This window comes from Candidatus Poribacteria bacterium (assembly GCA_021162805.1).
In the GTDB taxonomy this organism is placed as follows: domain Bacteria; phylum Poribacteria; class WGA-4E; order B28-G17; family B28-G17; genus JAGGXZ01.
Genome location: JAGGXZ010000185.1, coordinates 1 through 57,671 on the forward strand (window position 1 = coordinate 1; position 57,671 = coordinate 57,671).

The following is a 57,671-nucleotide window of genomic DNA, read 5'->3' on the forward strand; positions in this document are numbered from 1 at the left end:
GGGTTTTTCAACGCTTTGATAAGGGTAAAATCTCCCCTCCCGGCACCAAAGGCCGAAAAAGAATCAAATCTTTTCATCTTCTCATCCCTATCTTTCTTCCTGAATCACCTCCCTTCCTGGTGGTCTTTGTGATAGTATACTAAATCATACAATCATTGAAAAGCCCTATAATGTAAGCCACGTATCTGTCTCCTTCCCGTTCAATCCGAAGTTTGACATCCCGGAAATAGGGGCGAACCACCTTCATGAAATTAACGGCGGTTTGGATGTTATCCTCCGGTGCTCGGCTCATAGCCCGTAAGATCTCGTATTCCCTGATATGGCGGTTGCCTTCTATAACTATTTTGTCAATGAGATGGCCTTCACTATCCGTGAACTTAGCGTCGGTTATGCCCAAGCTTGGCAGAATTGCGAGGTAGGCTAAAAAAGACAAGCGGATGAATTTAGCCATATCTTCACCTCAAATTCCAGGCAGCTTTCGCCTTTAAATACGAATGAGCTTAAAAAAAGTTGCAGCTTCAGTTTGTGTGTGCGCCCTGAAGAGGGTGGCTATAAAGTCTCGTTAAACCCCATTGCGAAGTTGAAGTATGGTATAATTAGCCCACTCCTCTGTGTGGAGGTGAACGCTATGGTGGTGAGCATTCAGGGCGAGCAGTTTATGATAGATGGAGAACCCACATATGCCGATGTGCCCGACGTCAACTCCAAAGCGCTCGGCACATTGCTCAATTCCCGCATGGTTCAGGCCCTTTTCGAGGACGAAAATCCCCAAACCCGACATCTCTGGCGGTATCCCGACGGGAGCGAATTCGATCCAGATCGCAACACGGATGAGTTCATCGCCGTCCTTCCGCTTTACAGGGCGTACGGCGTCATCGCCTTTACTATCAACCTGCAATGCGGCAGGCCGAGGGAGGGGAAGCAGATCTGGCACGTCAGCGGCTTTAATCCCGACGGCTCCCTGAAACCCGCATGGCTCAACCGTCTCAAGCGAGTGCTGGATGCAGCACAACAACAACGCATGATCGTCATCCTGGGGCTGTTCTACTTCGGGCAGGATCAACGGCTACATGACGAAGAATCCGTCAAGAACGCCGCCCTCAATGTCGTTGACTGGCTGATGCAGCAGGGTTATCGGCATGTGCTTCTGGAAATAGCCAACGAGTGCGACCATAGGGATTACGACCACGACATCATAAAACCGCCCCGTGTCGTTGAGCTGATCCGGTTGGCACAGAAGCGGTGCGGCCGAAAGACGCCTGTCTCCGTTAGCTTCTGCGGCGGCGTTATACCTCCAGATGAGGTTTTGCGCTCCGTCGACTTCGTCCTGATTCACGGCAACGGCCAAAAACCGGAACAGATCAGGGAGATGGTCCGAACGATCCGCTCGAAGCTGGAATCCTGGGGAACACCTAAGCCGATCGTCTTCAACGAGGACAGCATAAGCCTGGACAACATGGAGGCCGCTCTCGAGGAGGGGGCGAGCTGGGGGTATTTCGATATGGGCAGGAACAACTACAGGGACGGTTTCCAATCGCCGCCGACGAACTGGCTCATCAACACGCCGAGCAAGCGGGCCTTCTTCCGTAAGGCAGCCGGATGGATAAATATCACGCCGCCAAGGGGGAGGATTTATGAGATGGAGCGCATCCTCATAGCACGTCTCGATCCGAGGTTGAACCGCACGATCTGCATCGTCGGCGATATCAACGGCGATGGCAAAGAGGACGTGGTGATCGGCAGCCGCCAGAAAAGTAAAGACGGGCTTATCTGGCTGGAGCAGAGCGAACCAGACGATTGGCCCGTGCACGTCATAGACGAAGACGCGGAGAGGCTGGAATCGGGCGGAGCGCTGGGAGATGTAGACGGAGATGGACGGCTTGATTTCATGGCGGGCGGCGATTGGCGAGGCGCGCCACAGCTTTGGTGGTGGAAACAGCCCGCCGACCCCATACAAAGGTGGCAGCGATATGCCATCGGAACGTTCGCTCCTAAATTCCACACTCAGCTATGGGCGGATGTGGACGGCGATGGCAGAGGCGAGCTGGTAAGCTGGAATCAGGGACAAAAGGCGATCTTGTGGTTAAAACCGCAGGATGATCCGACAAAACCCTGGCAGGCGTTCACCGTCGCCCGCGAGGTGGAGGGTGAGGGATTAGCGTGGGCGGACGTGGACGGCGACGGGAGATGTGAACTTATAGCGGGGAATTTCTGGTTCAAGCCGGAGGAGGATGTGAGGGAGGAATGGCAACGCTTCCGGTTCGCTCAAGGCTACGTCGGAACAGTCGTGGAAGCCGCTGATCTGGACGGGGACGGACGGGCGGAGATCATACTCTCAGAGGGCGACGCGCAATATTTCGGACGTAAGGAGCAGGGACGTGTCGCGTGGTTCAAATCAGGCGCCGATCCGAGACAACTCTGGCGGGAACATGTGCTGGCAAGCGATCTGGTCGATCCGCATTCGCTCATCGTGGCCGATTTCACGGGCGATGGCCTGCCCGATATCTGCGTCATAGAGATGAACTTCACCGATCATCCGCAGGTTATACTCTTCGTCAATAAGGGCAGCGGGAAATTCGAGACGCATGTCGTCGATGAGGGCGTCGGCAGCCACGATGCTAAGCTCATCCACATCGACGGTAAACCCGCCGTTGTCGGGAAACCGTTCACAGGTAGATACTTGGGCGAAGTACATCTGTGGCTGTTAAAGAGCTGGTGAAATCGCCTGCGTTTCGCCCATCATTGGGAGCGTCCTTTAGTGTGATCTGTGATGGACGACGCTCCTACTTCCACATGTGTCGGTCTCCGGCTTCCCGTTTCCCACCCTCTTCTAATTCCATCCCACCGGTCCCTCGCTCCTCGCTGGCGAAAAGCGCTGAAAATCCCTATATGCGTGGTTGACAATTTGATATCCCGTAAGGGATAATTAGCCTGTCAACCAATTATCGATGAGGGCTGAGATGGAGATAGGTGGAGGACGAATCAACATCGCCAAGGGATTGGAACTGTTCCTTGGGATAACCGTTCTGAGCATTACGCTCTTTTTCGCTTTTATGGGCAGAGAGATGGTGAGGTACCTGGCATCGCTCAGGCCCTCATATGCCCTGGTGGGGGCAGGGCTGGCCTTTCTGATGTGGTGTTCGTCGGCGATGAAATTTCATCTTCTGCTCAAAGGCGTTGGGGAAAGGGTGAGTTTCTGGAGATCCTTCCAAGCTTTCATGGCTAATCTGTTTATGGGAGCTATAACCCCATCCCAAACTGGAGGGGGGCTCGCTCAGATATATCTTTTGACCAGAGCGGGCGTTCCGGCGGGGAAAGCCTTTATAGCTTGTACTACGGGGGCGGGTTTCACGATATTGGCTCTTTTCAGCTCGGCGGTCATCATACTTATATTAAACCACGGATTTATCTTTCAACTTGGATATCTCCTGAGGGCCTCCCTCATATTCGCCACCTTGCTCTTCGTTTTCTTCCTGTCTCTCTTCGCTTTGGCGATAGTGCGGATGAGATTCTTCAAGAGGCTGGTCGGATGTGCCTTCCTGGCGGTCGGTAAGGCGTTCAGGTTGAAACACAAGATAACCTATACGAAGAAGATGTTGAGAACGCTGGAGCTGTTTTCGGAGAGCATAAAGATCTATTCCACCACACACGCCCACTTGACCCTCCTGGCCGCCCTATTCAGCTATATATCCCTGGGAATTTACTGTCTGATGGCCAGTGTGATCCTATCGGGACTCGGTCTCAACCACTCGATCCTAAACGTCGTGCTGATCCAGATGCTTCTCAGCTTTATAGCCTATTTCAGTCCTAGCCCCGGAGCGAGCGGGGTGGCCGAAGGGGGCAGTTATCTGCTGATGTCGAGCATCATCCCGAACTCGGCCATGAGGGGGGCGTATACGCTTTTGTGGCGTTTCTTCACGAATTACATGGGAGTTACCGTAGGCGGATTGCTTTTCATGTATGCCCTCAACTCCGGCAAGAAACGCTTTCAAAAGCCGAGGTAAAACGGATCTCTGGTGTATTCCGCCAGATCCTCCATCTGTTTTTGCGTGCCGATGACGATCAACACGTCGCCCAACTTGAATTTTCTGTTGGGAGCAGGGTTATATATGAACTGTTTCGTCTCCCCATCTCGTATGGCTACGATCGTCATGCCGACTTTTACGGGGATGTTCACCTCCGATAGGGCCTTGCCGATAAGCGGTGAACCCCGATGGATGGTGGTCTCCGAGAACCTTGTCACGGTTTGGAGCCTGAGCATCTCATCGAGGAAGCTTATAACGCCTGGCATGAACAGAAAGGAGACCACGCGGCTGACGCCTATCTCCTCCGGAATTATCACCGCATCGGCGCCTGCCCTGATAAGCTTGGGTTTGCTGGTCTCCTCAACCGCCTTGGAGACGACCATAAGATCGGGGTTGAGGCTCTTCGCCGTGATGACCAGAAAGAGATTGTCCCTATCGGCGGAGAGGGCAGCGCATAGCCCTCTGGCGTTTCCGATCTCCGCCTCATGTAGGACATCTTCGTCCGTGGCATCTCCTTCGATGTAGCGAAACTCGCGCGTCTCAAGGAGCTGTTTCAACCTCTCCCCGTTATATTCTATCACGATGAACTCCATCCCCATCTGGATAAGCTCGTCTATCACGTAGATCCCCGTATCCCCTGCTCCGCAGACGATGAAGTGGTTTTTCATGAGAACCACCTCGAGACAAGCTCCGTATCGCCTATGATCTTCCCCAATTTCGATATCTGACCCTTTGATCCTATAACCACAAGCCCATCGCCAGGGAGAAGCGTGAAATCGGGTGATGGATTATATATAATCTCTTTGCCCCTCCTGATGGCGAAGACGGTAAGTCCCGTCTCGGATCTGATCCGCGTTTCCCTCAGCGATTTTCCAATCATGGGGGATCCATCGGGCAGCTTCGCCTCCACCATCTTATAAACGGGATCCGCCCTTATCCCATCCAGGAATTCCACAACGTTAGGTCTGATCAGGATCGAGGCTATCTTGAGCCCTCCCAGGTAATCAGGGATGATCACGTAATCGGCTCCTGATTTACGTATCTTGGCGATGGATTTCGACTCCACAGCCTTCGAGACGATGGTGAGTTTCGGATTGAGCGTTCTGGCCGAAAGGGTCACGAAAAGGTTATCTCTGTCATCGGAAAGGATGGATATAAGCGCTTTGGCTCTTCCGATCCCCGCCATATGCAACACCTCATCGTCTGAAGCGTTTCCCGCTATGTAAAGGAAAGACCTCACCCTCAAAAGCCCTTTGATTCTTTCTTCGTTTTTGTCTATCACGACGAATGGGACTTTCCTAGAAGAGAGGGAATCGATCACGTGCACTCCCGTGCCGCCGGCCCCGCAAACTATATAATGGTCCTTGAGCTTTGAGATCTCCCTCACCATTCTACGCCGTCTCAGCACATCGCTGAGATGTCCCTCAACCACGAATCCGACCAGCGAGCTGGCACCAAATGCGAAGATACCTATTCCGGTTATTATCAGGGTAATGGTGAAGATCTTAGCAGACGTCGATTCTGAGAAGATTCCATAATCGGAATATCCGACGGTGGTCAGCGTGATAGCGGTCATATAAAGGGATTTGAGCCAAGACCAATCCGGCATGATCAGCTTATATCCCACCGATCCTATGAAGAACTCGAGCAGGATCATCAGCCCGGTTATCACCAGATTTCTGTAGGACTGCATATGCCTATTCCCTCTTTTTGATCCCGTATCTCTTCATCTTTCTCCAGAGGGTCGGTCTGCTGATGCCCAGGATATTCGCGGCCTCGCCTATACGCCATCCCGTTTCCTCCAAAACTCTGATGATAACGGCTCTCTCGGCAGCCTCAAGGGGGTTCTCCCCTGGCTGCAGGTTGAAAAAGGGGGCTATTCCGGGGAACGAATCGCCTTTTCTGATCTCCAAGGGAAGGTGCTCCGGCATTATGAGATCCCCGCGGCAGTGGACGAAGGCATGTTCGATGGCGTTCTCAAGCTCCCTCACGTTACCAGGCCAGTTATAGCGCAGGATCAGATCCATCGCCTGTTGTGATATCCCCTCGATCTGTTTGCCGAACTCTCCATTAAACCTGTCGATGAAGAACCTCACCAGCAGCGGTATATCCTCGCGTCTTTCTCTAAGAGGGGGCACTTCGATGGAGATCACGTTCAGCCGATAGAAGAGATCCTCCCTGAACCTACCCGCTTTCACCTCCTCGCGCAGATCTTTATTCGTCGCGGCGATGATGCGCACATCTACCTTTATGGTCTTTGTTCCTCCGATCCTCTCGAACTCCTTATCCTCTATGGCGCGCAGAAGCTTTGCCTGGACGTGGGTGGGTATCTCGGTTATCTCGTCGAGAAATATCGTGCCTCCATCTGCCAGCTCAAACCTGCCGGGTTTATCCGCCACCGCCCCCGTGAATGCCCCTTTAACATGTCCGAAGAGCTCGCTCTCCAGCAACGGCTCCGGCAAAGCTGCGCAGTTGACGGTCACAAACGGACCATCTGCCCGATGGCTGTTGAGATGGATCGCCCGGGCGATCACACCCTTCCCCGTTCCGGTCTCGCCCTGGATCAGAACTGTCACATCGTTTTCGGCGAGCATCTCTATCTGTTCGAATATCTCCTGCATCCTACGGGATTTGCCTATGAGCTGGCCGAACTGATACCTCTCCTGAAGCTCCATCTCCAGCCATTTGAGCTGCGATATATCCCTGAACGTCTCCACCGCCCCCATAATACCTCCATCGTCGTCTATGAGTATTGAGGCGCTCACGCTGACCGGTATCTGGATCCCATCCTTTCGGGTGATAATCACCTCATAGTTGGTCACCGGCTCTCCCGTTTCAAGCGCCCGACGTATCGCACAGTCATAATCGCATACGTTGGTTCTGAACACCTCCCTGCACACCCTGCCTATGGCCTCCTCGGCTGAAAATCCGGTTATCCTTTCGGCGGCCTTATTGAAAAGCTCTATCCGCCAATCGGTGTTTATGGTGAAAACGCCATCGGCTATATTGTCGAGTATCAGCTCGAACTTTCTCCTGTCATCCATCGGCTTTTTCTCCCCAAGGGGGAAATTAGGCTTGAATTCCCCTTATATCTATGATATCATCAATTTTAAGCCCGATGCAACTGTCAAAACTGTGATATGGTCATTTGTGGTCATTGGGTCATTTGGCTTCGCCGTCATTTCGAATGACTACAAATGACTATAAATGACAACAAATAACCATCCGCCGAAGGAGGAGGAAAATGAACAAGGTAGTGGTATTCACGGCGATGTTGTTTCTCGCCGTTCTTTCGGCCATGGCAGCTCAGGGACCGGAGTGGACATTTGACGGGCCTGATGCCGCCCAGGAGCTGAAGAACTGGGTGGACCTCAATCAGCTTGAGCCTTTGAAGATCGAAACGGTGAAGGATCAGGACGGCCTGGATCGCAAGGTGCTCATAACCAAATCGCTTGGGGGAGACCCCTATATGTTCCCAGGCGGCGGATGGAACCAGGCCGACTACGATTCCTTTAGCGGCAAAGAGCATCCCGTGCTTTACCTCGGCGTGAGGGTCAATACGCCCAATAGGTGGCAGATCTATTGGGTGTCAAAGGAGGACGGAAACTGGAGCGAGGCGCAACATCAGGATTTCGACGTCAACGCCGTGGATGAGTTCCAGGACATCGAGGTCGAGATAACGGCGGGCGATTGGCAGAAGAAGACCATACTCAGATTCAGGATAGATCCTGGAACCTCCGCTGGAGTGGAGGCTGAGATAGACTATATCTCCTTTAACGGTCCCATATCGACGGGGAAACCCGGCGCCGTTGATCCTAAAGATAAACTGGCAACCACATGGGCCAGGATTAAAAGATGACGGGGGAACAAGGTGAGATCTCACCTTGTCCCGTTGGAACGCAATGACCCGATGAACGCAATAACGTATTCCCGGAAGGTGCTGGACATGCCTAAAGCCTTGATCGTATACTACTCCAGAACCGGTCATACGAAAAAGATGGCGGAGATGATAGCAGAGGGCCTGCGCGATGAGGGAATCGAGGTGGCCTGTAAAAGCGTTGAGGAGGCGTCGGTGGATGAGATCAAGGATTACGATGGTTTGATCGTCGGATCGCCCACCTACTACGGCACGATGGCGGCTGAGATCAAGAAGTTCCTGGACGAGTCGGTTAAGTTCCACGGCAGATTAGACGGCATGGTCGGCGGAGCCTTCGCCACGGCAGCGGTAACGGGACATGAGACAACCGTCATCAGCATCCTCGAGGCTCTTTTGATACACGGCATGATCATACAGGGCGATCCCAGCGGCCACCACTATGGACCCACTGCCGTCGGGAAGGTGGAGGGATCGGAGAAAGAGTGTAGGCGATTCGCCAGAAGGTTCGCCGAACTACTCAGGAGGCTCTCCTGATCTGAGAGCGGGGGTGCGCCGTGATCAACATAAGCGGGGTCATCTCCCCGCTCTCAGTCAAGGCCGATCTGCTGCCCGCCCGAAGCGAATGCGGAATAGGGGCTCTCATGCCATGGGCCGGCAGGCTCTGGATGATTACGTACGTCTCACACAAATCAAGCAGCGGTTCCGGAACGGGACTTTATGAGATAGACGAGAGCTTCACCCTGAGAAAGCGACCTGAAAGCGTGGTCGGCACCTACGCCAACCGCATGATCCATCCCCAATCCAGCCAACTTATAATCGGACCACACATCATAGATGTCGACGGCAACGTCCGAACGATCGAAGATATCAAGGAACACCGCCTCACGGCGACCATGGAGCATCTGGAAGATCCGGAGAACAAAGTCTACTTCCTGACGATGGAAGGGCTGATGTTGGAGGTCGATCTAAACACGCTGCGGGCGAGGGAGCTCTTCGATCTGACGAAGGAACTTGAGATACCCGAAAATGCTAAGCCCCATTTTAAGGGAGGATACACGGGGAGCGGCAGGGTGGTCGTGGCCAATAACACATACGATGAGCCGGACTTCCTGGGCGAACGTGAGGCGGGACGTCTGGCGGAATGGGATGGTAAGGTGTGGAGGATCATCGAGAGAAAACCCTTCAACGAGGTAACGGGTCGGCGGAATATGGGTCAGGTGATCTTCGCCACGGGATGGGACAAAGCGTCGGCTATCCTGAAGGTCTTCGCAAAAGGGAGGTGGCAAACCTATCGTCTGCCGAAGGCCAGCCATTGTTTCGACCATTACTGGCAGACCGAGTGGCCGCGGATTCGGGAGGTCGAAAGCGAGAGATATCTGATGGATTGTCACGGCATGTTCTACGAGCTCTCCCCCGTGGCGTATGACGGTAAGATATGGGGGATTAGACCCATTTCGACCCATCTGCGTATCATCCCGGATTTCTGCTCGTGGAGGGGATTCCTTGTGTTGGGCGGAAACCAGGTAACCCCCATCGGAGACGCCAATCTCCTGGCGGGCGAGCCTCAGGCCAATCTCTGGTTCGGTAAGACCGACGATCTGTGGCAGTTCGGAAAACCTAAAGGCTGGGGAGGGGTGTGGTGGCAGGATCAAGTATCAGCTTGGGAACCGTCCGATCCATATCTGATGATGGGATTCGAGGGAAAGGTGTTACATCTGTGGCACGATAACGATCGTCCCGTGGAGTTCACCGTGGAGGTTGATCCGCTGGGGAATCAGAGCTGGAAGGTTTACGATGTGTTCCGCGTTCCGCCCGGTGGATACCTACACCATGAGCTTCCGATGGGTTTCAGCGCCCATTGGGTGAGAGTCAGAACGGATACCACCTGTAAAGCCACGGCTTATTTCATTTACACGTAATTCCCTGTCTTAGAATGGGGTTTACACATTGAATGAGGACCATCTCAACAGATTAAGAAGCATGGCCGAGAAATACGGCGACTTATTGGCAAAGCAAAAGGGTGTATTGGGCGTTGTTATCTCAGGGAGTTTAGCGAGGGGAGACGTTTGGGAAGGAAGTGATGTGGATCTACATGTTTTATGGAGATCTAAGGGATGTTTCTCCTCCGTGGGTGGGTTTTTGGAAGGCGTGTTGATCAATGTGCATGATGTATGGGTGGATATGATGGAAGCTATCGTAGAAGATATAGATTGCTTCTGTAGGAGCGATCTACCAGATCAGCTTTATGGATGCAGGATCCTCTATGACCCTTATGGCTTGTGGAATCGATATAAGGCCTTCATTGATTCCAAGCGATTTGACCCGAAAATCATAGCATGTAAGGTGAGCTGTTACGTCGAGAAAGCAATGAAATTACTTGCTAAGGCTGAGGAATCTTTCAGATTAAAAGATTGGGCGTCCTCTGTATTCTATGCGCAGAGGGCAGCGATCGAAACTGCTTTCGGTATCACCGTCAAATGTGGAGATTTGATACGGAGTGCTAATCGGTTCCCCGAAAACTTAAAGGCTCTTACGGAGCGAAATGGATTAGAAGAGCTATATAAGCTATTCCGGTCGGTTCACGGATTGACAGGACGGATTGAGGAGGTAGAAAAAGTCATAACTGCCTGTGAAATAGCCCCTAAGAAATTCATCGAGGAACTCGATAGGATAGGTATCTCAATGGGAACTGCGAGATGTATTTTGGGAGACAAACCTATCGATGAAGCGCTGAGATATAAGGAGATCTCCGAGTTGCTTATCAAAAGAAACCTGCGTTCCTGGGTTGCTGTCAAATACGGTTATTATAATGGACAGATCATATGGATGAGAACCAACAGATGGATGGTAATACCATTATGGGCTTCACGACTCAGGATGATATGCGGGGCTGATCGAATAAACCTGGATTCATCAACCATTGCAGAGGATATGCGCCGATTTCCCAGGGCTTCGGATGTTTTTTATAACCTCTTCCTCGATTTTCTCTGCCTATCGAACCCAGAATCTAAGCTTGCCTGGGAGCGAATTCACGCTGTATCTGAAATGATCTCATCGCTTAGTCATTCGTAATTACATTAAGCAGAGAGGTAAACCATGTCTCAACCAAATGTTCTTCTCATATTCACCGATCAACAACGGGCCGATACCATTCAAGCGGCTGGAAATCCGATCATAAAGACGCCCCACCTGGATCGTCTGGTCGCCGAAGGGGTGCTTTTCAAAAGCGCCTACACCCCATCGCCCGTATGTGTGTCGGCCCGATGTTCGCTTATTTACGGCCTCTATCCCCATAACACGGGGTGTTTCGACAACGGTTATCCGATGCCCGATGATAGACCCAGCCTGATGGAGTTGCTCTCCAGGGCGGGCTATCGGACGCACGGCATCGGCAAGATGCACTTCACACCCGATTCCCACGCCTTACGCGGGTTTCAAACGCGCGAGCATCAGGAGGAGATGCGTGCTCGGGTTGAGGATGACGATTACCTGAAGTTCCTCCACGCGAACGGCTTCGATCACGTATACGATCCCTTCGGCCAGAGGGGTGAGATGTACTACATCCCTCAGCCGGCACAGATGCCGGCAAGGCTTCACGGCACCAATTGGGTCGGCGATAGAGCCGTGGAGTTCATCCGCAATGCGGATAGATCCCGACCCTTCTTCCTCTGGGCGAGCTTCATTCACCCCCATCCACCCTTCTCGCCTCCGACTCCCTGGAACAAGCTGTATCGGGCAGCGCTGATGCCGCTGCCAAAGCGTCCCGACGGCTTTGAGACGCTTCACACCTACATGAATAGATACCAAAATCGGTACAAATACCGCGATAACGGGATAGATAACAACCTCCTCAGGGTGATGAAGGCCTACTACTACGCCTGTATCTCCTTCATCGATTTCCAGATAGGAAGGATACTTGAGGCTTTGGAGGAGACAGACCGGCTTGAGAACACCATGATCATCTTCACATCGGATCACGGCGAGTTTCTGGGCGATTACAACTGCTTCGGCAAGCGGAGCATGCTAGACGCGGCGGCAAGGGTGCCGATGATCGTTCGATATCCGGAGCGGTTCGCCCGAGGATACATCTGCGAAACGCCGACAAGCTTGGTTGATATCATGCCGACCATACTGGCCGCAGCGGGAATAGATCCTAAGGATCATAACCTCGACGGGGTGGATCTGGCCGAGGCCGTAGGATACGATGACAGGACGATCTACAGCCAGTACCAGCGGGGCCCCCTAGGCGTCTACATGATCCTGAACCGACGATGGAAGTACTTCTACTCCGCTCCCGATCGAAGGGAGTTCCTCTTCGATAGAATACACGACCCGGAGGAGACCAGGAACAGGGCGGGGCTCAGCCTATGTAGGCGGGAGCAGGAGGAGATGAGAGGGGAATTGATCGGATTTTATAAGGAGCAGGGTTATACCGAACCCATAGAGGGCGATCGGTGGAAGCTGTTCCCACAGCCATCCATACCGGTAAACCCGGACGCCGGGCTTCTAATTCAAGACCCCGGATGGTCGCTGCGATATCAGAGGATACCGGGGTATACGGACTAACCGTCGACGAATGGAGGGTAAATACCGTACAGTATATCGGGTTAGCCGGAGATGAGGATACTTGAGAGATACATCCTAAGAGAATACCTCCGATATTTCCTCATGAGCTTTGCCTTCTTCGTCGCCCTTGTGATCATCGTCCGACTGGGCGATAAGGAGATCGGCGAGTTGCTTTCAGGTGACAAGCCTGTGTGGGATGTGGTGAGAATGATCATCTATCGGGCCCCGGAGAGGGTGATGCAGGTTTTCCCCGCTGCCGGGCTGCTGGCGATATTCTTCACCTTCGGGAGGTTCATCCAGACGAACGAACTTACGGCGATGAAGGCGACGGGTATGAGCTTTTATCGGATGATCCTGCCCCCACTTATAGCAACCCTAGGGATATGCATCTTGGCCGGATTCTTCAACGATCAGATCGCCTCACGCGCCAACAGAAGGGTCAGGGAGATAGAGGGGAGAAAAGCCTTCACGCGGGAGAGAAACGTCATCTTCAGGGCCAGCGAGGATAAGGTGTGTTATATTCAGAACCTCGATGTGGAACACCACGGTATGAAAAACATCTCGATCTACTCCTTCAACGGAGACCAGCTCATAAACTCGATTTTCGCCCGAGCGGGAAAATGGGAGGGGGAGAGATGGACGCTTCTCGATGGATTGGAGAGAAGCTTCTCAAACGGCAGGGAGATCGAATCGAGAAAATTCGATCAGATGGATACGATCATCCGCGAAGACCCGTCGATCTTCGCCGCCTCGGGGATGAAGCCCAAGGAGCTGACGTATAGCGAGCTGGCGAGATTAACCAGATATAAGCTGAGGGCCGGTCAGCCGGTGAGGATGGAGAGGGTTGAGCTGAATCACAAGATAGCCTATCCCTTTGCCACGTTTGTCGTCGTTTTGATCGGAGCGCCCCTGGCCATCTGGTTCGGCTCGGCGGGATTCGCGGCGGGGTTCCTGATAACGATGTTCGTCAACTTCATGTACTGGGGAATAGGTATCGCTATGTTTGAGGCGATGGGACAGAACGGCGCCCTCCCACCTGCCCTCTCCTGTTGGGCTGCCAACCTCATATTTGCCGCTATAGGTTTGGCGTTATTGATTAAGGTCAGGAAATGAAACCGTTGTGGGGAGGTGAAGATGATAACCAAGGCGGTCCTGACCGTCTCTGAATCAAAGAGGCTCATCGCCAAAGGCGTCGCTGCTCTGCCTTCGGTAAAAAGGGCGATGCGTAAAGGGATAATCGCCATCGGAAGGGGAACGACAAACGGATACGTGGTCGAGGAGATCCTGGGAACGAAGATCGAAAAACATCGCATGATAGCTGGCACAACCACCCCGGCCAAGGGCGAAAAACCGGCAGTGCTCTCCGAGCCGAAGATATCGGGATACGTCATCAAGGACGGGAAACCCGTCGAAGAGCTCGATCCGGCGACGGCCGTTAAAGAGCTGATGGGTCCGGGAGATGTCTTTATCAAAGGCGCAAATGCCCTAGACTATAAAAACAAGGTCGCCGGGATATTGATCCTTCATCCCACAGGCGGAACCATCGGGAACGCCATCGGCCATATCATCGCTCGGAGGATCGAACTGGTCATCCCTGTAGGGCTCGAGAAGCTGGTTTACGAGGATATACACAGGCTCAGCAGGATGGCCTCCAACCCTCAGACCGTGGGAAAGGTTCCAGCCCTTTTCCCTGTGAGCGGCACGATCGTCACCGAGATAGAGGCGCTTGAGATCTTGTGCGGTGTAAAGGCGACCCTTTACGCCGCGGGCGGAATAGCAGGAGCTGAAGGAGGAGTTTGGTTGCTGCTGGAGGGGACGGAGGAGGAGCTCGATAACGCCATGAAGCTGATCGAATCCGCTCAGGGCGAACCGCCCTTTGTATGAAAGGCTACCCGCCTGTCCCGTCGATAAGAGGCGTAGCGCAGGCGTAAAGCCTGCGGCTACGGAAACATAGATCTTACTCGCCTGTGAACGCCCTGTAGAGCGCCACATACATGGCCAATACCTTCTCAGGATCGGGACCGGTGTAGGCGGATTCGTTGGAGATGTATCCGTCAAAACCTATATCCTTGAGCTTGCGGAACATCCGTCTGTAAAACTCAAACGTCGATGAGTCTTCAACTCGATGGGTGTGAACCATCTTTATGTGGGGCGCTATCCGATCGTGGAACTCATCCACCGTCTCCAGCGTTACATTCGGCCAGACGCAGTTGAAAACCACCCCCACGTTCGGCCTGTTCGCTATCGAGATCGCCTCCAAGGCCGGGTCGGGATCGGTGAAGCTGCCATGCATCTCTATGGAGACGGTTATCCCGTAATTTTGGGCATACTCCCCCAGTTCACCCAGACACCTGCCGACGTTTTCGACCACCTCGTCCCGGTTTTCCGGCGTGAACCTGTCGCCGAGGACCCTGACATGCCCGCAGTTGAAGAAGTAAGCCATATCGATGACCCTTTTAACCTTCTCAACGCTCGCCCGTCTCTCCTCCTGGGACGGATGATGGAACACCTGACAGCTTGTCAGCGATGCGAACTCCAGCCCTGCTTCCTCCATTTTCCTCTTAACCTCATCCCACCTCTCACGGGGCGTATCCCACTCCAGTCCGTGTTTCTGATTGAAGTCCATGAGGAACTCTATCCCGTGATAACCGGTCTTTTTGGTGATCTCTATCAGGTAATCCAGATCCCAGTCCTGACCGGTCCTATAGGTGTTAAGCGACCATTTCATCCTGACACCTCGCTTTGACTTCAAAGGGGACCGGTGGTCCCCATTTATGTTATGATTTTATCCCTTGGGTTCAATCGGTTCAAGCGGTTTGACGTTTCCGAAGGTGATCTTTTCAATGCCTGAGGGGGCGGCCCAACGGACGGCGTTGGCGATGACCTTCAGCACATCCGGATGATGGTATATCGGATAGGTCTCATGTTCGGGACGGAAATAGAAGATCTTGCCCTTGCCCCTGTAGAAACAGCAGCCGCTACGGAACACCTCGCCTCCCTCGAACCAGCTTATGAAGACGAGCTCATCCGGCTGGGGTATATCAAACCGCTCGCCGTACATCTCGGCATGCTCGATCTCGATGTATTCGCCCAACCCCTCGGCTATCGGATGGCCCGGCTCAACCACCCAGAGCCTCTCCTTTTCGCCGATCTCACGCCATTTGAGGTTGCACGTCGTTCCCATCAGCCTCCGGAAGATCTTGGAGAAATGGGCCGAATGCAGGACGATCAGCCCCATTCCGTTCAGCACACTCCCATGGACCTTATCCACCACCTCGTCACGAACCTCATGATGGGCCATATGTCCCCACCAGATGAGCACGTCGGTGTTTGCAAGCACCTCATCGGTTAGCCCGTGCTCCGGTTCATCCAGGGTCGCCGTTCTGACCTCGAAACCGGGCTGAGAGCGGAGATAGGAGGCGATCGCCTCGTGCATGCCGTTAGGGTATATCTTCGCTATCCTCTCGTTTCTCCTCTCATGACGGAATTCGTTCCACACCGTCACGCGGATCGCTTTTGCCATATCAACTCCTCCGATCAAGAGCTTGGCTTATTATAACTCACCATCACCTTGCTGTAAAGTAATCGCGAGTTGAAATAGGGGTTTTCAGCGTTTTTCGCCGGCGCTGTAGTAGCGGTCCCCCGTGCCTGCCGGATTCGGAGGCACGCCCAGGGGAACGTCCTTACCACGCCTGATTATGCCAAATCATTGAAAAGCCCTAGAGTTGAAGCGGGATTTATGTATGATGGTATTAAACCTGTATAGTGTTTCGAAAGCTTGACATATGGGAGATATAGTGGTATATTATTTGCAAACGGATATGAGGTGATGGTGTTGAAAAAGTCAGCCGTAACCTCAACTTTCATACTGGTCTCGCTCCTGATTCTATTTCCGGTGTTGGGTTTTGCTCGTAGCTCTCCCTCCTCCGACGAGAAGGCGGGTAATCCGTTCATCTATCGGGCGAGAATGGTGGATATCGCCCCCGTGGTGGACGGCGTGCTCGACGATCCCGCATGGAAAGAAGCCGAAGAGGGAGAACTCGACTGGAACGCTACCGAGAGCAAACCCTGGAGAGAAAACGGGGATTTCAGAGGGAAATTCAAGGTCGTGTGGAAAGGAGGCACGTTGTATATAGCGCTAACTTTTGAGGATGATAGGGTTGAGATCGCAAGCGTTGATCTTTCCAAAAGGGATAGCGTCGAGATCTATATAGATATGGATCGTTATGCCCGGAAAAGCCACGTTAACCGGTATACCGTGCCGTTCGGTGAAAGCAAACCGTTCGATAATATAGATAGATTATACTCGGTGTGGAGTAACGACGGGACGGCCTTTGAGGCGAGCTTCACGCTCGACCGACCACCAACCCTGGGTGCGGTTATCGGCTTTGATATATGCTATAACGATGTGGACGGGGACAACAGAAAGCAGATCCGATGGACGGATGATCGATTGAACTATTCTCAGAAGCCGATGTTGGGCGATTTGGTCTTCGAAGGAATGGGCAGTCGAATCAACAAAAAGATGTCCACTACCTGGGGAAGGATCAAGAGCCTTTATTAAACCGTAGAGGCGAGGCATCGCCTCGCCTTTATTCTCCTACCAGTTGTTCCAATACCTGAGCTACACCGTCATCGTCGTTTGACGGTGCTATCATAAAATCGCCTCTCTTTAACTCCCCGTGAGCGTTCCCCATTACCACTCCTAATCCCGCGAATTCGAGCATCTCCAGATCGCTATAGTTATCGCCGAAGGCTATCACCTCCTCCCTCTTTATCCCGAACTTGCGGCAGAGAAACCTCAGGGGATAATCCTTGGCGACCTTACTCTCGGCGACCTCGACGAAAGCGAGTTGTCCCTCCTGTGGCACCTGCTTGAGCACCTTGGCCCTCCCCTCTAAACCCTCCCTCAGACGCTCGGTTACCTCATCCACTATGGATCTGTCCATCACCGACATCACCTCCAGAGCATCCCATCGGATCGCCTCCTCAAGCGATCGGACGATTCTGGCGTGCTCGCGGTTGTGCTCGATATATCCGACCAACCAATCAGCCTTCGGCTCCTCGACGAAGATCTCAGCGTAGTCCCCCGTCCCGCGATACACGATCGGTTCAACCCCGAACCGTTTGACGATCCTGACGGCATCCCTGGCCACGTCGGGTTTCAGGAATCGGCCTGTTATGAACTCCCCGTTTATCCTCTTGAGGAGCACCCCGTTATGCGCCGCTATCATGAGATCAACGCCGAGCTGCTCGACTATCGGTTTGGCCGAGCAGAACCTCCTGCCCGTGACGATCACGATCATCGCCCCTTTCTCGGTTGCCTTCCGGATCGCCCTCTTCGTCCTCTCGCTGATCTGCGCCTTCGAATTCACCAGCGTCCCGTCCACATCGATGGCTATAAGTTTATATTTCACCCGTGCAACCTCGCTACTATCTCGCTTACCCTGTCGAACTGCTCCTTAAGGGCGGGATAGAGCGCCCTATAGACCTGATAGTATCGGTCGTATATGCCGACATTCTCAGGTATAGGCTGAGTGCGTGAGGTGACCCTTATGAGCTTGTCCGTCGCCTCCTCTATCGAGGAGTAAACCCCAGCTCCCACACCGGCTAAGATAGCCGCTCCGAAGGCAGGTCCTTCGGCTATGTTGATGGTGACCAGCTCCGTATTGTAGACATCGGCCTGGATCTGTCTCCATAGCTCGCTCCTCGCCCCGCCGCCCGTGGCGTAAACCTGCTCTATGGGCAAGCCGATCTCGCGGAATATCTCGAAGGAGTCCCGCATGCCGTATGTCACCCCTTCGAGCACAGCGCGGATCATATGAGGCTTTCCGTGGCGCAGGGTGATGCCGAAGAAAACCCCTTTGGCGTTGGCGTCGCCGTGAGGTGTCCGCTCGCCCGTCAGATATGGCAGGAAGATGAGCCCTTCGCTTCCCACAGGCGCCTCGGCGGCCTTACGGGTCAAAATCTCGTAGGGATCAACCCCCTCACTCTGAGCTTCCTCTTTCTCCGAATCCCCAAGCGCATCGCGGAACCACCTGAACGCTCCGCCGGCCGATAGCATCACGCCCATGATATACCACTTGTTCGGAACGGAATGACAGAAGGTGTGGGTCCTCAGCTTGGGATCATATCTCACCTCGTCCATATGTGCCAGGACAACCCCTGATGTTCCGAGGCTGGCCGAGACCCTCCCCGATTTGACGATTCCGTTTCCCACGGCGCTACAGGTGTTGTCAGCTCCGCCGCCTACCACCGGCGTTCCCGCCTTCAACCCTGTCATCTCCGCCACCTCGGAGCTGATCCTGCCGCAGATATCTATCGATTCATAACAGGGCGGCATCATCTCAAACGGTATATCCAACCTTTCGAGTATCTCCCTCGACCAGCGGCGATTTGGGACGTCGAAGAGTAAAGTGCCGGCCGCGTCCGAGACCTCGGTCGCTATCTCACCCGTCAGCCTGAACCTGACGTAATCCTTGGGCAACATCATCTTGTAAGCTTTTTCGAAGATCTGAGGCTCATTCTGACGAACCCATATGACCTTGGGAGCGGTGAACCCCTCGAGCGGCTGGTTACAGGTGATCCTGACCAGATCCTCCATACCCACCTTTTCCCTGATATACCCACACTGCTCCGTCGTCCGGACATCGCACCAGAGTATCGCCGGCCGCAGGACGTTATGATCTTTATCCACCAGAACTAACCCGTGCATCTGACCTGATAGGCCCAGTCCCTTGACATCTTCGGGATCGACCCCGGATCGATCCATCACCTCACGTATCGATTCGACCGTCGCCTTCCACCAATCTTCGGGGTCCTGTTCGGCCCATTTCGGGTAAGGGGTATGAAGCGGATACTCCTTGAAGGAGGAAGCCTTCAGATCGCCGTTCTCATCGATGAGTATCGTCTTGGCGCCCGTCGTCCCCACGTCTATACCTATGAGATACCCCATATCTCCCTCCTATGCCGTTTCTCAGCGGTATCGAATTATAACGTCAGCGTGTTTTAAGTGTCAATTCCTTCATCTATATCTCTCTATGGTCTCGAGCATCGCCTCTATGTTTTGTGGAGGCGTTCCCGGCATGATATAATTCGAGACTCCGACTATCACCCTCCCATATCTTTGGGCGACATCAATGCAGGATAGAACCTCCTCGATGACCTGTTCTTTCGTTCCCCTATGCAGGGTGTGAGAGCTGATGTTGCCGATTAACGTGAGATCGGGGAACTCCTCCCTGAGCTTTTTCAGATCCATCCCCGCCCTACGATCTATCTCGTAATATCCGTCCACCCCCGACTCTCCGAACAGATCGTGGGCGACAGGCCATAGGTTCCCATCGCTCGCGAAAAGGTAGTACATTCCGAGCCTATGACACTCCTCAGTTATCCTCCTGAGGGCGGGCAGCATGATGTCATGAAAGACCTTCGGGGAGTAGAGGGGACCTTCGTTTGAAGCGAAATCCCCCCCGCCGAAGATCAATTTGACTCCCGATGCGGCCAGCCGCGGCAACTGTCTCACCGCCCTTTCCGCCTGGACCTCGACGTACCGTTTGACCAGATCCGGCCTCAGAGCCACCGCCTCAAGCCAGATCTGATCATGCGGGATGCTTGCGCCTACGCCCCAGTTCCTGATGGCGTAATCTCCGTATCTGGCAAGCGTGGCCTGGATGGCGGGATCGGGACCTTCGGGCGGATGATATTCCTCTAACTCCCTCTCCTTCGAGGAGACGAACGCCTCCAGATCTCCCTCCGACATTCCCCTGACGGGGGATTCAACGATAGATTCCTTATATCCCTCGATCCTGTGGAAGAGCTCGGTCTTCGGATCGAACTCCAATACATACCAGCTCCCCTCGAGATCTCCGAAGAGAAAGGTGTGCTCGTCGATCCTCCTGGTTGGCTTGATCCTCCATCTCCAGTATTGAAGCCGTATCATGTCGTGACCACACGCCAGTGCCACCTCCACGGCGTCCCTTTCGGATCTCTCCAGAAACTCCCTATGGGCCTCGGGACCCTCCCACAGGGCCTTCATCTCGCGCCATTGCTGTATCTGTCCCCCCACGTAGGCCTCCCTGCCGAGGATCACCGAGGCAGCATATCCGGAAAATCCGATGTGATGGACGGGGACCCTGTCGGTGGATCTACCCTCAAAGGTGGCCAGTATCCTCTCCCTTGGCTTCATCGCATCTCTCCCACCGAGGCGTCGAACACCTTCCAGAAGCTCTGTCCCTGTTCCCGCGTATCCCCGTAATCCTCCAGCCATCCCCTTCTCAGTTCCCTTCGGAGGCGTACGAGGGTCTCAGCGTATCGGGGATCATCAGCCAAGTTCGTTGTCTCGCGCGGGTCGTTCGCGAGATCGAAGAGCTGAGTTTTGACGTGCACGCCACCAACGACATATTCGATCAGCTTATACCGCCGATCTCGGACGCCGCGGTGTAGCCCCTCATAGGCGAAGTGCAGGTATTGGCGGATCGGCTCGGAGGGATTTTTAAGGGCCGGTACGAGGCTTTTACCCTCGACGGTGTCGGGTATCTCGATCCCCAGAAGATCGCATAGGGTCGGGAAGATATCCAGCAGATAGGCGAAAGCCTCCCGTCTCTCATTCTGGGGTATGCCCGGCCCGGTGAAGATCAAGGGGACGTGAACGCTGTGGTCGTAGACGCTTTGTTTGCCCATCAGCCCGTGTTGTCCGACGGCCAATCCGTTATCGCCGGAGAAGAGGATTATGGTGTTCTCCAGCAGACCTAATTCTTCAAGTTTATCGATCACGCGTCCGATGGCGTCATCCAGGTGGCTGATCATGGCGTAGTATTCGGCGATATGACGGCGGATCTCCCTCTCGGTTCTTGGGAATCCGGCGAGCAGCTCATCACGCCCCCTCAGCCAGCCGTTATCGAAAGGATGTTCGGGCATGAAGTTTTCGGGAAGCTTTATCGCTTCGGGATCATACATCCTCAAAAATCTTTCGGGCATGCTGCGCGGGTCATGTGGTGCCATGAACGAGAGGTAAGCGAAGAAGGGCCTATCGCCCTCATACCTCTCCAGAAAGTCGATGGTCGCATCGGCAAACAGATCGGAGGAGTGTTTGCCCGCTTTGATGTGATCGCAGAGCCACCACGTGACCTTGTTGCTCCTTGCGGGGTTTTCGATCTTCGGCTTAGGCTTATATTCGCCCGTCGGGTCGTAATCACAGGCGGGCACGTTCCAGTGATCGGACATCCCGCCGAAGAAGATCTCAGCACCGGCGTTGAAGCTCCGGGCATATGATCGCGTGCCGTTATGCCATTTGCCGGTGCCGAACGAGATATAACCTTCTCTCTGCAGGAGCTCGCCCAGAAGGATATGCTCTTCGGGGATGTTCTGTCCCTGCCGTTCGATGTGATAAAGCGTGCGGCCTGTGTGCAACATGGCGCGGCTGGGCATGCATACCGCACCGCAGGAGCCGCCCATGATATAGGCGTTGGTGAAGACCGTGCCCCGTTCAACCAGCCGATCGAGGTTGGGTGTGAGGATCTCAGGGTTGTTGAGGGCATGGATCGTATCGAAGCGCTGATCATCGGCGAAGAAGAAAACGATATTAGGCCTGTCCATGAGAGACCTCCCTGTAACACCTTCGCAGCGCCTCAAGCGCCCCTTCGATCATCACTCGATCCGACTCCGGAGCGATGAAGATCCCGTATCGGCTCGCCCGGGCCATCTCCACTTCATATCCACCCAACGGCACCTGATCGGCGGTCGGGACGTAACCTATGGCACCGTTGGCGTGGCTGACCGGTATGGTCACTTTGAAGGGCGATTCCTCGGCGACTTTCAGGCCGATGTTGACGAATATCTCGCCTGGAAGGCCGACGATGGCGTAATCGCCTATGGCTATCGCCTGTGTCTCGACGGGGATGGTGAAATCGGCCTTCCCCGCCTCAAGATCCCTGACCAGTTTCTCCGTCCCCCTCAGCATCCTTGCTGTAAACCAGCTAAGGGCATCTTTCTCGTCCACCGGTTTGCCTCCAGCAGCCTTACGCGCCCTTGCTATCTCCTCCTCGGCTCTGGCTCTTATCCGTTTCAGCTTCTCCCTTGCCTCCTCAAGCGATGGTTTCTCACCCAGATCGAGGGCGAACTCATAGCGAGCGACCGCTATACGCAGATCCTCCTCCATCTCATCGATACCCATCGCTGCCTGAAGGACGGCACAGCCCAGGCGGATGCCATGTCTCTCACAGAGCTCGAAATTTCCCCGTGGATGTGGGTTTACGTCCGCGCTACATGCGGCCACGAACAGGGCGAGTGCGTTTGAAAGGTTGGATTCTATGAACCGTTTGGCGACACCGGGGTAGTCGGCCGTATAGTATAGGTTATCGCCGCCGAGCGTCGTGCCGTGGGCGGCGTAGCTGAAGAGAAGCGCCATCGTCTTCCCGCTTTCGATCTCATCGAAACGGATGACGTCAGTGTAGGGAGCTATCGGACCGGAGGGGTTAACGCCGAGCACGGTTCTACCATCGGGCCTCCGTTCACGTCTGTTAAGCGCTATGAGACAGTCCTGCCTGCCATATCCCACCCTTACGGGTTTCGCCCTGAGTTTCGCCTCCGACAGAGCGCCCGCCATCTTATGGATCAGCACGGTAGAATATGCTCGTTTCAGTTCATCCTCATCCTCCCTCCTCCTGAGCGACGTTTGGGGGCCGCCGTGCGTGTGAGAGCATGCGACGAGGATATTTCCCGCCGGCACGCCACAGATGGATTCGCAGGCCTCCCTTATCAGAGCCGTCCCCTGGACGTCGATGCCTATCAGATCGGCGGTTATCAATCCCGCCTCCGTCTCACCGTCGCTCAGGTAGAGCGCCACGGCGTTAAGCTCATCATGCACCCCTATGGCGGGGGTCTTCCGGGCGGCATAGCCCGACATCAACATGCCGACGGGCGGAGTTATATTCGCCCGCGCGGCACCGACGATCAGCTCAGACATCCCTTACCTCCTCTATCACCTTTCTCTCCCAAACCCCTCTAACGAACAGCAGAAGCGATGCCACCGCTGTGATGAGATTGCTCCAAACCATGGCCATCCACACCCCCGTCACGCCCCACCCCAGGATTCTGCCGGCCAGATATGCCGATGGAAGCAGGAGCACCCAGAGGTTAAACAGCGACAGACCCATGGAGTAGATCGTATGACCGGAGCCCTGAAACGCCGAGGAAGTCAACCTAGATACGGCGAATAGGGGTATGGAGAAGGCGATGATGGAGAAAAACCTCGCTCCTAACCTCACCACATCGGGATCGTCGATGAATACCCTGACCAGATACTGGCGGAGAAGGAGACATAAAATACCTCCAGCCACCATCATCATAAATCCCAGACCGGTGGCCGTCCAGACGGATCTTCTAGCCCTCTTTATCTGATCCGCCCCGAGGTTCTGTCCTACCATCGTGGCAGTGGCCGCGGCGAGGCCGAAGACGGGCATTCGGAGGATCGAGGTCACCCTGATCCCAACGCCATGCGCGCTTATCGCCGCCGTGCCGAAAGAGGCTATCACCTTCATCAACATGGTGAAAGCTAAGGCGCTTCCGGAGCTGCCCATCGATGAGGGAATTCCGATCTTCACGATCTTTTTAACCATGTCCATCCTTAATCTCAGGTGATGGGCGCTCACCTTCACCCCAACTTTCCCGCTGAAAAGAAGGTAGATGGCGGCTATTGTGGCGACCCCGCGTGAAAAGGCCGTCGCTATTGCCGCCCCGCTCACCTCCATCCTCGGAAAGAACCCCACACCGAATATAAGCAGGGGGTCCAGGATGATGTTCAGGATCACGGAGATGGCGCCGAGCTTCATAGGTGTCACCGTATCGCCAACCCCTCTGAGTAAACCGCTGAAGACGAAGAAGCCGAACATGAAAGGGACGGAGGCGAACACTATCCTGGAATATGAAACCGCTTTGTCGAAGAGCATCGGCTCAACACCCATCCATCTCATCAAATACGGTATGAGGAGGAATCCTGCTGTGGCCAGCGAACAGGAGATGATAAGGAGGAAGGCCAGCACCTGACCGGCCGCCCTGTTTGCCCCCTCCCGGTTTCCGGCCCCCGTATGTTGAGCTACCAAAGCGGTACCGGCAACACCTATACCGTCACTTAAGGATAACATGAGCCATATGATCGGCCAGCTTATGGTGGGAGCGGCCAGCGCTTCCTTGCTTAGCTTGCCGAGCCAGAAGGTATCGGCGAGGTTGTAGGCCGTCTGCATCAAGTTTCCTAACACGATGGGCCACATCAACACAAACAGCACTCTGATTATCGATCCCTTCAGTATCTCCGTTCTCCTATCCATGCGGTGTACCCCCTCCGAGTTCACCTCGATTTTATCAGCTTTCCCGGATGCTGTCAAGAAGGGATTCTCTCTTGACAATATCTGGGCTGCTATGGTATCGTTAAACCGAGGTTGAGCTACCCATGAGATCGATCGCTTTCTATATCCTCATGCTCTCCTCGATCCTCATGCTAACCGGATGTGGAACTAGGAAGGACTTGATCGAGGAGTATAACGACTTTGCTATTTGCGCTGCGAAGGCAGGGCTGTGGAAGGAAGCGGCCTTCAGATGGGAGAAGATCGTCCAGATGAATCCCAAAGATGCCAGAGCCCACAACAACCTTGCCGTTGCCTATGAAGCTATGGGGAAATACGATGAAGCCGAAAGGGAATACCGAAAAGCCCTGCAGCTCGATCCCAGAAACAAGGCTATTCAACGGAATTATATCAGATTCAAACAAATCCAGCAGAGACGTAAGGGGAGAGATGAAGGGGAAGGTTAGTCTCGCCGTCATACTCATCCTGATCTTAGGCTGTGGAGGCCCTGAGAAGATATGGATCAAGGTGAATACCCCCTCAAAGATCGATATAAGCCGTTACCATTCCATAGCCGTCCTGCCCCTTCTGCCCCTGAAGAAGGATGATAGAAACGGGGATCAGGGCGAATCGATCTCGTATTTCATCAGGAGGGAGATCGCCAAGGTGAAAGGGATTAACCTGATCGATGCCCAGACCACAAGGCGGATATTGGAAGGGGAGAAGATATCAATCCAAACGCTCGAAAGCCCAGAACAGATGGTGGATATATGTGGGGAATTGGGGGTGGACGCCGTCATAGCGGGGACATATAAGCTGTATCATGTCAGCGAACCGAGGAGATATTACGTTGAGAGGTATTCGCCTCAACTGAGGCAGTATGTGACCCAGGCGGTCACATATTATGAGAAGACCTATTATCTCAAGCTCCATCTGATGTTGATCGACTCCAAGACAGGCAAGCCGATTCTCGATGAGGAGTATGAGCCATCCTACTCTGAGGCACATAACATCGGATCGCTGATCGTCTCGGAAGTTGCTCAGGATAATCCCGCCCTGGAGAGGCTCACCCTGGATGCGATATCGCAGTTTCTCAAGAAGATAGCGCCACACTATGAGAGAGAGGAGAGGTATCTGCTGAGATGAAACCGAGATACACCATAGGTATACCATTCGTTATCCTGATGATCCTGGTCGGCTTCACGCCTCTATGGGCCACTCCGCCTCTGTTACAGAATCACCTCTCCTGGGCCACATCATCATACTCCCAGTTCTTCGGCAAGAACAAGGTGACTGAGAAGAGGTTCAAATGGATGCTCCACAAGACGGATCATTTTGACATATACTATTACCCTACAGAGGCTGCCTTGGTGCCGGAGGTTGGGAGGATAATAGAGGAGGCGTATCAGCGGCTGAGCGATGCGCTTGATCACGAGATAGAGGGCCGCACGCCCATAATCCTATACAAGTCCCACAATGACTTTCGACAGACGAACGTCACGCTTGCGGATCTGACGGAGGGGGTTGGTGGATTTGCGGAGATATTCAAGCACAGGGTCGTCATACCGTTTACCGGCTCGCGCAGGGAGCTGAGAGAGGTTCTATTTCACGAGCTGACGCACATATTCCAATATGACATCATCTATCACAAGCCTCTAGCGCATATCTACACCGGTGAGTTTCTCTACAGTCCGCCGCTATGGTTCATCGAGGGGATGGCAGAGTATTTCGCACAGGATATGGACTCCGTTGGGGAGATGGTTTTAAGGAACGCCGTTGTGACGAACGAGCTCGTGCCGTTGACGAAGCTGCAGGATTTTTCAGCCTTGGGCTCACAGGTCTATCTGGGATACAAGGAGGGGCAATCTGCGCTGATGTTTCTCGCCCGGAAATACGGGGAGGATAAGATCGGCTCCATCCTTCAGGAGCTGAGACATAGCCGGACGAAGAACCTGGATGAGGCGATGAAGAACGTGTTGGGCATATCAGAGGAGGAGTTTGATAAGGGATGGCGAAGGGAGTTGAGGAAACGATATTATCCCCTGGTGGGTGAGAGGGATATGCCGGATGTGTTTTCAAAGCAGCTGACACATTCCGATGAGGGGGGCTATCTCAAATTCGCATGGTCGCCGAGCGGGGATCTTCTGGCGTGTATCACGACAGAAGGGGGTCATTATGATATCAGCCTCATCACCTCCACAGACGGCAGAGAGGTGATGAGACCGATCACACATCTCTACAGGAGTCAATACGAGGAGATACAGATCAGAGGCAACGGGATAGCATGGTCACCGGATGGGGATAAGCTGGCCTTTTTCGCTCGGAAGGAGGGAGGGGAGGTTCTCTTCATCTACAACCTGATAACGAAGGATTTGAGGAAGATCTCGATGCCCTTCGATTCTTGTTGGTCGCCGGAGTGGTCTCCGGAGGGAGGGAGGATCGCTTTTGTGGGGTTGAAGGATGGGCAATCGGATATCTATCTTCTCTCGCTCAGGCGGCTTCAGGTTGGGAAGGTTAGCATCAGCAGGGTTACGCGGGATATATACGACGAGGGAGGGATCACATGGAATCCGAGAGATGAGAAGCTGGCCTATTCATCGGAGAGGGGAGGATGGCGACGGATAGTGGTGCGGGATCTGATAAGCGGCGAGGAGAGGGTATTGACGGGATGGGGATTCAACAGTATCTCTCCGAGGTGGACTCCCGACGGTAAGGGTCTTCTCTTCGTTTCAGACATGACGGGTTTCAATGACATCTATCGTATGGAGGTCGGCAAGGGGGAGGTGGTCAGATTGGTCGGGGCTATAACGGGTTGTTTTTCCCCTGCCCTATCACCGGATGGGAAGGCTCTTGCTTACGTGGGGTATCACGACGGCAGGCAGGATATATACAGGGTGGAAGTATCCTCGTTAACACCCGAGACGGTGAGCTTTCCGGTTGCCAAATCGGGAGGGGAGGAGAGAGAGGGGAGAGGTGAAGAGGGGATAGTCGGCAGGAGGCGGTATAGGCCGAAGCTGATGTTGGATGCGATATTCACCGACTTCACGATGTATTCGGATGGGATATTGAGGAACACGACGCAGCTTGTAGCGAGCGATATGATGGGGAATCATCGTGTGATGCTGACGTTGATGGGACAGAGCGGGTATTTCGCTCCGGATTTCGTCGCCTACTACTATTACCTCGGGTTGAGACCGGATTTCGGGGTGGGACTGTATAATTACCACACGGTACATCTGGTGAGGGGAATATGGGGAGATGAATGGTATCTTGAACGCAATACAGGAGCAGCGGCTCTGATGAGCTATCCGTTTGACAGGTACAGGCGGTTGGAGGTTCAACTGGAGATGATCTCCATGCCGTTCAGGTATGATTTCTGGACATCAAAGCCGCTTGATAGAGGTAATATCACCTATCTGAGTGCGTATCTGATAGGGGACACGGTGAGTTGGAGCGAGATGGGGCCGAGGGGTGGGAGCAGGTATGCGATAGGGATTGAGAGGACATTGGGGTGTCTAGGGAGTGATTTAGAAATGACCAATTACAGCTTTGATATCAGGCGCTATCAAGGTGTGGGGAGAGGTGTATTGGCGTTTCGAGGTATGGGAGCAGCTAGCGAGGGTAGGGATAATATGATATACTATCTCGGAGGTATAGATACGCTGAGAGGTTATGGATATGAGGATTTGAGAGGATCGCGGATGATGTTGATGAATGTGGAGTTGAGGGTGCCGCTGATAGAGGAGATCCGGTTTGGGTGGCCTGTGAGTTGGAGTATAGGTGGTATAAAGGGGATAGGTTTCATGGATATGGGAGCGGCATGGTACAGGGGAGAGAGGCCGAGATTGTGGAAGATAGAGGGGAGGAAGTTGGAGCTGGTCGATTTGGCCTCGTCTGTGGGATTAGGATTGAGGATGAATTTGGGGATATTTGCATTGAATATGGATTTGGCCTGGAGGACGAATTTGGTTCATATCGGGCCCGGTCCGATCTTCCACTTCGGCCTGGGAGGAGAATTCTGATCGCTCATATTTTTCGGTGAGTGTAGCAGAGAGCTGAATGGATAACCGCTACACTGAGAATTTGAGTGAACCCAATTCCATGGAGGAGATAAGGATGAAGGGACCTTTGAGGAAGCTTGTCGCTATCATTCTTATACTGATAGCGGTTTGGATACTGGGTAGGTTGATCGTATCGGTCTATCCGGAGTATCTGTGGTTCAAACATCTAAACTATGCCTCCGTCTTCACGAAGATATTCTGGACGAAGGTGGCGATGGGGGTTACGGCGACGGTGTTGCTCTTGGGGTTAACCCTGGGCAACCTCTATCTGATATGGCGTTTCTCCAGCGCTTTGAGCCCGGCGATAATCGACGCGATGCCGTTGGGGAGGCCCGATTTCGACTTACGTAAGTACATCTTCGTCGCTTTAGGTATACTTTCGATCTTCTTCAGTCTGATCCTCGGGTATTCGACAGCGTCACATTGGGAGGTGGTTCTGAGATACTTCAATTCCGATGGGATAAAGTTCAATCTGATCGATCCGATATTTCACAAGGACGCCGGGTTTTACATCTTCAAGATGCCTTTCCTGCGATATATATATGGGTGGATCTTCGGGATCTTTCTCCTCATAACCATAGCCACAGTTGCCGTCTATTTCTTCCACGGTCAGATCCTGGATAGGCGTAACCGGTTCGCCCCGCCTTTCAGGGTCAAAGCTCACGTCTTCACTCTGATGGCCATAACCCTTTTCAGCAGAGCATGGGGTTACAGGTTTTTGATGTATGACCTGCTCTATTCGACCAGGGGCAGGGTTTTCGGAGCGGGATATGCGGACGTGTATGCCAGAAAACCGGTGCTTTGGATATTGATGTTCCTGTGCATAGCGGCCGGATTCGTTTTTCTCATCAGCATTTTCATGCGCCGAACGAGATACGCCGTGGGATCGCTGGTGTTGATATTCATCGTCGCCTTCCTAGGCGGTATATGGCCTGCGACGGTGCAGAAGTTCAAAGTGAAACCCAATGAGCTCAATCTCGAAAGGCCGTTTATAGGATATAACATCAAATTCACCCGATACGCATACAACCTGGATAGGATCGAGGAGAAGGAGTACCCGGTCATCGGCCGGCTCACCTACGATGTGGTCACGAGCGATAAGGCGTTTATGGAGAACGTGAGGTTGTGGGATTGGCGGCCGCTGAAGCAGATATTCAAACAGCTTCAGGTTCTCAGACCTCAATACGATTTTTCGGATGTGGATATCGATAGATACAGGATAAACGGAAGGCTGAGACAGGTAATGCTCGCCGCCAGGGAGCTGAATTACAATCAGCTCAGGGCTGAGGCTAAGACCTGGGTTAACCAGACCTTCACCTTCACCCACGGTTACGGCATCTGTGTCGTGCCCGTCAGCGAGATCCTAAACGGTCGTCCCCGCTTCTACGTCAAGGACATACCGCTGAACTATGCCCCTGAATGGCCGGAGAGGATAAAGGAGAACCCCGGTCCCAGAATATATTACGGCGAGATGACGAATCACTATGTGATCGTCAATCCTCAAAGCGCCGAGCCGCGGGAATTCGATTATCCGATGGAGGAATCAGAAAGCTACGTCAAAAATAGCTATCAGGGCAAAGGCGGGGTTCCCTTCTCCTCCCTAATCCGTAAGCTGATATTCGCCTGGAAGTTCAAAAGCATCAACATGCTCCTTTCAGGCGAGATAAGCCGGAACAGCCGGATACTGTTCCACAGAAACATCCAGGATAGGATCTCTACGATCGCCCCGTTCTTGAGGTTCGATCAGGATCCCTACATCGTTATGGCAAACGGAAGGCTCTATTGGATAATAGACGCCTACACGGTCACGCATCGTTTCCCTTACTCTGAGCCGATGGAGGATGTGTTCAAGGAGATGGTCAGGTCGAAGTTCGGCCGCAAGACAGCGAGGAGAGTGCTGAGGACAAGAGGAGAACCATGGGGCAATTACATCCGTAATTCCGTCAAGATCGTGGTGGACGCCTATGACGGAAACGTCGATTTCTACGTGGTGGATGAGGCGAACGATCCGATGATCCAGTGCTACATGAAGATGTTTCCCGATATGTTCAAGCCGTTTGAAAGCATGCCGCAGGAGCTCAAGGCTCACGCGAGGTATCCGATGGCGTTATTTTTGATCCAGGCCCTCAAATACAGATCCTATCATATGACCACGCCCGACGTCTTCTATGCTCGTGAGGACCTGTGGGAGATAGGATATGAGATATACGACAATACGGCCATCCAAGGCGAGCAACAACCCCAAGTATCGCCGCTTTCAAGACTTACCGGAGTAAGACCACAACAGACGGGTAAAAGCAACATCCAGCCGGTGGAGCCGTACTACCTCATAGTCACCCTGCCCGATGAGAAGAAAAGCGAATTCCTGATCATGATCCCCTATACGCCGGCCGGCAAAGCCAATTTGACCGCCTGGCTGGCCGCCAGATGCGACATACCGGACTACGGAAGGCTACTGGTCTATAAATTCCCAAAGGGTCAGCTCGTCAACGGCCCGATGCAGGTCGAAAGCTTTATAAGTCAGAATCCAGAGATCTCCAAGGACCTATCATTGTGGGATATGCGGGGGTCGAGGGTGTTGCGTGGAAACCTGCTGATCATCCCTATGAGCGGCTCAGTCCTCTACGTCGAGCCGATATATATCCAGGCGGAACAATCGGAGAACGCCATACCTGAGCTCAGCCGCGTGGTCGTGGGGTATAAGCAGAGCGAGAAGATGAGCGTAGTGATGGGGATGACGCTAGAGGACGCTCTGAGAAGGATGTTCATAGGAGGAGCGATCTCAGCGGCTCCCTCCCCGGCCGGGGTGACAAAGGTCAACGCCAAACCGAAGCGGCGTCCTGCCGTCCAATCCGCAACTGCCGATCAGTTGATAAAGCTCGCAAAACAGCATTATGATATGGCCCAACGGGCGATCAAACGAGGAGATTGGGCCGAATACGGAGATCAGATCAAAAAGCTCGGCGAGGTGCTATCACAGCTTGAGTTGATCTCAGGAGGTGGAAGATGAGTATAAATAGGGATGAAGCGATGAAGCTGCTCAGGGAGTATACCAAAAACGAGAACCTAATCAAACATGCCCTAGCCGTCGAGGCTGCCATGAGGGCTTACGCCAGGAGATTCGGCGAGGACGAGGAGAGGTGGGGGATAGCGGGATTACTGCATGATTTCGATTACGAGAGGTATCCAACCCCGGGCGAACATGCCATCAAAGGTGCCGAGATCCTCGCCGAGAGGGGATATCCCGAGGACATCGTAAACGCCGTGAGATCCCACGCCAATTATGAGGAGTATCCGCCTCAGACCTTAATGGAGAGAACCCTTTTCGCCGTAGACGAGCTGACCGGTTTCATAGTTGCTGTGGCCCTCGTCAGACCTTCCAAGAAAATAGCGGATGTCAAGGTCAGCTCGGTCAGGAAGAAGATGAAGGATAAGGCTTTCGCCAGAAAGGTGAAGAGGGAGGATATAATCAAGGGGGCGGAGATGCTCGGCGTGCCGCTGGAGGAGCACATAGGGACGGTGCTTGAGGCGATGAAGGGGATAGCCGATCAGCTAGGGCTGTGAATCTCCTTGCCAATCAGGGAGGTATTTGTTATATTTTCTTAAGCCCCCCGATCACATAAACCATCAAACACACCCCTATCTGCGCGGCGGTGCCCTTTGGGGGCGAGGGTTTTGTGCAGGCGGAGAGGGGTGGAAGGATAACCGCTAGTAAGGAGGTTTTGAAATTGTTTAACGTCACGATGAAGCAGCTTCTGGAAGCAGGAATGCACTTCGGGCATCAGACCAGGCGTTGGAATCCGAAGATGGCCCGATACATCTTCACGGAGCGGAACGGCATCTACATCATCGATCTGCAAAAAACCCTCCGGATGATGAAGATCGCCTATGACTTCCTCCAAGAGCTGGCCGCCCAGGGCGGTAAGGTTCTCTTCGTCGGCACCAAGAAACAGGCCCAGGATTCGGTTAAGGAACAGGCCGAAAGGTGCGGGATGTACTACGTCAATCAGAGATGGCTCGGAGGGATGTTGACCAACTTTCAAACCATTCGCAGAAGCATCGATAGATTGCTGGAGCTGGAACGAATGGAAGAGGAAGGGACCTTCGAGAAGCTCCCTAAGAAAGAGGTGGTTAAACTCCAGCGCGAGAAGGAGAAACTAGAGAGAAATCTGGGTGGCATCAAAACCATGGAAAAGCTTCCCGATGCCGTGCTGATCGTCGATACCCGAAGCGAGAGGATAGCCGTTGCCGAGGCCAACAAACTCGGCATTCCGATCGTCGCCGTGGTCGATACGAACTGTGACCCGGATCTGATCGACTATCCTATACCCGGCAACGACGATGCGATACGATCGATCAGGCTTTTCTGTACGCTCATGGCCGATGCCATCCTGGAAGGCAAGGGTGAGCTGATGGAAGGGGAACTGGTGGAGGAAGGTGCTGAGACACCTGCTGAGGTCAAAGCTGAAACCGAAACGCCTGAACCTGAAGAAGAAATGACAGGCGGGGAGGAAGCTGAGGAGGAGAAAACTGAAACTGAGGAGGTAGCCGAAGAATCGGTCGAGGAAGATCAAGGAGAGGACGTTCAGGAAGATGTTCAAGAGGAAGTCCAAGAAGAGGTCCAAGATCAAAACGACCAGGAGGAGGTAGCATAGATGCAGGTCACCGCCGAAATGGTCAAATCCCTCAGGGAGAAAACTGGCGCTGGAATAATGGACTGCAAAAAGGCGCTCCAGGAGACAAACGGCGATATGGAAGCCGCCGTAGAATGGCTCAGACGCAAGGGGATAAGCACGTATGATAAGAGAAAACACAGAGCGGCTTCGGAAGGCGTCATAGCCTCCTATATTCACGCCGGTAGTAAGATCGGGGTGCTCCTGGAGCTTAACTGCGAGACGGACTTCGTCGCCAGGACCGATATCTTCCAGCAACTGGCCAAGGACGTGGCGATGCAGATCGCCGCAACTGATCCCAAATACATCAGTAAGGAGGACGTTCCTCCCGAGGTGGTCGAGAGGGAAAAGGAGATCCTCCGTGAGCAGGCCCTCAACGAAGGCAGACCTGAGAGGGTGATCGATAGAATCGTTGAGGGAAGGCTCGAGAAGTTCTTCACCGAGGCCTGCCTGCTGGAGCAACCCTTCATCAAGGATGACAGCAAAACGGTTGGAGAACTGGTCAAAGAGGTCTCCGCCAAAGTAGGCGAAAACATCGTCGTCAGAAGATTCACCAGATATGTCCTCGGCCGATCGGATGACTCAGATTAAACCCGTCTACAAGAGGGTGATATTGGAGCTGAGCGGTGAGATGTTTCGGGGGGAGCCTCCCGGGGGAGAACCGATAGATTTCTCCTTCCTGGGGGGGCTCTCCCGAAAGCTGATTCAGATCCGGAATATGGGCGTTCAGCTCGGAGTGGTCGTCGGCGGCGGGAACATCTGGCGCGGAGCGGAGCACGGAGAGCTGGATCGGGTCACATCCGATCAGATCGGGATGCTCGCCACCGTCATCAACGCTCTTACCCTTGGCGGGATGCTCAGGAAGTTGGGTTGTAGCGCTTTTGTCTTCAGCGCCATCAGCATAAACAGGGTGGCCGAGAGCCCCTCGCATCTGGAGCTGATGAAAAGGATGGAACGAGGTGAGATCGTCATCTTCGCCGGCGGCACCGGAAACCCCTTTTTCACCACGGACACTGGCGCTGTTCTCAGGGCGTTGGAGGTGAAAGCTGACGCCGTGCTTAAAGGCACAAAGGTCGATGGCTTATATTCAGACGATCCTTTCGAAAACCCAAATGCCGTCAGATACTCTGAACTGACCTGCGATGATGCGCTGAATTTGAAAGCCGGCGTCATGGATCTGACAGCGTTCGCTCTCTGCAGGGGCAAGGAGCTTGAAATAGTGATCTTCAAGCTTCTTCCTCTCGATAACATGATCGAAGTCATCCTTGGACATCCCATAGGAACCAGAATAAGGGGGAAATAAAATGGCTGACGAGAGAAGTTTGAAGGCTCTGCTTAAAGATACTGAAGCGAGGATGAAGAAGGCAGTTGAGGCAACCTCCAAGGAGTTCGCCACCATAAGGGCCGGAAGGGCCTCGCCGACCATGCTCGAGGGGATTCAGGTCGATTACTACGGAAGCAGATTACCCGTCAATCAACTTGCAACCATCTCCATCCCCGAGCCGCGCGTGATATTGATCCAACCCTGGGATAAAAACGCCATTAAAGATATCGAGAAGGCGATATCTCAATCCGATCTCGGATTTAACGTGCTGAGCGATAAGAACGTCATAAGGTTGGTTCTCCCTGAGGTCACCGAGGAGAGAAGAAAGGAGCTGGTCAAGGTCGTTCGCAGGATCGCCGAGGAGGGCAGAGTGGCCGTTCGTAACATCAGGCGGGACGCTATAGAGAAGCTGAGGAAGATGGAAAAAGACGGTGAGATCTCCGAGGACGATAGCAGAAGATATCAAAACGAGGTGCAGAAACTCACCGATAAATACGTCGATCAGATCAACGAACACTTGGAGAACAAGGAGAAGGAGTTACTTGAAGTCTGAAAGGGATCTGAGCGAACTTTCGGTCGAGGAGCTGAAAGCTCTTCTCGACCCCGACAACCTTCCCAGGCATATCGCCATCATAATGGACGGCAACGGCAGGTGGGCTCAGAAACGCCACCTGCCGAGAACTGAAGGACATAAGGCCGCTGTTCAGTCCGTCAGGGATGTTGTCGAGATATGCGGTGAGATCGGAATAGAGGCGCTCACGCTCTATTCCTTCTCGACCGAAAACTGGAAACGCCCCAGATCTGAGATCAGGGTGTTGATGGCCATTCTTAGAGAGCAGCTCAGGAGGGAGAGGAGGGAACTCGACCGCAATAACGTTCAGGTCAGAGCTATAGGCGATATAGAGAATCTGCCCCCCGATGTGCTGGACGAGCTTGAAAAGACGATCGAACAAACCAAGGATAACACGGGGTTGAAGCTGGTCCTGGCCCTCAATTACGGCGGGAGAAAGGAGATCACGCGCGCCGCCAGGATGATAGCCGATAAGGTCAAATCGGGCCGGCTGAGCCCCGATGAGATCGATGAGGATCTCATCTCAGATCATCTCTACACCTCCGACCTTCCGGATCCCGATCTGCTCATAAGGACGAGCGGTGAGATGCGGGTGAGCAATTTTCTGCTCTGGCAGATCGCATATACGGAGCTCTACATAACGCCGGTGTTGTGGCCCGATTTCCGGAAGCGGCATCTGCTTGAGGCGGTAATAGATTATCAGAGACGTGAAAGGAGATTCGGTGGTATCTGATGCTTAGAAGAATCCTGAGTGCTTTCCTGTTCGTTCCGATCATCCTCGCTTTATCCCTTCATCCGATTTCGTTTACGGCCCTTTCGTGTGTCATAACCGTTATGATCTATCTGGAGTTTGTAAGGATAGGTCGAAACCTGGGGGTATGGTTTCCAGAACCCATTGGTGTGTTGACCGTGGGGATAATGCCGATACTGGCCTATCTCAGTCTGAACCCTATGCCCTTCCTGATCGGGGCGATCCTGTTGATCTCTCTTTTCAATGTGGTCCATCGAAAGGGTGAAGGAGCTCTGCTTTCGCTTTCCTCTGCCGTTTTCGGCCTCATATACATCGGCTGGATGTATGGGTTTCACCTGGTGGAGCTCAGGATGATGGATGAAGGGCTGAAACTCATATTGTTGCTTTTGGCCGTGATATGGCTGGGGGACACGGGAGCGTATTTCACTGGCAGGGCGATCGGCAGACATAAGCTCATCCCTGCCGTTAGCCCTGGCAAGACGATCGAGGGATCGATAGGCGGTCTGATATGGGGGATGGGAGGGGCAGTGGCGGTTAAATACATCTTCAACTTAGACCTGCTGTCGCTTCCCCATCTTATCTCTCTCAGCTTGGTGATGGGGATAACAGGGCAGATAGGGGATCTGACGGAATCCATCATAAAGAGAAACGCGGGGATAAAGGATTCGGGAAACCTCATTCCGGGACACGGCGGCATGTTCGATCGATGCGACAGCATGATCCCGGCCGTTCCCGTTATGATTATCTACCTGAGGATGTTTCAAGCATGAGCGTTATGATGAAAACCTTTCATAAGATCTATATCGGCAACTCCCGAAAAATGACGGAAGTTCCTGATCAATTCGTTCACTGTGTGGTAACCAGTCCACCCTACGTAACTACCAAGATGGAAAAGGGGCAGGAGTTCGATTATAACTCATATCGGGATATGATCCGCGATGTCTTTCAGGAGGTATGGCGAGTTCTGATACCAGATGGGCGATTTTGTCTCAATGTAGCCGACATCCGGACGAAATATTTCTATAAGGAAAATAATCTCTATCGAGCGCCTATATCCAGTGACCTCCTGATGCTCTGTCACGAGATCGGATTTCGGCTGCTCGATGTCTTCATCTGGGATAAGGGATTTAACCGGAACTTCGGCGGACCGCTTTTAGGTTCTTATCTCTATCCGGCTACAATCTATAATAACGTCTACTTTGAATATATCTTCATCTTGAAAAAGCCCGGCAAACGTCAGGTTGATCCGGCAATTAAAGAGGCCAGCAGGATTGACAAGCACACCTGGAAGGAGTATGTTCAGCGCATCTGGCGCGTGGAAACGGAGACGGAATGGTTTGAAGGTCACGAGGCGGTTTTCCCTGAGGAGATACCCAGAAGGCTAATTCGCATGTATTCCTTCGTGGGCGATACGATCCTTGACCCTTTCCTGGGATCGGGGACGACGACGCTAGCTGCTATGAACTTAGGTCGTAACAGCATAGGTTATGAAATCAACGAAAAGCTGATACCGGTGATCAAAAGAAGATTAGGAATAGATCAACCCCTTTTGATAACCGGAGGAGCTGAGATCGAGATTACATTTGCGAGATATCGAGACCGCGAGGTTATGGAGTGATTCCATGTCAGATCGAATAACGTTGGAAGAATTGCTTGAGCAGATCGAGCGAATCCCCGCAGAGTGGTTAAACGACATAGGACGCAAGGTTATCGATGCCATTCCTAAAATAATCGGACGAATAAACCGTTCTCCGTTGGACCAATCGACTATTACGACGCTATTAGAGGAAGAGACTTACGCATTGGATGTCTTTCGACTATTCTTGGATCTCTCTCAGGACGCCATCGCTAATGAGATTAACGCCAGGGGGATCAGAGGAGACTTCGCCTCAATCCGAAGCAAATGTAGCCGTCATGCTGACGAGATCGCAGAAGCACTCGTAGCCTTGGGATTGATAGACACGATAGAAGCCCATCGAGCTCGCGATTGGAAACTGCAAGATATTTTACTGGAACGCTATAAACACATGCGCGGCCATGCTATTCGTGGCCAACGGCGAGGCGCTGCCATTGAAGATGCTGTAGAGGATATTCTTAAGGGTCTCCAACATGAGATCGGTATATCTTATGACTCCAAAGCGAATTTCATCAGTAGATTCGGCGAAGAGGCTAAAGCTGATTTTATGATTCCCTCTCGTTTTGAACCTCAAATCATAATTGAAGTAAAAGGGTATGAAGCAACGGGTAGCAAGCTTACCGACGTGCTTGGGGATATCCTCAAGATATTGAAGGCTAAAGATCCGGAAACGCATTTCTTCCTCGTGACTGACGGAATCGGGTGGTATCGACAATTAAGCGACCTGCGTCACATCGTAGCGTATCATCATAGTGGAGAAATTGAGATGATCTACACGAGAAAAACGCTTTTAAATTTGAAAGATAGAATCAGACAGATTATCAAAGGGGAATGAAGGGAATCGCCATTTTAGGTTCAACGGGATCAATTGGGAGAAACGCCCTTCAGGTGATCGAGTCGCTTCCGGACGAGTTAAAAGCGGTTGGGCTTGCCGCCAGACGCAGTGTGGAGACGATAACCGAACAGGCTCTGAGGTTCCAGGTCAAGGCGATCGCTCTTTCAGATGAAGCGGCGGCTCAAAGGGCGTCTCAGATGCTGGAGGGGACAGGCATTAAAGTATTCAGCGGACAAGAAGGCGTTTTAAGGATAGCGGTGATGGATGAGGCCGATATGGTGGTCTCATCCATGGTCGGCATCTCAGGTTTATTGCCGACGCTTGAGGCCATCCGCAACGGTAAGGACGTCGCCTTCGCCAATAAGGAGGTATTGGTGGCTGGAGGTGAGATCGTCATGAGGGAAATCGAGAGATACGGCGTTAACTTTCTTCCCGTCGATAGCGAGATAAGCGCCATATTCCAATGCCTACAGGGTAGATCGAGGGATGAGGTCAAAAGGTTGATCCTCACCGCATCAGGAGGTCCGTTCAAAGGGTTTTCACCACGCGAGCTTGAAGGTGTAACCGTCTCACAGGCTCTCAGACATCCAAACTGGAGGATGGGATCTAAGGTCACGATAGATTCAGCCACGCTGATGAACAAGGGATTTGAGGTGATCGAATCGATGTGGCTGTTCGGGATGGAGCTTGAGAGGATAGATGTGGTCGTGCATCCCCAAAGCATCGTCCACTCGATGGTCGAACTCGTGGACGGCTCCATCATAGCCCAGCTGGGCGTACCCGACATGCGAACTCCGATCCAATATGCCCTCACCTATCCCAGAAGAACGCCTGCCCCTGACAGATATCTGAACCTGGTGGAGGTGGGAACTTTGACGTTTGAGCCCGTGGATATGAAGGCATTCCCGTGTCTGGGATATGCATACGAGGCGGCGAGGATAGGCGGCAGCATGCCGGCCGTCATGAGCGCTGCCGATGAGGTGGCGGTCGCCGCCTTCATAGACGGAAGGATCAAATTCACCGATATACCGAAGCTCATAAAGAGGGTCATGGATGCCCATGAACCTGTTTTCTCCCCGTCGCTCGATGACCTCCTGGAGGCGGATAGATGGGGGAGGGAGACGGCGGAGAAGATAATCGAGGAGGGATGAGAGAGGATGGTATGGCTTTCTAACCTTTACGTATTCGTCGTGGCCGTTATATCGCTCGGGTTCATAATCTTCATCCATGAGCTCGGCCACTTTATAGCCGCCAAGCGATCGGGCGTTAAGGTCGAGAGGTTCTCGCTCGGATTCGGCCCGAGGCTGTTTGGATTGGTAAGGGATGGGACAGACTATTGCATCTCGCTTCTGCCTTTCGGCGGATACGTCAAGATGAAGGGCGAAGGGCCGGGCAAGGACATGAAGGTGAACGAGGATCCGGATTCCTTCGCGGCAGCCTCCATCGGTAAACGCATGTTCATAGCCATCTCCGGACCGGCCATGAACGTGCTGCTCGGGATATTGGCCTTTTCGCTCGTCTATATGATCGGCATGCCTCAGACGAACCAGAGCACGCAGATAGGATACGTCCTACCTGATTCCCCGGCCGAAAAAGCAGGGCTTAGACCCGGGGATGTGATACTCGCCATAAATGGCGAGAAAACCTCAAGCTGGGATGAAGTCAGGGAGAATATCCTCGTCCATCCAGGGGAGGAGATAACTTTAAAGGTGCGCCGTGGGGAAAAAGTGCTCACCCTCAGGGCTGTCCCAGAGGAGTTTAAGCAGGAGAAGATGGGCAAGGTGGGTAAATTGGGGATCGTCCAGGTGATAGATCCGGTCGTCCGAAAGGTTCAGCCTGGAAGCCCCGCCTCCGAGCTCGGCATCCGGCCCGGAGACAGGATCATCTCCGTCAACGGAAGGCCTATCACACATTTCATGGAGATCATCACTGAGGCCGAGAGAAACCCAAGTGAACCGATCAGGCTCGGGGTTGAGCGAGATGGAAGGAGGTTCACCGTAAGCCTGAAGCTGGAATTCGACGAGAACGGAGAGGTAAAGGATCTGGGAGGGATGTTCTTCGGAAGCGAGATCAAGCTGATCAGATATGATCCCATACGTGCGATCGGCGCGGGGATCAAACAGAGCGTCCTGACGGTGGATAAAACACTTGTCGTGCTGAAAAAACTTATACTACATGAGATCTCACCCAGATATGTAAGCGGTCCGCTTGGGATCATCGAGATAACCGCCAGCGTTTTCAGAGTTGGGTTTTCAGGATTCCTCTTCGTATTGGGATTCATAAGCATCAACATCGCCATCATTAACCTCCTCCCTATCCCCATAGCCGACGGCGGACAGATCCTCTTCTTCGCCGTTGAGAAGGTGAGAGGCAAACCGCTCAGCCCCAAGAAGCAGCTCATCATACAGCAGGCCAGCATATTGTTCCTTATAATCCTGTTCATCCTCGTCACGTGGAACGACATCCTCAGGATGATAAGCTGAGCCCATCCCTGTTGTTTGAAAGGCCTTCCGCTCCCCGCGGAGAAACTGACCGATTTTCAGGAGAGGGAGACCCCTGAAGGGCGGTTCTTGAAAGGCGATGAGTCGCTCCCCATAAGCAATTGAATCCAGAGATCAGGTGTGTTAAACTTTAATCGAATTCACCGGAAGGAGGAACAGGATGAAGCTCGGTATCGTCACGTATAACATAGCCAAAGATTGGGATCTGGAGACGATCCTGAAGGTCTGTCAGACCGTTGGGTTGGAAGGGGTAGAGTTGAGGACTACCCACGCTCATGGCGTCGAGGTGACGTTGTCCTCCGAGGAACGACGGAAGGTCAGGAAGATGTTCGAGGATTCGCCAGTGGAGCTGGCCGGGTTGGGAAGCGCTTTCGAATATCATTCGCCCGATCCGGATGAGTTGAAACGGAACATCGAGGGGACAAAGGAATATGTCAAGCTCGCCGCCGATGTCGGGGCGCCGGGCGTGAAGGTCAGACCGAACAATCTGCCCGATGGCGTGCCGATCGAGAAAACTCTGGAACAGATCGGCCTTGCTCTGAGGGAAGTGGGGGAATTCGCCGCCGATTACGGCGTTCAGATAAGACTCGAGGTTCACGGAAGAGGTACCTCCCATATCCCCTATATAAGAAGGATACTCGACGTGGCGGATCACGATAACGTGCTTGTATGCTGGAACTCAAACAGAACCGATATCGCCGAGGATGGAACTATAAAGCCGAACTTCGATCTGGTAAAGGGTAGGATCGGTCTGGTGCATATAAACGAGCTTTACTCCGATTATCCGTGGAAGGAACTGTTCAAGCTGCTCAAGGAATCAGGGTATCAGGGATTTACCCTGGCGGAGATACCGGGATGTCCGGATGTGGATAGCGCTATCAGGCTGTTGAGGTATTACAAAGCTCTGTGGCAGGAACTTCAGGAATAGGAGATAGAGAGGAGCCAGGAGCTAGCTGTAACTCCGAATTTCTTTTGTTCCTGGTTCCTCTCCCCTCGTTACCATCGATCATTCGTTGGGATATATGGCCACGTAGAAGGTGTGTTCTCTCCTCTGAATCCAGAGAAGCACTCCTTCCTTGGGATTGCTCTTCTCCAGTATTCTCCTGTAATCTCTGATCGAGCTAACCTCCCGGTTGTTCATCTCCCTTATGACGTCCCCGCGCTGGATCCCCTTTTCAGCGGCAGGCCCTTTGGGATCGACGCCGATCACTATAACCCCTTTTAGGTTTTCATCATATCCGAACTTTCTGGCCAAATCCGGAGTGAGGGTCTGAACGGTGATTCCGAGCCAACTCGTCTTCTCAGTTCTAGCTGCCAGTTCCTTCTCAGATGGCCTCTTACCTACCTTGACCTCGATGATCCTATGCTTTTTACCTCGAACGATCTCCAATTTGACCTTAGTGCCGGGCTCTGTGGAGATAACCATCGCCTGCAGATGTGAGGGGTTCTCCACCTCCTTGCCGTCATATTTGATGATGAGATCGCCCACCTTCAATTCGGCCTTCTCGGCCGGTGAATCCTTGTACACTTTGGATACCAGAACTCCGATGGGTTTTTCGATGCCGAATTTCTTCGCGAGATCGGCATCTACCATTTGGATCTCAACTCCGAGATATCCCCTGACCACCTCGCCCTTTTCGATAATCATGTTCATGACATGTTTTGCGAGGTTGATCGGGATGGCGAAACCTATACCCTGATATCCTCCGCTCTTGGTATATATGGCCGTGTTTATGCCTATAAGCTCCCCTTTCAAGTTGACCAGAGCTCCGCCGCTATTGCCGGGGTTGATGGCCGCATCGGTCTGGATGAAATCACCGTATGTCGTTAGTCCCCTCAAGCTTCGCGCCTTAGCGCTGACTATCCCTGCGGTGATCGTGAATCCCAGCCCGAAGGGGTTTCCTATGGCGAGGACCCATTCCCCCTCCTGAACCTTATCCGAATCGCCTATCTTGATAGCAGGCAGATCCTTGGCTTTTATTTTGAGAACGGCTACATCGGTTTCAGGATCGGTTCCCACCACCTTTGCCCTGAACTTACGGTTGTCCAGCAGCGAGACCCATATCTTATCGGCGTCTTTGATGACGTGATTGTTAGTTAGGATATAACCGTCATCTGAGACGATCACGCCCGAGCCGAGGCTCTTTTGGACGAATTCCTGCTCCTCTCTAGGCAGCTGCGGCGCCCAGTCGAAGAACTGCTTGAAGAAATCATCGAAAAACGGGTAAGGGGCGTAGGGAATCCGAACCACCTTTTCCGTCCTTATATTTACCACGGAGGGTTTGACCATACGAGCGACCTTGACGAAGATCCGATTGGCCTCCCACAACGTCTGCTGCTCTTTCTCGGTTAACTGTGCCCAGGCGATCGGGCCGATCAACGTGATGAAAATCAGCCCTACAACTAATGCCACCGATCTGTTCCGAACCATTTCAACCTACCTCCTCGCTTAAATCTCCGATATCAACATCAATTTCTATTTACGAACTTCACGTTCGACCGGTTGACCATACCTTTAGAATACGCTCATATTATCGCTAAGTTAAGTGTAGCAGAGATCTGAGAGGTCAGAAGTGCTTATTTCTCAGGGCAAAAAGGAACAAGGAACTAGGAGCGAGGAACGAGGATTTTCATCTCCTCGTTCCTAGTTCCTTTCTCCTCGTTCCTCCTCATGGATAACCGCTACACCCAGGGAAATAAGAGCGAATTGCTTAACTCTCACTTACGCCCTACGCAGTACGTCTCTTTCCTCTCCTTGTCACCCTGTCTCCCCTACTTCTTCAATCGGTATCTCCCTCGGTTTAGCCTGCTCTTTCTTGGGCAGGGTCAGCTCCAGCACGCCGTCGACCAACTTAGCTTTTATACTGCTTGTATCTATCTCATCTGAAAGGGTGAAGGCCCTGTGGTAATCCCCCTCTCTTGGGCACTCATTTAGAAGGAACTTCCCCTCTTCGCTCTCTTTGAGATGTCCGATTATCTCCAGATCGTTGCCTTCGACTCTTATCTCCACATCCTCCTTTTTAACGCCGGGCATTTCGGCCCAAAGCAGTATCTTATCATCGGTCTCGCAGATATCGACCGGCGCATAAAGCCTTTTTTCGGTCATCTTACTCACCCCCTTTCCTCATTCGGTCTCGACGGTGATCTGCCTTGGTTTAGCCGATTCAGCCTTTGGAAGGATCACGGTGAGTATCCCATCTTGGTATTTCGCCTTTACCCCTTCGGCGCTCACCTCAGCCGGAAGCTCCACCACCTTGTGAAATCTGCCGAAATTCCTCTCTCGCCTGTAGAAGTTTCCGTCTTTGATCTCAGGTTCTTTCTTCTCGCCCTGAATCGTCAGGGTATCGCCCATAACGCTGAGGCTGATATCCTCCCTTCTAACGCCCGGCATCCAAGCTTTAACCACATAGGTTTCGCCGGTATCGCACACGTTCACCGGGGGATATGTCACCTCGTTTCTTCCGGCGAAATTCTCAAAAAGCCTGTTTACAGCCCTTTGAAGCGCCTCTATCTCGGCAAACGGATCCCACCAGGTTGAAAATCTCATCCCTCATCCCTCCTTTCACAGGGTTTACTGCTGCGTCCGATATTCGCATTAAGCTTAATGCAAACCGTATGCCATCTGTTTCGGATCGGATCACACACCGCCTGGCATCCCTTCTCCGGTTTTTTACGGACGCGAGCCGTTCGGTCATAATGGCACGTCTGCCATTTTGACATCATCTGCCCCATACGGCCTGTGCGAACCTCTCCAGATCGGAGTAGTTATGCCTCCAGTATCCGGCCAGGATCTGTTTGTGCCCTCGTCGGGCGAACCAAGGGGGGTTCTTCTCGCGCACCTTGAAATACCAGTTAACTTACGTAGGTCAACTCCTCCCCATGAGCGTGGGCCGATCCGTAGAGAATCAGGAGGAGGAAAGCAGCCGATCTTCTCATTGTCTAACCTCCGATGGAGATCGTTTGACATTCGCCTCAATGATATCATAAAGCAGCGGGGTGTTGCCATATCTTCTTAAACAGCACAGAAATTTCGGTTTGTCAGAGAGGCGGTGAGGTGTTATAATATTCCGTAAAGAAATCTTTAGGAGGGAGATATTATGAGATGGACGGCATATTTGCTCTTGGCGTTGGGGGCCGCCCTTCCCCTATACGGCCAAAACAATGAGGTTATATTCTATGAAGGGTTCGATGATATCCCCGCCGGCAAGATCCCGGAGGGATGGCTGTCGGTTGGCAAATTGGAGGTAGCATCCTTCCCGTCCTCCACCGATAAAAGCCTCCATATAATCGATCAGGGATCGGGGTCGGGGGCCAAGTTGAACTTCGATGCCCAGAAAAAAGGGGTGTTCTCAGTCGAGTATAGTTTTCTGAGGAAGAAAGGAAGTTCAGGCGGCGATGTCGAGATACTCTACATCATAGGGTCACACGGCGATCAGCCGTTTAACGGTGTCTGCGTCGCCATGCATCCGGGCGGCGGTTTTACATATAACGACGGAGGTGCATGGAAGGAGGGAGAACAGATAAAGGATGAGGAATGGCACACGTTCAAATATGTGATCAATATGGATAAGAACAAATGGGATTTGATATATGACGATAAGGAGGTGGCAACGGGTGTAAAGTTCAGAGGTAACATCGGGGATCAGCTTGACACCATAATCGTCTCGAACTATGTAGATGGAGGGACGAACTTCGAAATCTATTTCAACGACATAATCATATATTCAGGCACCAAGCGTCCCATTGCCGTTGAGGCGAAGGACAAACTCGCGACGACCTGGGGGCTGATAAAAAACCCGGCCACCACCGCATCGGCCCAACATGGGTTCAGGGATTTTTGAGCTTATCAGTGTTCTATTCGTCTGCCGTCCACTGTCCGCGATCCGCAGTAAAATAACGGTGGATCGCGGACAGCCGACTGCGGATGTTAATCCTCAGCTCCTCATCATACTCGGTGAGACCTAATCTTGGAGGCTGAAATTGCCGGTTAGCGTCCGTTTGATTAACGTCAGCAAGTATTTCGATCGAAATAGGGTTCTGGAGAGAATAAACCTTTCGATCAACGCCGGTGAACTCTTTTTCCTTCTCGGCCCCTCGGGATGTGGCAAGACTACCTGTCTGAGGACAATTGCGGGGTTTTATCGGCCAGATGAGGGGGAGATATATTTCGACGACAGATTGATGAACGACGTTCCACCTCATAAGCGCAATACAGGTATGGTGTTTCAGAACTACGCCCTCTGGCCGCACATGACGGTGTATCAGAACGTCGAATATGGGCTTTCCGTGAGGAAGATCCCCAAGGAGCAACGCAGAAAGATGGTCTTCGAGGCGCTTCAGATCGTGCATATGACCGAATATGCCGACAGGAACGCCAACCAGCTCTCCGGAGGACAGCAGCAGAGGATAGCGCTTGCCAGGGCTTTGGTTATAAGGCCGGATGTGCTCCTCCTTGATGAACCCCTTAGCAATCTGGATGCCAAGCTCAGGCTCGAGATGCGAGGCGAGATCAAAAGGATACATTCCGAATCGAACGTCACCACCATCTACGTGACTCATGACCAGAAAGAGGCGCTCTCGATGGCTGAAAGGCTGGCCGTAATGCGTGACGGAAGGATCATCCAGGTTGGCACTCCCCGTGAGGTCTACACAAGGCCGATAAACAGGTTCGTCGCTGATTTCATTGGCGAGATAAACTTCATCGTCGGCGAGCTGATCGACAAAGATCGAACCGGGAACGCCGTCGCTGAAACCCCAATAGGCAAACTTCAAACCTCCGATCTCTATCTGAAAATAAATCCCGGCGAAAAGGTGCTTTGCTCGATCAGACCTGAATCCATCACCCTCTTCGATCTGGATTCCGTCCGGGATAAAAGAGCGACCAACCTGTTTCCCGTTAAAGTCCTATCCCTGACATATTTGGGCGAGGTCGAAGAATACGAGGTTCTGGCAGCGGGTAAACAAAAAATGAAAGTCATCGTCCACAATCCCGGAGGCGTCGGGAGGAAACCAGGCGATGAGCTCATGGCCGAGGTTTCTCCCGTCGATATCGTCTTCCTCCCCATGGAGATTGATGACAACAAATGACTTGTAATGGGGGCGTTCTAAGTAATCCACGGAGGTAAAGCATGAGAAGGTTGACCGTGCCTTTCTTGGTGTTGACTCTATCGTTCGGCGCCGTCTCATGGAGCGATCTCTTCTCATATGTGAATACGGATGACGGGGCCTATAAGTGGGAGATCGAGTCACAGTCCGATCTCGGTTTAGGCGTTAAGTTGTACGATCTGAAACTCACCTCTCAGATCTGGCAGGGAATCACCTGGCGGCATTCCCTGAGGGTGGTTGTCCCTCCGAATGCCCAAAAGTCAACGCTTGCCTTGCTCTTTATAACAGGCAGCGGCAAGGGAGATGAGGAGCTTGGGTATGGGAAGATGATCGCCATGGCCATCAAAGCTCCTGTCGCTGTGCTTCACGATGTCCCATATCAACCGTTATTCGGCGGATTGAAAGAGGATGAGCTGATCTCCTATACGTTCGCGAAGTTCCTGGAGACTCAGGATGAAACCTGGCCGCTGCTTCTGCCGATGGCTAAAAGCGCCGTTAAGGCCATGGATGCCGTCCAGGAGCTGGCCGAAAAGGAACTCGGGATGAAGGTGACGGGATTCGTTGTGACGGGGGCCTCGAAAAGGGGATGGACGACGTGGCTGAGCGCTGCTGTGGATAAACGCGTCAAGGCCATCGCACCTATGGTTTACGATAACCTCAACCTTGAGGCGCAGATGGAACATCAGATTGAGGCCTGGGGTGACTTCAGCGAGCAGATAGACGACTATACCCGAAGGGAACTCCCACAGATGTTGGTCGGGGGGAAGATGGGCGGTCTCGCCGATAAACTCCAGGATCTGGTCGATCCCTACCGTCACCGGGGGAGAATTACCGTTCCCAAGCTCATAATCATCGGCACCAATGATAGATACTGGCCGCTCGATGCCTTAAATATATATTGGAAAGATCTGATTGGGGAGAAATATATCCTATATGACCCCAACTCCGGTCACGGCCTTGAGGATAGAAACAGGGTTTTAAGCGATATAATCTGCTTTTTCCTCAAGACAGCCGGAGAATTGAGATTTCCTGATTTGAAATGGGAGTTCGATGACACGAAAGATAAGGTTATCCTCCACGTGGTTTCACATGGGGAGAAACCCACTCTCGTTCAGGCATGGGTCGCCAAATCCCCGACGAGAGATTTCAGGGATGCCAAGTGGGAAAGTATCCCGATGTCAAAGGGCGGGAATAAAACGTATAGGTTTGAGCTCGAAAGGCCGCAGGATGGATACGCCGCTATGTTCGGTGAGGCGATCTATCGCACGGGTGACGGCAAGCAGTTTTTCCTTTCAACCCAGGTGGCTATTTTTAAAAAGGCGGGGAAATAAGACGGGGTGAAATGCTGCCTGAACCCCCAGCCATACCGGCTTTCATCTACGGTTCCTATTTGACTCTAGCGCTTCTTCACCTCCTTGAGGCGAAGTTCCTGAGGATACCACCGCAACTCATGCGGGATGATTTCATCGGGACGCCCTGGATCAATCTGATCGGCGTCCCGATTGCTCTTTACTATGTGATCGCTATCCGCCTTGGGATCATACACTTCGGATGGCATCATATGATAGAGGGGCTCATCCTCTGGCTTATTCCCCTGACATCGATCAGGATATGGGGAGCGGCATACGTTTTGGATGAGCTGATCTACTACAACGAGATTCGAATTCTGCCCTGGCACCCTGTAACAGGGGGATTCGATGATATGACATCGAGAAATTCAAAGTTGAGCTGGCTCCTTCTAGGAGGGATGGCTTTTATAGAGGTGATGGTGAGGAAGTATCTATGGAGGCCGAACGCATAGGTAGGATCCTCTTCAGGGTAAGAGGCTACACTCCAATTCCGTTTATAGCTCTGGCGGTTTTCCTCTCCAAAGCAGGGTTCGCTTCCATAGCGATAGGCCTGATGTTTGTAATGGCGGGGGAATCCATGCGGATATGGTCTGTTGGATACGCCGGGGCGAGGACGAGAGCCAGATCACTTGGAGCTGCAAGGGATTTGGTTACGGCCGGGCCATATGCCTACACGCGCAACCCGATTTACATCGGAAACATCCTCATCGCCTTCGGTTTCTCCGTCATGTCGAATCTCAGGCTGCTCATGCTTCTCTCGGCGATCTGGTTCCCACTGCAGTATTGGCTGATCGTCCGCGCTGAGGAAGAATATCTGCTGAAGGAGTTCGGATGGAGGTATGAGAGATACCTGCAGAACGTGCCGAGGTTTCTCTTCAGGGCGACGCCCTACCTTCATAGGTCGAACCACGATTTCTCCTTGCGCAGGGCGGTCAAAAGCGAGAGACAAACACTCATCGGGATAACCCTCTTGGCCGTTTTGATCTTTCTATCGGCGAGATACCCCCTCTATGAGCTCATCACGGGGAAAATGCCGCTCAATAGATATAAGGGATGAACATCTTATTCATCCCTTGATCAGCAACTTCGTTCCCGAGATGAGGACGAGGATCAATATGATATAGGAGAACGTCCTCTTTGAGATTCTCCTGTTGAGGAATATACCCGATAGGACCCCCATTCCCAGGAGGGGTAGGAAGAGCAGATCGTCGCGAAGGATCTGGCCGTTAAGTATATCCAGTTTGAAATACACCGGAACCTTTGTGGCGTTTATGATGAAGAAGACCGCCGTGGTTGTCCCCACATATGCTCTATTCGACAATCTCTGCGGCAGCAGATACATCGAGACCACCACTCCGCCGATATGGGCGAGAGTTGAGGTTATACCTGCTCCCACTCCGGCCGCAAGCCCTTTCAGGTATCTGTGCCTGATTTCCCTCCCGCCCTCCTTATCTCCTTCTCTGGATCTGAGATTACGCCGGAATTGAGCGAGGACGAAAAGCAGGGCGATAACCCCGATTATCCTTTTAAGCCACATCTCCGGCATGTCCTTCAGCACGGTGCCGCCGAGCATTATCCCTACGATCGCCCCCGGGATCAGGGCGATCACGTTCGGCGTATCCCACCTCCTCCAGTAATAGAGCATCGATAGGATATCGGTCATAACCAACAACGGCAGCATCAACCCGATCGCCTCTCTTGCGGTCATAACCATCGCCAGGAGTGGGGTGGCTACGATTCCCGTGCCTCCTCCGAATCCGGCTTTTGAGATGCCTATGAAGATTGTTGCTATCACTGTAACGATCGTCTTAAGCATCTATTTTATTTGTCCTTTTATCATCACCCTACATCTCGGGAGGGAATTTAGAAAGGTTTTGCCGTAGCTTTTAGTCAGCACTCTAGGATCCAGGATCACCACGATGCCCCTGTCCGTCTTGGTCCTGATCAGCCTGCCGAATCCCTGTTTTAGCCTCAGCACCGCTTCGGGAAGGGAGTAATCATAGAAGGGATTTCCGCCTCGTTTCTCGATCTGCTCTAGTCTCGCCTGAATAATGGGATGATCCGGCACCGAGAAGGGAAGCTTGACGATGATCACATTTGAGAGCGCCTCCCCCCGTACATCGACTCCCTCCCAGAAGCTGGCTGTTCCGAAGATGACGGAATCCGTATCCTCCCGGAATAACTTCAACATCTCCGACCGCGGCAGACCATCACCCTGTTTGAAGGCGGATATCCCCATCTTCTCCAAAAGAGGGTCGAGCCTTTCGAAAACCGCTTTCATCATGCTATAGCTGGTGAAGAGCACGAAGGCTTTGCCATGTGTGATCTGCAGGTATTCGGCTATCCATGCGGTGGCAGCGTCGAGGAAGGATTCATCTCTGGGATCGGGCATATCGGGATGGAGGTAGAGGGTAACCTGTTTTTGATAATCAAACGGCGATCCGATAAGCAGCTCCCTCGCATCTTCCAAACCAACTCGTCCTTTGAAGAAATCGAAGCTGCCGTTGACGGCGAGGGTCGCGCTGGTAGCCACGATCGTCCGCATGTTCGAAAAGAAATCCTCCCTCAGCTCATCGGCTACGGTTATCGGAGCGGCGTTCAGGGAAAGGTTGGCGAATCTTCTCCCGGTCCTCTCAACCCAGTAGACATAACCCTCGGTGCCCAGCGAGAGAATATCATCTAGGTCGTCCCTCAGTTTGTGGCATCTTCGTATAAAGGCCGTGATCTCCATCTCTTCGCTTTCGTCCTTAGCTCTTTTCCTTAAATCCCTGAGCAGCTCTTCGAGTTTTAGGATAGGCTCCTCCAGGAGATTCGGCAGAAACCCCTCCCTCTCTATGGCCATGGTTTCGTTTTCATCGAGCCACTTTGAGAGGAGATCGAAGAAGATCTCGGCGCTTCGTCTGGCCTCCTCCACAAGAGGAATATGCTCAACCGCTCCCATTCTCACCAGCACGCCGCCGGGATGGCCGCTCCGCCTAGGCGGACGGTAGAGGCCGTCCAGCAGGCGTTTCACCCTCCAGTTTGTCACCTCTCTTCCGATATGGGCCGTAGCGATCGACTCCAGGTTATGTGCCTCGTCGATTATCAGATGCTGATAATCCGGAAGCACAGTGATGCCGATGTTCATCTTGCGCAGCACATAATCGCTGAGGAGTAAATGATGATTGACCACAATGATATCGGCTCCTAAAACCTTTCCTCTAGCCCTGTAATAGAAACATCGTCCGAAAAACTCACATTTGGACGAGAGGCAGTTGTCGCTTTCAGAACAGATCATCGACCAGATGGATTCAGGCGGATTAGGAAGCAGATCGGCGAGGCTACCGTCGGATGTGATCTTAGACCACTCCAGAATTCTGTCAAATTCCTCCACCTCATCTCGCGTCTCAAAAAGTCCTCTCTCGCTGGTGGCGACCATGTTCAGTCGCCTCAGACATACATAATTCCCCCTGCCCTTGACGAGCACGGCGGTAAAATCCAAGGGAAGGGCCTCCCTGAGGAAGGGTATATCCTTGTCGATGAGCTGTTCCTGAAGGCTTATCGTGTTGGTAGAGACAACTACAGGCTCTTTCGCCTCGGTGGCGAAGAGTATGGCGGGAATGAGATAGGCGAAACTCTTGCCCACACCTGTGCCCGCCTCCACAACCAGATGCCCGCCCTGACAAAACGCCTCAGCGACCGCCTCGGCCATCTCGATCTGCTGCGGTCGATCCTCATACCCGGGCAGCTTCCGGGAGATCACCCCACCGGGGGCGAGGATCGAGATCGTCTCATCCCTGAGATCCACCGGTTCCTCCTAGTTTCAAGGCGTTCTCCACCATCGCTATGAGTTGATTGAGCCCGAACGGTTTAAGCAGGAACCCGGCCGCACCATACTCCATAATCCTCTCATCGCTCGATTCGGAGGAGGTGCCTATGATCTTCGCCTTCGGACTTCTGTTTCTGAAGATCTCGAAGGTCACCATGCTGCGTTCCATCCCTGAGATCGTCAGATCAAGTATGATAAGTTTCATCCTATCACCGAGCTCATCGATCATTCTTATTGCTTCGTGGAAATTTCCGACCTCGACGGTGGAGTATCCATATTCGCTCAACATGTGTTTCAGCATTTCCCTGACGAGCGGGGCCTCTTCCACGATGAGGATCACATCCTCTTCCTTCCGCTTGATCGGCTCAACTCCTTCGACTATTGGCAGATATATGCTGAAAGTTGAACCTGATTCAGGACCGTTTTCCACCCGCACGTAACCGTCATGTTCGTTGGCGATCCCATAGACCATTGCCAACCCCAGCCCTGCTCCCTCGCTCGGATCCTTAGTGGTATAGAAAGGATCGAAAAGTCTATCGAGCCTGTCATGTGGTATCCCACTGCCCGTGTCACTGACTGATATAACGGCGTAATCGCCCTGCCTTTTCAGCAAGACGTCGATCTTACCGCCATTCGGCATCGCCTCAACTGAGTTTTCGATCAGGCATTGGATGGCTGTGCCGAACGCTCCGGGAGCTACTCTGACCGTGAGCGGATCGGCTGAGGGGATGAAGTTCAACTGGACGTTTTCCGGAGTGAGATCACCTCTTAGGGAAACGATCTTCTCCTCCACAAACCGATTGAGCTCGGTCACCCTTTTCTCCTCCCCGATTCTTTGAGCGAACATGAGCAATCGGTTGACCAGTCTCGCCCCCCTTTCAGATAGGGTTTCGATGACGGCGGCGCGGCGATGAATCGGATCGTGAGGCTCGACGTTGAGCTTTATAAGCGTCGCGTTGCCCATTATGCCCGTCAACAAGTTGTTGAAATTATGGGCGATGCCGCCTGAGAGCACGGCGAGCCCTTCCAGTTTGGAGGCCCTCTCAAGCTCCTGTCGAAGTTCCAGGTCCCTGGTCGCATCGCGGATAACGGCCACAACCGCATTCCTGCCGCCGTAAGGAACGATGGAGTATATCCCCTCGACGTAGATCTCCTTGCCGTCCTTTCTTATCCCCCAAAAACCATATGTCTCCGGCGCGTTCTCACCCTTAAGCCTCTTGCTATAGCTCTTAAGCATCCTCCTTCTATCCCGATGTGAGATGAGCTCATAGAAGGGTTTGGAGTATAACTCCTCCTTAGTATAACCCGATAGCTCCACCATGGTGTCGTTGGCGAATTTGATCATATTGTCCTGAATTATAACCATCCCCGCGCCGATATGTTCCACCAGGGTTCTGTATCTTTCGCCTATCTCCTTCACCCTCTGATGCGCGAGAGCATTGAGGACGAGGTTGCCAGCGAGGTTGACGGTGGTCCTCAGAAGAAGGAGGTCATCCTGATCGATTCCCCTATCGCCTTTAAAATAGGCGATCCCCGCGCCGACTCCGGACCCGTCCCGTATCACGGGAAGACCCAAAACCGTAACGGTCGACATCCCGCCGATAAGCTCCCTCATCCCTTCGGATAGATCATCCGCGCTCTCGACCCTTACGATCGTCACCTCTTGACCTCGTATAATCCGCTCGATCTCCGGGATCGCCCCGATATCATCCTCGGAGATCACTTTGAGATGAGGGATCCTCTTATCGTTCCAGAAGTTCATCTCATCTTCCGCGCCTGCAACGACAAGAAGCTCCAATCCATCCGCACCGAAGAAGGACTTGACGTTATCGGTGAGCCTTTTCAGGATGCCTGACGGGTCCAAAATCGAAGATATAGCTTGAATGGTTTGAATCAAAAACTCATATCTTGTTTGACTTTTCATCATGAAAACCTCTTTACCCTGTTTTAACCTGTACGATCGCCTCCTTAAGCTGACCGTAGTATTTGTCGTTGAATATCACGTCTGCACAGCATATATATCTCTTGGACTGTGCGCGTTCGGGGGGATCTATCGAAAAGATGGCCCTCTCAATGGAGTTAGGCTGGATATCCAGCTTGGCTTTTTCAGGGGAGCTCCTCCACCCATCGGGCAAGGACATCCTGATCTCGCAGGATGCGGGATAGGGAAAGTGATTCCGAACGGCCACCTCGAGCTCCACCCTGCCGCCCGGGCTCACCTCCGACTGATATGGATAGATACATACCCAATCGGGATCGACACCGAACTGGGGATTTTCATACGGCAGCAGTTCATGGAGAACATCCCTGAGTCTTCTGGCCCAATTAAGGTGTTTTCTCAGATCCTCCTCGTTCACCTCAAACGGATCCCAGTGCGATGTGAGCATCAATTGGGGGTTGAGCTCCATCATCTTCTTTGCGCTTTTGAGGAAACCCCCATCCAGCCAAAGATGATTTCGACAGCACACCTGACCTCGCATTTCACAGCCCGGCTTAGGGGTGGGGATGTTATCCCCTTCAAAAAGGGCCCTGATACCGTCGATCTCCCCGAAGAGGCCCATCGAATAATCGGTCTGTCCGGGCATATGAAAGGCAAGCAGTTTTAGCCCCTGCCAGTCTATCACCTCCTCATCCTTTATGATCCTGTCCACAGGTATGGGATCGGGCCAGAGACAGGGCAGATTATATCTTGAGGGATTGAGGAATATATCCACCATGCTTTCGTGAAGGTATAGCTCCGCCCCGAACTCCTCCCGCAGCCTGTTTATTCCCGCCACGTGATCGTCGTGAAAATGGCTGACGATGACGAAGTCTATCTTCCTCACCCCAAACCGCTCGCGAAGGATGGAGATCTTATCGAAGTTGAAGTAGCCGCAGTCCACCATGAAAGCTCTGCCGCCCTGGGGGGAGAGGACGAAGAAAGATGTGGAGTCGTTATCCACCAGGATATGAGGTGTAACCCTCTGGAGTCCTCTTCCCGATCTGGGCTGATTGATCGATCGCCAGTCCACAATCTCATCAAGCTTCTGGAGCCTCTCGAGCAGTATGCCGATCGCTTTAGCTGGGTTGTGAATCGGTCTGCCGTGTGACGGGAGGATCAGATCGATATCCTCTTCCATAAGCCTTCGGAAGGTCTGAATGGCGCTTTTCAGCCCGACGGTGTGGCAATATTCCCATTGGAGGTCATAGAAATTGAGGATCTCGCCGGGCGAGTGAATTATATCCCCACAGAACAAGACCCTTCTCCCACCTATCTCGGCCAGGAGGGATATCGATCCCTCTGTATGGGCCGGGGTGTGAATAACCCGAAGTTGAATCCCCTCCCAATCGAAGATGTCGCCGTCGCTCAATCCTACGTCTGTGGGGAGGTTTCTGGGCAGGGTCATGAAGGTCGATCGGAGATCATAGTTGATGTATATCTGCTTGTTCTGCCAGAACTCCTCCGCCTCATCGAAGAGATGTCTTTCATACTCCGGCACGGCGATCCTGCACCCCGCCTCTTCGATCGGCTCGTCCCCCTGGCATTGATCCCTATGGTGATGGGTGTGAACGATCCATTCCAAGCGCCTGACGCCGATCCGATCCAGATGACCTAATATCCTACCGCTGCCGAAATCCACCGCCAATCCGCTTTCCCCTGATCGGATCAGATAGACGTTACAGCAATCCTCAAACATAAATAAATTGGGCAGGACCTCGGACAGGCTCATCTTGCATCACCGTCCTCCACCCATCTTCTGGCGGACTCGGCCATCTCCTCAAAGGAGGAGTAGAGGCTGGATATCCCTGTCTGCCGCCTGATCTCCTCGACAATCGGCCTCGCTTTATCCCACAGATGATGTACGGGAATCGACCCGAACATCAGATCCTCATGTATGAGCTTATTTTTAAGTAGAATCCCCGCCGCTTCCATGACGTTGAGCAGCTTGATCATTCTGAGCTTTGAGGTGTCGTTCCTCCAAAGCGAAGCCGCATCTCGTATAAAAAGCTCCATCATGGCTTTGACCACATCCCCCTTGGACAGAAGCTCCACCACTTTCAGATACACTCCGGCATCATCATAGGTGGGTTTAAGCCTCTGTTTTGTCAGTTCCAACATCTCTGATACTCCGGACGCGGGAGAGCTGAAAAGATATCTCAGAATCTTTGGGGGAAATTTACCACACCACAGGCCCTTTGTCAAGTCCGGCTGAAAGCCTACTAAAGACTCCCCAAATCCAGCCTCAGACCGACATGAAGTGGGATGAAGTCCTCACCGTACTCCCTCTCGAAAGCTCTCATCGCTTCCCACCCGGTGCAATGGCCCAAGACGACCTTCCGCACCCCTATCTCCCTGAAGCGCTTCACGGTCTTGGATATCCTCTCCTGGGAAGCTCCTATCAGATGAGTCCCACCGATGACGATCGAGGGTGTTTTCCCCGTTAGCTCGGCGGTATACTCCAGGGTATTGATTATCCCCGCGTGAGCACATCCCGATATGAGGGCGGATTCGGAACCGAGATCTACGATAAGCGACTGGTCATCCGTCAGATGATCCTCACTCATCGTAAGATCCGGCACCCTGAGCTCGAAGAACTCCTTCGAGATAGGTTCAAAATCGCATCTGCGCGGAATTTCACCTGTGAGGCTGATCCCGTCGCCGACTTCAACGGGTTCGGTGTTCATCATCAGGAAAGCTCTGCCGAACCTCAGGATTCCAGGATGATCGGTCATACCTATGTATCTGTACTCCATCGCCCTATTTCTGGCCAGCTTTTCACCTAAAGCGTTGGGATGCAGATATATCTGCAGGGGCTGACGGCGGGGTATGGAGATCAGATATCCCAGCCCACCGGTGTGGTCATAATGGCCATGGCTTATCGCCACCTTGTTTATCCTTGAGAGATCTATACCGAGAAGAGGGGCGTTATACCGGAGCGCCATGCCCTGTCCCGTGTCGAAGAGCAGGGGTTCGTCCCCCTCAGGTTCGATCAGAACGGAAAAACCGTGCTCGGCTATCAATCGGCCCCAGGCCGTATTTTCGGATATCACCGTTACTTTCATATCTACCTCCTCTATCTTCTTCCTTCCCTCTGACAGTTGCGGTTTCCCTTAGGATTATATCATATTGCTCGTATTATCTACATTATATCATTTGCGCAACGGGTAAGTATCAGCAGCGCAACTCGCCTGTCAACCGAGCCCTCAGATACCTACGTTCAAGTTTGGCATTGAAGTTGCTTATATTATGAATCGCACAGGGAGCGCGAGG

At 52.8% G+C, this 57,671-nt stretch carries 52 protein-coding genes; 31 read left to right on the forward strand and 21 right to left on the reverse strand.

Annotation, left to right across the window (positions count from 1 at the left end; genetic code table 11):
- Positions 1-139 precede the first annotated feature (139 nt).
- On the reverse strand, positions 140-451 hold the full coding sequence (locus tag J7M22_14725) for a hypothetical protein (protein MCD6507859.1): 312 nt from the start codon (positions 449-451) through the stop codon (positions 140-142).
- A 177-nt stretch (positions 452-628) separates the two neighbouring features.
- Between J7M22_14725 and J7M22_14730 the strand changes: the two genes are divergently transcribed.
- Both J7M22_14730 and J7M22_14735 read left to right on the forward strand, forming a co-directional pair.
- A complete protein-coding gene (locus J7M22_14730; GenBank protein MCD6507860.1) occupies positions 629-2,719 on the forward strand; it encodes a VCBS repeat-containing protein in 2,091 nt (696 codons plus the stop codon).
- 241 nt (positions 2,720-2,960) lie between these two features.
- Positions 2,961-4,004: a flippase-like domain-containing protein gene (locus J7M22_14735; GenBank protein ID MCD6507861.1), complete on the forward strand. Its 1,044-nt coding sequence runs from the start codon at positions 2,961-2,963 to the stop codon at positions 4,002-4,004.
- On the opposite strand, the gene J7M22_14740 is transcribed toward J7M22_14735, so the two are convergent.
- Genes J7M22_14740 through J7M22_14750 form a run of 3 tightly spaced genes read right to left on the reverse strand, consistent with a single transcriptional unit; the run spans position 3,989 to position 7,069 of the window.
- Positions 3,989-4,693: a TrkA family potassium uptake protein gene (locus J7M22_14740; protein ID MCD6507862.1), complete on the reverse strand. Its 705-nt coding sequence runs from the start codon at positions 4,691-4,693 to the stop codon at positions 3,989-3,991. The two genes, J7M22_14735 and J7M22_14740, sit on opposite strands and share 16 nt — an antisense overlap.
- Positions 4,690-5,718 carry a potassium channel protein gene (locus J7M22_14745; GenBank protein ID MCD6507863.1) on the reverse strand — a complete coding sequence of 343 codons (1,029 nt, stop codon included), beginning with the start codon at positions 5,716-5,718 and terminating at the stop codon, positions 4,690-4,692. Before J7M22_14745 ends, J7M22_14740 begins: the two co-directional genes overlap by 4 nt.
- A 4-nt stretch (positions 5,719-5,722) precedes the next feature.
- On the reverse strand, positions 5,723-7,069 hold the full coding sequence (locus J7M22_14750) for a sigma 54-interacting transcriptional regulator (GenBank protein MCD6507864.1): 1,347 nt from the start codon (positions 7,067-7,069) through the stop codon (positions 5,723-5,725).
- A 200-nt stretch (positions 7,070-7,269) separates the two neighbouring features.
- On the opposite strand from J7M22_14750, the gene J7M22_14755 reads away from it, so the two are divergent.
- The 7 genes from J7M22_14755 (at position 7,270) to J7M22_14785 (ending at position 14,352) form a co-directional block, all read left to right on the forward strand.
- On the forward strand, positions 7,270-7,884 hold the full coding sequence (locus J7M22_14755; GenBank protein ID MCD6507865.1) for a hypothetical protein: 615 nt from the start codon (positions 7,270-7,272) through the stop codon (positions 7,882-7,884).
- Positions 7,885-7,971: 87 nt separating this feature from the next.
- Entirely contained in the window at positions 7,972-8,436 is a 465-nt protein-coding gene (locus J7M22_14760) for a flavodoxin domain-containing protein (GenBank protein MCD6507866.1), read from the forward strand.
- Positions 8,437-8,456: 20 nt separating this feature from the next.
- Positions 8,457-9,821, forward strand: coding sequence for a hypothetical protein (locus tag J7M22_14765; GenBank protein MCD6507867.1), 1,365 nt, complete (start codon positions 8,457-8,459; stop codon positions 9,819-9,821).
- Positions 9,822-9,882: 61 nt separating this feature from the next.
- Positions 9,883-10,974, forward strand: coding sequence for a hypothetical protein (locus J7M22_14770; GenBank protein ID MCD6507868.1), 1,092 nt, complete (start codon positions 9,883-9,885; stop codon positions 10,972-10,974).
- Positions 10,975-10,998: 24 nt separating this feature from the next.
- On the forward strand, positions 10,999-12,468 hold the full coding sequence (locus J7M22_14775; protein ID MCD6507869.1) for a sulfatase-like hydrolase/transferase: 1,470 nt from the start codon (positions 10,999-11,001) through the stop codon (positions 12,466-12,468).
- Positions 12,469-12,519: 51 nt separating this feature from the next.
- Positions 12,520-13,581, forward strand: a complete 1,062-nt coding sequence (locus J7M22_14780; protein ID MCD6507870.1) for an LptF/LptG family permease — start codon at positions 12,520-12,522, stop codon at positions 13,579-13,581.
- Between the two features lie 21 nt (positions 13,582-13,602).
- Complete coding sequence (locus J7M22_14785) at positions 13,603-14,352, forward strand: hypothetical protein (GenBank protein ID MCD6507871.1); 750 nt, start codon at positions 13,603-13,605, stop codon at positions 14,350-14,352.
- A 73-nt stretch (positions 14,353-14,425) separates the two neighbouring features.
- Here the strand turns inward: J7M22_14785 and J7M22_14790 are convergent, their stop codons facing one another.
- Together J7M22_14790 and J7M22_14795 are read right to left on the reverse strand one after the other, a co-directional pair.
- Positions 14,426-15,196 carry a sugar phosphate isomerase/epimerase gene (locus tag J7M22_14790; GenBank protein ID MCD6507872.1) on the reverse strand — a complete coding sequence of 257 codons (771 nt, stop codon included), beginning with the start codon at positions 15,194-15,196 and terminating at the stop codon, positions 14,426-14,428.
- A 57-nt stretch (positions 15,197-15,253) separates the two neighbouring features.
- A complete protein-coding gene (locus tag J7M22_14795; GenBank protein MCD6507873.1) occupies positions 15,254-15,991 on the reverse strand; it encodes a ThuA domain-containing protein in 738 nt (245 codons plus the stop codon).
- 312 nt (positions 15,992-16,303) lie between these two features.
- Here J7M22_14795 and J7M22_14800 point away from each other — a divergent pair, with 312 nt between their 5' ends.
- Positions 16,304-17,032: a hypothetical protein gene (locus J7M22_14800; protein ID MCD6507874.1), complete on the forward strand. Its 729-nt coding sequence runs from the start codon at positions 16,304-16,306 to the stop codon at positions 17,030-17,032.
- A gap of 28 nt (positions 17,033-17,060) precedes the next feature.
- Here the strand turns inward: J7M22_14800 and J7M22_14805 are convergent, their stop codons facing one another.
- The 6 genes from J7M22_14805 to J7M22_14830 all read right to left on the reverse strand — a co-directional run bounded on the left by J7M22_14805 (position 17,061) and on the right by J7M22_14830 (position 24,791).
- Positions 17,061-17,885, reverse strand: coding sequence for an HAD family phosphatase (locus J7M22_14805; protein ID MCD6507875.1), 825 nt, complete (start codon positions 17,883-17,885; stop codon positions 17,061-17,063).
- The gene (xylB, locus tag J7M22_14810) at positions 17,882-19,423 is read right to left on the reverse strand and encodes a xylulokinase (GenBank protein MCD6507876.1); all 1,542 of its coding nucleotides are present in this window, start codon (positions 19,421-19,423) and stop codon (positions 17,882-17,884) included. The genes J7M22_14805 and xylB overlap by 4 nt, the downstream gene beginning before the upstream one ends.
- 69 nt (positions 19,424-19,492) lie before the next feature.
- The gene (locus J7M22_14815) at positions 19,493-20,653 is read right to left on the reverse strand and encodes a hypothetical protein (protein ID MCD6507877.1); all 1,161 of its coding nucleotides are present in this window, start codon (positions 20,651-20,653) and stop codon (positions 19,493-19,495) included.
- Positions 20,650-22,062 (reverse strand): sulfatase-like hydrolase/transferase, encoded by a 1,413-nt coding sequence (locus tag J7M22_14820; protein ID MCD6507878.1) that lies wholly within the window; start codon positions 22,060-22,062, stop codon positions 20,650-20,652. Before J7M22_14820 ends, J7M22_14815 begins: the two co-directional genes overlap by 4 nt.
- Positions 22,049-23,431, reverse strand: coding sequence for a neutral/alkaline non-lysosomal ceramidase N-terminal domain-containing protein (locus J7M22_14825; protein ID MCD6507879.1), 1,383 nt, complete (start codon positions 23,429-23,431; stop codon positions 22,049-22,051). The genes J7M22_14820 and J7M22_14825 overlap by 14 nt, the downstream gene beginning before the upstream one ends.
- Positions 23,424-24,791 carry an MATE family efflux transporter gene (locus J7M22_14830; protein MCD6507880.1) on the reverse strand — a complete coding sequence of 456 codons (1,368 nt, stop codon included), beginning with the start codon at positions 24,789-24,791 and terminating at the stop codon, positions 23,424-23,426. Before J7M22_14830 ends, J7M22_14825 begins: the two co-directional genes overlap by 8 nt.
- Positions 24,792-24,913: 122 nt before the next feature.
- Between J7M22_14830 and J7M22_14835 the strand changes: the two genes are divergently transcribed.
- The 16 genes from J7M22_14835 (at position 24,914) to J7M22_14910 (ending at position 42,086) form a co-directional block, all read left to right on the forward strand.
- A complete protein-coding gene (locus tag J7M22_14835) occupies positions 24,914-25,273 on the forward strand; it encodes a tetratricopeptide repeat protein (protein MCD6507881.1) in 360 nt (119 codons plus the stop codon).
- A complete protein-coding gene (locus J7M22_14840) occupies positions 25,257-25,952 on the forward strand; it encodes a hypothetical protein (protein MCD6507882.1) in 696 nt (231 codons plus the stop codon). The genes J7M22_14835 and J7M22_14840 overlap by 17 nt, the downstream gene beginning before the upstream one ends.
- The gene (locus J7M22_14845) at positions 25,949-28,828 is read left to right on the forward strand and encodes a PD40 domain-containing protein (GenBank protein ID MCD6507883.1); all 2,880 of its coding nucleotides are present in this window, start codon (positions 25,949-25,951) and stop codon (positions 28,826-28,828) included. Before J7M22_14840 ends, J7M22_14845 begins: the two co-directional genes overlap by 4 nt.
- Positions 28,829-28,922: 94 nt before the next feature.
- Positions 28,923-31,877 (forward strand): UPF0182 family protein, encoded by a 2,955-nt coding sequence (locus J7M22_14850; protein ID MCD6507884.1) that lies wholly within the window; start codon positions 28,923-28,925, stop codon positions 31,875-31,877.
- On the forward strand, positions 31,874-32,431 hold the full coding sequence (locus tag J7M22_14855; protein MCD6507885.1) for an HDIG domain-containing protein: 558 nt from the start codon (positions 31,874-31,876) through the stop codon (positions 32,429-32,431). The genes J7M22_14850 and J7M22_14855 overlap by 4 nt, the downstream gene beginning before the upstream one ends.
- 164 nt (positions 32,432-32,595) lie before the next feature.
- Positions 32,596-33,522 (forward strand): 30S ribosomal protein S2, encoded by a 927-nt coding sequence (rpsB, locus tag J7M22_14860; GenBank protein MCD6507886.1) that lies wholly within the window; start codon positions 32,596-32,598, stop codon positions 33,520-33,522.
- The gene (gene tsf, locus J7M22_14865) at positions 33,523-34,131 is read left to right on the forward strand and encodes a translation elongation factor Ts (protein ID MCD6507887.1); all 609 of its coding nucleotides are present in this window, start codon (positions 33,523-33,525) and stop codon (positions 34,129-34,131) included.
- On the forward strand, positions 34,100-34,843 hold the full coding sequence (gene pyrH, locus J7M22_14870) for a UMP kinase (protein MCD6507888.1): 744 nt from the start codon (positions 34,100-34,102) through the stop codon (positions 34,841-34,843). The genes tsf and pyrH overlap by 32 nt, the downstream gene beginning before the upstream one ends.
- A 19-nt stretch (positions 34,844-34,862) precedes the next feature.
- Positions 34,863-35,417 (forward strand): ribosome recycling factor, encoded by a 555-nt coding sequence (gene frr / locus J7M22_14875; protein ID MCD6507889.1) that lies wholly within the window; start codon positions 34,863-34,865, stop codon positions 35,415-35,417.
- The gene (locus J7M22_14880; GenBank protein MCD6507890.1) at positions 35,407-36,168 is read left to right on the forward strand and encodes an isoprenyl transferase; all 762 of its coding nucleotides are present in this window, start codon (positions 35,407-35,409) and stop codon (positions 36,166-36,168) included. The genes frr and J7M22_14880 overlap by 11 nt, the downstream gene beginning before the upstream one ends.
- Complete coding sequence (locus J7M22_14885) at positions 36,168-36,956, forward strand: phosphatidate cytidylyltransferase (protein MCD6507891.1); 789 nt, start codon at positions 36,168-36,170, stop codon at positions 36,954-36,956. The genes J7M22_14880 and J7M22_14885 overlap by 1 nt, the downstream gene beginning before the upstream one ends.
- Entirely contained in the window at positions 36,953-37,804 is an 852-nt protein-coding gene (locus J7M22_14890; GenBank protein MCD6507892.1) for a site-specific DNA-methyltransferase, read from the forward strand. The genes J7M22_14885 and J7M22_14890 overlap by 4 nt, the downstream gene beginning before the upstream one ends.
- A 4-nt stretch (positions 37,805-37,808) precedes the next feature.
- Positions 37,809-38,657, forward strand: coding sequence for a hypothetical protein (locus J7M22_14895; protein ID MCD6507893.1), 849 nt, complete (start codon positions 37,809-37,811; stop codon positions 38,655-38,657).
- Complete coding sequence (locus J7M22_14900) at positions 38,654-39,808, forward strand: 1-deoxy-D-xylulose-5-phosphate reductoisomerase (GenBank protein ID MCD6507894.1); 1,155 nt, start codon at positions 38,654-38,656, stop codon at positions 39,806-39,808. The genes J7M22_14895 and J7M22_14900 overlap by 4 nt, the downstream gene beginning before the upstream one ends.
- Positions 39,809-39,814: 6 nt before the next feature.
- Positions 39,815-41,140: an RIP metalloprotease RseP gene (gene rseP, locus J7M22_14905; GenBank protein ID MCD6507895.1), complete on the forward strand. Its 1,326-nt coding sequence runs from the start codon at positions 39,815-39,817 to the stop codon at positions 41,138-41,140.
- Between the two features lie 178 nt (positions 41,141-41,318).
- A complete protein-coding gene (locus J7M22_14910) occupies positions 41,319-42,086 on the forward strand; it encodes a sugar phosphate isomerase/epimerase (protein ID MCD6507896.1) in 768 nt (255 codons plus the stop codon).
- Between the two features lie 78 nt (positions 42,087-42,164).
- Here J7M22_14910 and J7M22_14915 read toward each other — a convergent pair whose 3' ends face one another.
- The 3 genes from J7M22_14915 to J7M22_14925 all read right to left on the reverse strand — a co-directional run bounded on the left by J7M22_14915 (position 42,165) and on the right by J7M22_14925 (position 44,705).
- Positions 42,165-43,589: a DegQ family serine endoprotease gene (locus J7M22_14915; protein ID MCD6507897.1), complete on the reverse strand. Its 1,425-nt coding sequence runs from the start codon at positions 43,587-43,589 to the stop codon at positions 42,165-42,167.
- A 327-nt stretch (positions 43,590-43,916) separates the two neighbouring features.
- Positions 43,917-44,264 (reverse strand): Hsp20/alpha crystallin family protein, encoded by a 348-nt coding sequence (locus J7M22_14920; protein MCD6507898.1) that lies wholly within the window; start codon positions 44,262-44,264, stop codon positions 43,917-43,919.
- An 18-nt stretch (positions 44,265-44,282) separates the two neighbouring features.
- Positions 44,283-44,705 carry an Hsp20/alpha crystallin family protein gene (locus tag J7M22_14925; protein MCD6507899.1) on the reverse strand — a complete coding sequence of 141 codons (423 nt, stop codon included), beginning with the start codon at positions 44,703-44,705 and terminating at the stop codon, positions 44,283-44,285.
- Between the two features lie 550 nt (positions 44,706-45,255).
- On the opposite strand from J7M22_14925, the gene J7M22_14930 reads away from it, so the two are divergent.
- From J7M22_14930 to J7M22_14950, 5 genes are all read left to right on the forward strand, one after another.
- Positions 45,256-45,999: a hypothetical protein gene (locus J7M22_14930; protein ID MCD6507900.1), complete on the forward strand. Its 744-nt coding sequence runs from the start codon at positions 45,256-45,258 to the stop codon at positions 45,997-45,999.
- Between the two features lie 139 nt (positions 46,000-46,138).
- Entirely contained in the window at positions 46,139-47,245 is a 1,107-nt protein-coding gene (locus J7M22_14935; protein ID MCD6507901.1) for an ABC transporter ATP-binding protein, read from the forward strand.
- Positions 47,246-47,286: 41 nt separating this feature from the next.
- A complete protein-coding gene (locus tag J7M22_14940) occupies positions 47,287-48,594 on the forward strand; it encodes a phenylacetic acid degradation protein (GenBank protein ID MCD6507902.1) in 1,308 nt (435 codons plus the stop codon).
- 11 nt (positions 48,595-48,605) lie between these two features.
- Positions 48,606-49,064 (forward strand): hypothetical protein, encoded by a 459-nt coding sequence (locus J7M22_14945; protein MCD6507903.1) that lies wholly within the window; start codon positions 48,606-48,608, stop codon positions 49,062-49,064.
- Complete coding sequence (locus J7M22_14950; GenBank protein MCD6507904.1) at positions 49,046-49,669, forward strand: isoprenylcysteine carboxylmethyltransferase family protein; 624 nt, start codon at positions 49,046-49,048, stop codon at positions 49,667-49,669. The genes J7M22_14945 and J7M22_14950 overlap by 19 nt, the downstream gene beginning before the upstream one ends.
- 9 nt (positions 49,670-49,678) lie before the next feature.
- Here J7M22_14950 and J7M22_14955 read toward each other — a convergent pair whose 3' ends face one another.
- The 6 genes from J7M22_14955 to J7M22_14980 all read right to left on the reverse strand — a co-directional run bounded on the left by J7M22_14955 (position 49,679) and on the right by J7M22_14980 (position 57,463).
- The gene (locus J7M22_14955; GenBank protein ID MCD6507905.1) at positions 49,679-50,428 is read right to left on the reverse strand and encodes a sulfite exporter TauE/SafE family protein; all 750 of its coding nucleotides are present in this window, start codon (positions 50,426-50,428) and stop codon (positions 49,679-49,681) included.
- Entirely contained in the window at positions 50,429-52,399 is a 1,971-nt protein-coding gene (locus tag J7M22_14960; GenBank protein ID MCD6507906.1) for a DEAD/DEAH box helicase, read from the reverse strand.
- Entirely contained in the window at positions 52,383-54,344 is a 1,962-nt protein-coding gene (locus tag J7M22_14965) for a PAS domain S-box protein (GenBank protein MCD6507907.1), read from the reverse strand. Before J7M22_14965 ends, J7M22_14960 begins: the two co-directional genes overlap by 17 nt.
- Before the next feature lie 13 nt (positions 54,345-54,357).
- Positions 54,358-56,130 carry an MBL fold metallo-hydrolase gene (locus tag J7M22_14970; protein MCD6507908.1) on the reverse strand — a complete coding sequence of 591 codons (1,773 nt, stop codon included), beginning with the start codon at positions 56,128-56,130 and terminating at the stop codon, positions 54,358-54,360.
- On the reverse strand, positions 56,127-56,519 hold the full coding sequence (locus J7M22_14975) for a hypothetical protein (GenBank protein ID MCD6507909.1): 393 nt from the start codon (positions 56,517-56,519) through the stop codon (positions 56,127-56,129). Before J7M22_14975 ends, J7M22_14970 begins: the two co-directional genes overlap by 4 nt.
- 101 nt (positions 56,520-56,620) lie before the next feature.
- Positions 56,621-57,463 carry an MBL fold metallo-hydrolase gene (locus J7M22_14980; protein ID MCD6507910.1) on the reverse strand — a complete coding sequence of 281 codons (843 nt, stop codon included), beginning with the start codon at positions 57,461-57,463 and terminating at the stop codon, positions 56,621-56,623.
- Positions 57,464-57,671 lie beyond the last annotated feature (208 nt).

What these genes read in the sequence shown, in the direction of transcription:
- J7M22_14725 (MCD6507859.1), bottom strand. Translation starts at nt 451, where the DNA reads ATGGCTAAATTCATCCGCTTGTCTTTTTTAGCCTACCTCGCAATTCTG.
- J7M22_14730 (MCD6507860.1), top strand. Translation starts at nt 629, where the DNA reads ATGGTGGTGAGCATTCAGGGCGAGCAGTTTATGATAGATGGAGAACCC.
- J7M22_14735 (MCD6507861.1), top strand. Translation starts at nt 2,961, where the DNA reads ATGGAGATAGGTGGAGGACGAATCAACATCGCCAAGGGATTGGAACTG.
- J7M22_14740 (MCD6507862.1), bottom strand. Translation starts at nt 4,693, where the DNA reads ATGAAAAACCACTTCATCGTCTGCGGAGCAGGGGATACGGGGATCTAC.
- J7M22_14745 (MCD6507863.1), bottom strand. Translation starts at nt 5,718, where the DNA reads ATGCAGTCCTACAGAAATCTGGTGATAACCGGGCTGATGATCCTGCTC.
- J7M22_14750 (MCD6507864.1), bottom strand. Translation starts at nt 7,069, where the DNA reads ATGGATGACAGGAGAAAGTTCGAGCTGATACTCGACAATATAGCCGAT.
- J7M22_14755 (MCD6507865.1), top strand. Translation starts at nt 7,270, where the DNA reads ATGAACAAGGTAGTGGTATTCACGGCGATGTTGTTTCTCGCCGTTCTT.
- J7M22_14760 (MCD6507866.1), top strand. Translation starts at nt 7,972, where the DNA reads ATGCCTAAAGCCTTGATCGTATACTACTCCAGAACCGGTCATACGAAA.
- J7M22_14770 (MCD6507868.1), top strand. Translation starts at nt 9,883, where the DNA reads ATGGCCGAGAAATACGGCGACTTATTGGCAAAGCAAAAGGGTGTATTG.
- J7M22_14775 (MCD6507869.1), top strand. Translation starts at nt 10,999, where the DNA reads ATGTCTCAACCAAATGTTCTTCTCATATTCACCGATCAACAACGGGCC.
- J7M22_14780 (MCD6507870.1), top strand. Translation starts at nt 12,520, where the DNA reads ATGAGGATACTTGAGAGATACATCCTAAGAGAATACCTCCGATATTTC.
- J7M22_14785 (MCD6507871.1), top strand. Translation starts at nt 13,603, where the DNA reads ATGATAACCAAGGCGGTCCTGACCGTCTCTGAATCAAAGAGGCTCATC.
- J7M22_14790 (MCD6507872.1), bottom strand. Translation starts at nt 15,196, where the DNA reads ATGAAATGGTCGCTTAACACCTATAGGACCGGTCAGGACTGGGATCTG.
- J7M22_14795 (MCD6507873.1), bottom strand. Translation starts at nt 15,991, where the DNA reads ATGGCAAAAGCGATCCGCGTGACGGTGTGGAACGAATTCCGTCATGAG.
- xylB (MCD6507876.1), bottom strand. Translation starts at nt 19,423, where the DNA reads ATGGGGTATCTCATAGGTATAGACGTGGGGACGACGGGCGCCAAGACG.
- J7M22_14815 (MCD6507877.1), bottom strand. Translation starts at nt 20,653, where the DNA reads ATGAAGCCAAGGGAGAGGATACTGGCCACCTTTGAGGGTAGATCCACC.
- J7M22_14820 (MCD6507878.1), bottom strand. Translation starts at nt 22,062, where the DNA reads ATGGACAGGCCTAATATCGTTTTCTTCTTCGCCGATGATCAGCGCTTC.
- J7M22_14825 (MCD6507879.1), bottom strand. Translation starts at nt 23,431, where the DNA reads ATGTCTGAGCTGATCGTCGGTGCCGCGCGGGCGAATATAACTCCGCCC.
- J7M22_14830 (MCD6507880.1), bottom strand. Translation starts at nt 24,791, where the DNA reads ATGGATAGGAGAACGGAGATACTGAAGGGATCGATAATCAGAGTGCTG.
- J7M22_14835 (MCD6507881.1), top strand. Translation starts at nt 24,914, where the DNA reads ATGAGATCGATCGCTTTCTATATCCTCATGCTCTCCTCGATCCTCATG.
- J7M22_14840 (MCD6507882.1), top strand. Translation starts at nt 25,257, where the DNA reads ATGAAGGGGAAGGTTAGTCTCGCCGTCATACTCATCCTGATCTTAGGC.
- J7M22_14845 (MCD6507883.1), top strand. Translation starts at nt 25,949, where the DNA reads ATGAAACCGAGATACACCATAGGTATACCATTCGTTATCCTGATGATC.
- J7M22_14850 (MCD6507884.1), top strand. Translation starts at nt 28,923, where the DNA reads ATGAAGGGACCTTTGAGGAAGCTTGTCGCTATCATTCTTATACTGATA.
- J7M22_14855 (MCD6507885.1), top strand. Translation starts at nt 31,874, where the DNA reads ATGAGTATAAATAGGGATGAAGCGATGAAGCTGCTCAGGGAGTATACC.
- tsf (MCD6507887.1), top strand. Translation starts at nt 33,523, where the DNA reads ATGCAGGTCACCGCCGAAATGGTCAAATCCCTCAGGGAGAAAACTGGC.
- pyrH (MCD6507888.1), top strand. Translation starts at nt 34,100, where the DNA reads ATGTCCTCGGCCGATCGGATGACTCAGATTAAACCCGTCTACAAGAGG.
- J7M22_14885 (MCD6507891.1), top strand. Translation starts at nt 36,168, where the DNA reads ATGCTTAGAAGAATCCTGAGTGCTTTCCTGTTCGTTCCGATCATCCTC.
- J7M22_14890 (MCD6507892.1), top strand. Translation starts at nt 36,953, where the DNA reads ATGAGCGTTATGATGAAAACCTTTCATAAGATCTATATCGGCAACTCC.
- J7M22_14895 (MCD6507893.1), top strand. Translation starts at nt 37,809, where the DNA reads ATGTCAGATCGAATAACGTTGGAAGAATTGCTTGAGCAGATCGAGCGA.
- J7M22_14900 (MCD6507894.1), top strand. Translation starts at nt 38,654, where the DNA reads ATGAAGGGAATCGCCATTTTAGGTTCAACGGGATCAATTGGGAGAAAC.
- rseP (MCD6507895.1), top strand. Translation starts at nt 39,815, where the DNA reads ATGGTATGGCTTTCTAACCTTTACGTATTCGTCGTGGCCGTTATATCG.
- J7M22_14910 (MCD6507896.1), top strand. Translation starts at nt 41,319, where the DNA reads ATGAAGCTCGGTATCGTCACGTATAACATAGCCAAAGATTGGGATCTG.
- J7M22_14915 (MCD6507897.1), bottom strand. Translation starts at nt 43,589, where the DNA reads ATGGTTCGGAACAGATCGGTGGCATTAGTTGTAGGGCTGATTTTCATC.
- J7M22_14920 (MCD6507898.1), bottom strand. Translation starts at nt 44,264, where the DNA reads ATGACCGAAAAAAGGCTTTATGCGCCGGTCGATATCTGCGAGACCGAT.
- J7M22_14925 (MCD6507899.1), bottom strand. Translation starts at nt 44,705, where the DNA reads ATGAGATTTTCAACCTGGTGGGATCCGTTTGCCGAGATAGAGGCGCTT.
- J7M22_14930 (MCD6507900.1), top strand. Translation starts at nt 45,256, where the DNA reads ATGAGATGGACGGCATATTTGCTCTTGGCGTTGGGGGCCGCCCTTCCC.
- J7M22_14940 (MCD6507902.1), top strand. Translation starts at nt 47,287, where the DNA reads ATGAGAAGGTTGACCGTGCCTTTCTTGGTGTTGACTCTATCGTTCGGC.
- J7M22_14945 (MCD6507903.1), top strand. Translation starts at nt 48,606, where the DNA reads ATGCTGCCTGAACCCCCAGCCATACCGGCTTTCATCTACGGTTCCTAT.
- J7M22_14950 (MCD6507904.1), top strand. Translation starts at nt 49,046, where the DNA reads ATGGAGGCCGAACGCATAGGTAGGATCCTCTTCAGGGTAAGAGGCTAC.
- J7M22_14955 (MCD6507905.1), bottom strand. Translation starts at nt 50,428, where the DNA reads ATGCTTAAGACGATCGTTACAGTGATAGCAACAATCTTCATAGGCATC.
- J7M22_14965 (MCD6507907.1), bottom strand. Translation starts at nt 54,344, where the DNA reads ATGAAAAGTCAAACAAGATATGAGTTTTTGATTCAAACCATTCAAGCT.
- J7M22_14970 (MCD6507908.1), bottom strand. Translation starts at nt 56,130, where the DNA reads ATGAGCCTGTCCGAGGTCCTGCCCAATTTATTTATGTTTGAGGATTGC.
- J7M22_14975 (MCD6507909.1), bottom strand. Translation starts at nt 56,519, where the DNA reads ATGTTGGAACTGACAAAACAGAGGCTTAAACCCACCTATGATGATGCC.
- J7M22_14980 (MCD6507910.1), bottom strand. Translation starts at nt 57,463, where the DNA reads ATGAAAGTAACGGTGATATCCGAAAATACGGCCTGGGGCCGATTGATA.